The 56,022-nt window shown below is 72.8% G+C and carries 53 protein-coding genes (1 of these 53 running past the window's edge); 15 read left to right on the top strand and 38 right to left on the bottom strand.

The genetic code is table 11. From position 1 onward, the window contains the following. From SM793_RS06380 to SM793_RS06390, 3 genes are all read right to left on the bottom strand, one after another. Positions 1-865, bottom strand: the 5' portion of a protein-coding gene (locus SM793_RS06380) for an ABC-2 transporter permease (RefSeq protein ID WP_320437033.1). It extends 47 nt beyond the left edge of the window; the window shows 865 of its 912 coding nt (coding positions 1-865); its start codon is at positions 863-865; its stop codon lies off the left edge, out of view. Continuing rightward, positions 849-1,895 (bottom strand): ABC transporter ATP-binding protein, encoded by a 1,047-nt coding sequence (locus tag SM793_RS06385; RefSeq protein ID WP_320437034.1) that lies wholly within the window; start codon positions 1,893-1,895, stop codon positions 849-851. Before SM793_RS06385 ends, SM793_RS06380 begins: the two co-directional genes overlap by 17 nt. A gap of 106 nt (positions 1,896-2,001) precedes the next feature. Next, positions 2,002-2,889 (bottom strand): LLM class flavin-dependent oxidoreductase, encoded by an 888-nt coding sequence (locus SM793_RS06390; protein ID WP_320437035.1) that lies wholly within the window; start codon positions 2,887-2,889, stop codon positions 2,002-2,004. 188 nt (positions 2,890-3,077) lie between these two features. Between SM793_RS06390 and SM793_RS06395 the strand changes: the two genes are divergently transcribed. Next, the gene (locus SM793_RS06395; protein WP_320437036.1) at positions 3,078-4,322 is read left to right on the top strand and encodes a hypothetical protein; all 1,245 of its coding nucleotides are present in this window, start codon (positions 3,078-3,080) and stop codon (positions 4,320-4,322) included. Between the two features lie 126 nt (positions 4,323-4,448). Here the strand turns inward: SM793_RS06395 and SM793_RS06400 are convergent, their stop codons facing one another. Then, positions 4,449-5,360: a serine/threonine-protein kinase gene (locus SM793_RS06400; protein WP_320437037.1), complete on the bottom strand. Its 912-nt coding sequence runs from the start codon at positions 5,358-5,360 to the stop codon at positions 4,449-4,451. A gap of 99 nt (positions 5,361-5,459) precedes the next feature. Between SM793_RS06400 and SM793_RS06405 the strand changes: the two genes are divergently transcribed. The 5 genes from SM793_RS06405 (at position 5,460) to SM793_RS06425 (ending at position 8,378) form a co-directional block, all read left to right on the top strand. Continuing rightward, a complete protein-coding gene (locus SM793_RS06405; RefSeq protein ID WP_320437038.1) occupies positions 5,460-6,005 on the top strand; it encodes a sigma-70 family RNA polymerase sigma factor in 546 nt (181 codons plus the stop codon). Next, positions 6,002-6,826 (top strand): hypothetical protein, encoded by an 825-nt coding sequence (locus SM793_RS06410; protein ID WP_320437039.1) that lies wholly within the window; start codon positions 6,002-6,004, stop codon positions 6,824-6,826. The genes SM793_RS06405 and SM793_RS06410 overlap by 4 nt, the downstream gene beginning before the upstream one ends. Positions 6,827-6,920: 94 nt before the next feature. Further along, a complete protein-coding gene (locus tag SM793_RS06415) occupies positions 6,921-7,643 on the top strand; it encodes a hypothetical protein (protein ID WP_320437040.1) in 723 nt (240 codons plus the stop codon). A gap of 88 nt (positions 7,644-7,731) precedes the next feature. Beyond that, positions 7,732-7,980, top strand: coding sequence for a hypothetical protein (locus tag SM793_RS06420; protein WP_320437041.1), 249 nt, complete (start codon positions 7,732-7,734; stop codon positions 7,978-7,980). Next, on the top strand, positions 7,977-8,378 hold the full coding sequence (locus SM793_RS06425; RefSeq protein WP_320437042.1) for a DNA-binding protein: 402 nt from the start codon (positions 7,977-7,979) through the stop codon (positions 8,376-8,378). The genes SM793_RS06420 and SM793_RS06425 overlap by 4 nt, the downstream gene beginning before the upstream one ends. Positions 8,379-8,432: 54 nt before the next feature. Here the strand turns inward: SM793_RS06425 and SM793_RS06430 are convergent, their stop codons facing one another. Beyond that, entirely contained in the window at positions 8,433-8,609 is a 177-nt protein-coding gene (locus tag SM793_RS06430) for a hypothetical protein (protein ID WP_266312023.1), read from the bottom strand. Between the two features lie 186 nt (positions 8,610-8,795). Between SM793_RS06430 and SM793_RS06435 the strand changes: the two genes are divergently transcribed. Further along, the gene (locus SM793_RS06435) at positions 8,796-9,635 is read left to right on the top strand and encodes an HAD family hydrolase (protein WP_320437043.1); all 840 of its coding nucleotides are present in this window, start codon (positions 8,796-8,798) and stop codon (positions 9,633-9,635) included. 55 nt (positions 9,636-9,690) lie between these two features. Here SM793_RS06435 and SM793_RS06440 read toward each other — a convergent pair whose 3' ends face one another. The 18 genes from SM793_RS06440 to SM793_RS06525 form a co-directional block, all read right to left on the bottom strand. Beyond that, a complete protein-coding gene (locus tag SM793_RS06440; protein WP_320437129.1) occupies positions 9,691-10,467 on the bottom strand; it encodes a phosphate ABC transporter ATP-binding protein in 777 nt (258 codons plus the stop codon). 263 nt (positions 10,468-10,730) lie between these two features. Further along, positions 10,731-11,678 carry a class E sortase gene (locus SM793_RS06445; RefSeq protein WP_320437044.1) on the bottom strand — a complete coding sequence of 316 codons (948 nt, stop codon included), beginning with the start codon at positions 11,676-11,678 and terminating at the stop codon, positions 10,731-10,733. Then, complete coding sequence (locus SM793_RS06450) at positions 11,675-13,645, bottom strand: phosphate ABC transporter substrate-binding protein PstS (protein WP_320437045.1); 1,971 nt, start codon at positions 13,643-13,645, stop codon at positions 11,675-11,677. The genes SM793_RS06445 and SM793_RS06450 overlap by 4 nt, the downstream gene beginning before the upstream one ends. A 38-nt stretch (positions 13,646-13,683) precedes the next feature. Next, positions 13,684-15,060: a phosphate ABC transporter permease PstA gene (gene pstA, locus SM793_RS06455; RefSeq protein WP_320437046.1), complete on the bottom strand. Its 1,377-nt coding sequence runs from the start codon at positions 15,058-15,060 to the stop codon at positions 13,684-13,686. Between the two features lie 89 nt (positions 15,061-15,149). Next, positions 15,150-16,169 carry a phosphate ABC transporter permease subunit PstC gene (gene pstC, locus SM793_RS06460; protein WP_320437047.1) on the bottom strand — a complete coding sequence of 340 codons (1,020 nt, stop codon included), beginning with the start codon at positions 16,167-16,169 and terminating at the stop codon, positions 15,150-15,152. Between the two features lie 165 nt (positions 16,170-16,334). Next, complete coding sequence (locus tag SM793_RS06465; protein WP_320437048.1) at positions 16,335-19,034, bottom strand: hypothetical protein; 2,700 nt, start codon at positions 19,032-19,034, stop codon at positions 16,335-16,337. 321 nt (positions 19,035-19,355) lie between these two features. Continuing rightward, complete coding sequence (locus SM793_RS06470) at positions 19,356-19,955, bottom strand: hypothetical protein (protein ID WP_320437049.1); 600 nt, start codon at positions 19,953-19,955, stop codon at positions 19,356-19,358. Positions 19,956-20,089: 134 nt separating this feature from the next. Continuing rightward, positions 20,090-21,151 (bottom strand): substrate-binding domain-containing protein, encoded by a 1,062-nt coding sequence (locus SM793_RS06475; protein WP_320437050.1) that lies wholly within the window; start codon positions 21,149-21,151, stop codon positions 20,090-20,092. 45 nt (positions 21,152-21,196) lie between these two features. Continuing rightward, on the bottom strand, positions 21,197-22,234 hold the full coding sequence (locus tag SM793_RS06480) for a PstS family phosphate ABC transporter substrate-binding protein (RefSeq protein ID WP_320437051.1): 1,038 nt from the start codon (positions 22,232-22,234) through the stop codon (positions 21,197-21,199). Between the two features lie 144 nt (positions 22,235-22,378). Beyond that, entirely contained in the window at positions 22,379-23,431 is a 1,053-nt protein-coding gene (locus tag SM793_RS06485) for a PstS family phosphate ABC transporter substrate-binding protein (protein WP_320437052.1), read from the bottom strand. Between the two features lie 377 nt (positions 23,432-23,808). Continuing rightward, positions 23,809-24,216, bottom strand: coding sequence for a hypothetical protein (locus SM793_RS06490; RefSeq protein ID WP_320437053.1), 408 nt, complete (start codon positions 24,214-24,216; stop codon positions 23,809-23,811). Continuing rightward, positions 24,206-24,628, bottom strand: coding sequence for a DUF1508 domain-containing protein (locus SM793_RS06495; protein ID WP_320437054.1), 423 nt, complete (start codon positions 24,626-24,628; stop codon positions 24,206-24,208). The genes SM793_RS06490 and SM793_RS06495 overlap by 11 nt, the downstream gene beginning before the upstream one ends. Before the next feature lie 318 nt (positions 24,629-24,946). Next, positions 24,947-26,809 (bottom strand): GAF domain-containing protein, encoded by a 1,863-nt coding sequence (locus SM793_RS06500; RefSeq protein ID WP_320437055.1) that lies wholly within the window; start codon positions 26,807-26,809, stop codon positions 24,947-24,949. Between the two features lie 188 nt (positions 26,810-26,997). After that, positions 26,998-27,477, bottom strand: coding sequence for a hypothetical protein (locus tag SM793_RS06505; RefSeq protein WP_320437056.1), 480 nt, complete (start codon positions 27,475-27,477; stop codon positions 26,998-27,000). A gap of 53 nt (positions 27,478-27,530) precedes the next feature. After that, the gene (locus tag SM793_RS06510) at positions 27,531-28,736 is read right to left on the bottom strand and encodes an AAA family ATPase (RefSeq protein WP_320437057.1); all 1,206 of its coding nucleotides are present in this window, start codon (positions 28,734-28,736) and stop codon (positions 27,531-27,533) included. A gap of 69 nt (positions 28,737-28,805) precedes the next feature. Next, complete coding sequence (gene cydD / locus SM793_RS06515) at positions 28,806-32,321, bottom strand: thiol reductant ABC exporter subunit CydD (protein WP_320437058.1); 3,516 nt, start codon at positions 32,319-32,321, stop codon at positions 28,806-28,808. Between the two features lie 4 nt (positions 32,322-32,325). After that, a complete protein-coding gene (gene cydB, locus SM793_RS06520; protein ID WP_320437059.1) occupies positions 32,326-33,351 on the bottom strand; it encodes a cytochrome d ubiquinol oxidase subunit II in 1,026 nt (341 codons plus the stop codon). Between the two features lie 31 nt (positions 33,352-33,382). Then, positions 33,383-34,933: a cytochrome ubiquinol oxidase subunit I gene (locus SM793_RS06525; protein ID WP_320437060.1), complete on the bottom strand. Its 1,551-nt coding sequence runs from the start codon at positions 34,931-34,933 to the stop codon at positions 33,383-33,385. 296 nt (positions 34,934-35,229) lie between these two features. Between SM793_RS06525 and SM793_RS06530 the strand changes: the two genes are divergently transcribed. After that, positions 35,230-36,051, top strand: coding sequence for a nucleotidyltransferase domain-containing protein (locus SM793_RS06530; protein WP_320437061.1), 822 nt, complete (start codon positions 35,230-35,232; stop codon positions 36,049-36,051). Positions 36,052-36,086: 35 nt separating this feature from the next. Here the strand turns inward: SM793_RS06530 and SM793_RS06535 are convergent, their stop codons facing one another. Continuing rightward, a complete protein-coding gene (locus tag SM793_RS06535) occupies positions 36,087-37,463 on the bottom strand; it encodes an EF-hand domain-containing protein (protein WP_320437062.1) in 1,377 nt (458 codons plus the stop codon). Positions 37,464-37,560: 97 nt separating this feature from the next. Then, entirely contained in the window at positions 37,561-38,451 is an 891-nt protein-coding gene (locus tag SM793_RS06540) for an oxidoreductase (protein ID WP_320437063.1), read from the bottom strand. 57 nt (positions 38,452-38,508) lie between these two features. Here SM793_RS06540 and SM793_RS06545 point away from each other — a divergent pair, with 57 nt between their 5' ends. Continuing rightward, entirely contained in the window at positions 38,509-39,189 is a 681-nt protein-coding gene (locus SM793_RS06545) for a DNA-binding response regulator (protein WP_320437064.1), read from the top strand. On the opposite strand, the gene SM793_RS06550 is transcribed toward SM793_RS06545, so the two are convergent. The 8 genes from SM793_RS06550 to hisC all read right to left on the bottom strand — a co-directional run bounded on the left by SM793_RS06550 (position 39,167) and on the right by hisC (position 48,131). After that, positions 39,167-39,778, bottom strand: coding sequence for a Uma2 family endonuclease (locus SM793_RS06550; RefSeq protein WP_320437065.1), 612 nt, complete (start codon positions 39,776-39,778; stop codon positions 39,167-39,169). The genes SM793_RS06545 and SM793_RS06550 overlap by 23 nt on opposite strands. A gap of 127 nt (positions 39,779-39,905) precedes the next feature. Beyond that, on the bottom strand, positions 39,906-41,498 hold the full coding sequence (locus SM793_RS06555; protein ID WP_320437066.1) for a HAMP domain-containing sensor histidine kinase: 1,593 nt from the start codon (positions 41,496-41,498) through the stop codon (positions 39,906-39,908). Between the two features lie 20 nt (positions 41,499-41,518). Continuing rightward, positions 41,519-42,274, bottom strand: a complete 756-nt coding sequence (locus SM793_RS06560; protein WP_320437067.1) for a response regulator transcription factor — start codon at positions 42,272-42,274, stop codon at positions 41,519-41,521. Positions 42,275-42,563: 289 nt separating this feature from the next. Continuing rightward, positions 42,564-43,229 (bottom strand): hypothetical protein, encoded by a 666-nt coding sequence (locus tag SM793_RS06565; protein WP_320437068.1) that lies wholly within the window; start codon positions 43,227-43,229, stop codon positions 42,564-42,566. Between the two features lie 16 nt (positions 43,230-43,245). Next, positions 43,246-44,457 (bottom strand): ABC transporter permease, encoded by a 1,212-nt coding sequence (locus SM793_RS06570; RefSeq protein WP_320437069.1) that lies wholly within the window; start codon positions 44,455-44,457, stop codon positions 43,246-43,248. Beyond that, positions 44,454-45,311, bottom strand: coding sequence for an ABC transporter ATP-binding protein (locus tag SM793_RS06575; protein ID WP_320437070.1), 858 nt, complete (start codon positions 45,309-45,311; stop codon positions 44,454-44,456). The genes SM793_RS06570 and SM793_RS06575 overlap by 4 nt, the downstream gene beginning before the upstream one ends. Next, a complete protein-coding gene (locus SM793_RS06580) occupies positions 45,311-46,834 on the bottom strand; it encodes an efflux RND transporter periplasmic adaptor subunit (RefSeq protein ID WP_320437071.1) in 1,524 nt (507 codons plus the stop codon). The genes SM793_RS06575 and SM793_RS06580 overlap by 1 nt, the downstream gene beginning before the upstream one ends. Before the next feature lie 226 nt (positions 46,835-47,060). Continuing rightward, on the bottom strand, positions 47,061-48,131 hold the full coding sequence (gene hisC / locus SM793_RS06585; protein ID WP_320437072.1) for a histidinol-phosphate transaminase: 1,071 nt from the start codon (positions 48,129-48,131) through the stop codon (positions 47,061-47,063). A 332-nt stretch (positions 48,132-48,463) separates the two neighbouring features. Between hisC and SM793_RS06590 the strand changes: the two genes are divergently transcribed. The 3 genes from SM793_RS06590 (at position 48,464) to SM793_RS06600 (ending at position 52,021) form a co-directional block, all read left to right on the top strand. After that, positions 48,464-49,621, top strand: coding sequence for a LacI family DNA-binding transcriptional regulator (locus tag SM793_RS06590; RefSeq protein WP_078879728.1), 1,158 nt, complete (start codon positions 48,464-48,466; stop codon positions 49,619-49,621). Between the two features lie 148 nt (positions 49,622-49,769). Beyond that, positions 49,770-50,993 (top strand): metallophosphoesterase, encoded by a 1,224-nt coding sequence (locus SM793_RS06595; RefSeq protein WP_320437073.1) that lies wholly within the window; start codon positions 49,770-49,772, stop codon positions 50,991-50,993. A 344-nt stretch (positions 50,994-51,337) separates the two neighbouring features. After that, positions 51,338-52,021 (top strand): hypothetical protein, encoded by a 684-nt coding sequence (locus tag SM793_RS06600; protein ID WP_320437074.1) that lies wholly within the window; start codon positions 51,338-51,340, stop codon positions 52,019-52,021. 25 nt (positions 52,022-52,046) lie between these two features. Here the strand turns inward: SM793_RS06600 and SM793_RS06605 are convergent, their stop codons facing one another. Further along, positions 52,047-52,982, bottom strand: coding sequence for a LysR family transcriptional regulator (locus tag SM793_RS06605; protein ID WP_320437075.1), 936 nt, complete (start codon positions 52,980-52,982; stop codon positions 52,047-52,049). 123 nt (positions 52,983-53,105) lie between these two features. Between SM793_RS06605 and SM793_RS06610 the strand changes: the two genes are divergently transcribed. Further along, a complete protein-coding gene (locus SM793_RS06610; RefSeq protein ID WP_320437076.1) occupies positions 53,106-53,498 on the top strand; it encodes a VOC family protein in 393 nt (130 codons plus the stop codon). 179 nt (positions 53,499-53,677) lie between these two features. On the opposite strand, the gene SM793_RS06615 is transcribed toward SM793_RS06610, so the two are convergent. The 4 genes from SM793_RS06615 to SM793_RS06630 all read right to left on the bottom strand — a co-directional run bounded on the left by SM793_RS06615 (position 53,678) and on the right by SM793_RS06630 (position 55,087). Further along, entirely contained in the window at positions 53,678-54,103 is a 426-nt protein-coding gene (locus SM793_RS06615; protein WP_320437077.1) for a BrxA/BrxB family bacilliredoxin, read from the bottom strand. Positions 54,104-54,247: 144 nt separating this feature from the next. Next, complete coding sequence (locus tag SM793_RS06620) at positions 54,248-54,400, bottom strand: thiamine biosynthesis protein ThiC (RefSeq protein ID WP_320437078.1); 153 nt, start codon at positions 54,398-54,400, stop codon at positions 54,248-54,250. 49 nt (positions 54,401-54,449) lie between these two features. Beyond that, positions 54,450-54,869, bottom strand: coding sequence for a PIN domain-containing protein (locus SM793_RS06625; protein ID WP_320437079.1), 420 nt, complete (start codon positions 54,867-54,869; stop codon positions 54,450-54,452). Further along, on the bottom strand, positions 54,866-55,087 hold the full coding sequence (locus tag SM793_RS06630; protein WP_320437080.1) for a type II toxin-antitoxin system VapB family antitoxin: 222 nt from the start codon (positions 55,085-55,087) through the stop codon (positions 54,866-54,868). Before SM793_RS06630 ends, SM793_RS06625 begins: the two co-directional genes overlap by 4 nt. Positions 55,088-55,375: 288 nt before the next feature. Between SM793_RS06630 and SM793_RS06635 the strand changes: the two genes are divergently transcribed. Together SM793_RS06635 and SM793_RS06640 are read left to right on the top strand one after the other, a co-directional pair. Further along, positions 55,376-55,594, top strand: coding sequence for a hypothetical protein (locus SM793_RS06635; protein ID WP_320437081.1), 219 nt, complete (start codon positions 55,376-55,378; stop codon positions 55,592-55,594). 17 nt (positions 55,595-55,611) lie between these two features. Beyond that, the gene (locus tag SM793_RS06640; RefSeq protein WP_320437082.1) at positions 55,612-55,833 is read left to right on the top strand and encodes a hypothetical protein; all 222 of its coding nucleotides are present in this window, start codon (positions 55,612-55,614) and stop codon (positions 55,831-55,833) included. The last annotated feature ends 189 nt before the right edge of the window (positions 55,834-56,022 follow it).

Below are 56,022 nucleotides of genomic sequence, written 5' to 3' on the forward strand. Positions count from 1 at the left end.
CCATCGCGACGGCGACCAGGGTGAACACCAGCAGGCCGAGCCCGCCCGGCGCGTGCATCCGCGCCGTGCCGGAGCCGAGGTCGAACAGCTCGTTGGTCAGGCTCTCCACCAGCCCGCCCGGCGACAGCAGCACGGCCCACTGCGGGTAGGTCGGCAGCGGCTCGTCGAAGCCGACCGTGGTGCTCGCCATCCCGATCACGACCCCGACCACCGCGGTGCTCACCGCCAGGTAGCCCATGATCGCGGCCACCCCGAAGCCCCGCCGCGGCGTGGTGGCGGCGATCAGCACCGCGACCGAGGTCGGCACCAGCGCGTACAGCACGGCGGCCGTCAGACCGTAGAAGAAGTGCGCGGTCTGGTCCCCGAACTTCAGCCCGACCAGCAGCGAGCCGATGTACAGCACCAGTAGCGGCGCGAGCATCAGCAGCAGCTGGGCGCAGGCCATCGCCCCGAACTTGGCCCGGACGTAGTCGGTGCGGGTGATCGGCCGGGAGAAGTACAGCGGCACGGTGTGGTGGCGCAGGTCCCGGGAGAACAGCACCGGCGCCTGCGAGGCCAGGAAGATCGAGACCACCAGCCCGATCGAACTCAGGTACTGGGCGTAGTCCACCGGAAGCTTGTCGACCCCGGTGACCACGGCGACCGCGACGATGATCAGGGCCGGCACGGTGGCCACGCCCAGCACCAGCATCGGCAGCACCTTGGACTTGCCGGACCGCCCGAGGCCGTACGCGGCGCGCAGGCTCTGGGTGAACAGCGAGCGCGCGGCGTACCCCCGGCCGAGCCGGGGCCCGGTGTAGCCGCGGTAGCCGATGTCGTGGATGACGCCGGTGTCGGCCGGCCGGAACTCAGGAGGAAGCGACATCTGCGGTACTCCCCTCGTTCTCCGTCGTCCGGGTGCTCTCCGCGCCCGCGGCGCTCTCCGCCTTGTCCGTGCTCCCGGTGAACAGTTCCGCGACCCGGTGCCGCCGCTGCTCCAGCCGGACCAGGCCGAGCCCGAGCCCGGCGACCGCGTCCCGGATGGCGTCGTAGGTCTCGTCGCCCGCCAGCCGGACCAGCAGGATCCGCGTCCCCTCCGTCTCCACCGAGAGGCCCGCCGCCACCAGCCGCGTGCGCACCGCGGCGCTCGCGTCCAGACCGTGGTCCTCCGGGTGGTCCGTCACCTCGACCGCCAGGGTGGCCGTCGCGCCGGTGAAGGAGGCGGTCGACGAGGAGCGCAGCAGCTTGCCGCCGTCGATGACGACCAGGTGGTCGCAGGTGCGCTCCAGCTCGCCCAGCAGGTGGGTGGTGACCAGCACCGAGATGCCGAAATCGCTGTACACGCGGCGGATCAGCGACAGCATGTCGTCCCGGCCGACCGGGTCCAGACCGTTGGTGGGCTCGTCGAGCAGCACCAGCTTCGGGTCGTGCACCAGCGCCTGCGCCAGCTTCACCCGCTGCTTCATACCGGTCGAGTAGCCGCCCATCGGGCGGTACCGCTCCTCGTACAGGCCGACGTGCCGCAGGGTGTCCGCCGTCCGCTCCCGGGCGGCGGCGGCCGGCAGCCCGGCCATCCGCGCCATGTGGACCACGAACTCGGTGGCCGAGACGTCCGGCGGCAGGCAGTCGTGCTCCGGCATGTAGCCGACCTGCTCGCGGATCTCCGACCCCTGGGTGGCGATGTCCAGCCCGAGCACCCGCCCGGTCCCGGAGGTCGCCGGGGAGAGCCCGAGCAGGATCTTGATGAGTGTGGACTTGCCGGCGCCATTAGCTCCCACCAGGCCGACCACCCCGGGCTCGACCTCAACGGTCAGCTGATCGAGGGCGGTCACCCGGGGGAACCTCTTGGTGAGGCCGTCCGTCTTGATGACAGTGGACACGGGCTCAACGTAGTGCGCGCGCGCCCTGGTGGACATGAGCTGCGATGACGAGCCCGCATGCTGCTCCGGTATGACGCCGCCCCGCCCGTCCCCTAAGGGATCACCGCGCGGACGGCCCGGGACCGCCCGCGCGCCGCACCCCTCAGCCCAGTTGGGCGAGGCCCTCGGTGGCGATCCGCTCGAAGACCGCCAGGTCGTTCGCGAAGATCGAGTCCGGCACCGGCCAGTGCACCACCAGCTCGGTGATCCCCAGCTCCCGGTACGTCCCGGCCCAGTCCACGAAGGCGTCCACCGACGCCAGCGGCTTCTCCGCCGTCGAGCCCTGGAGCAGCACCTTCTCCAGCTCCCCGACGTCCCGCCCGCGCGCCTCGCAGGCCGCCGCCAGCTTCGCGATCTGCTGCGCGACCACCCCGGGCGCCTGCTCCACCGGCACCTCCGCCGGGCCCTTCGGGTCACCGTAGGTCACCCAGCCCTGCCCGTACTCGGCGGCCAGCCCCAGCCCGCGCGGGCCGGTCGCCGCCACGTAGAACGGCACCCGCGGCGTCTGCACGCACCCGGGGATGTTCCGCGCCTCCACCGCCGAGTAGTACGCGCCCTCGCGGGTCGTCGCGTCGTTGGTCAGCAGCTCGTCCAGCAGCGGCAGGAACTCCCCCAACCGGTCCGCCCGCTCCTTCGGCGACCAGGCCTCCTGGCCCATCGCCGTCGCGTCGTACCCCGTCCCGCCGGCCCCGATCCCGAGCGTCAGCCGCCCACCGGACACGTCGTCCAGCGTGATCAGCTCCTTCGCCAGCGTCACCGGGTGCCGGAAGTTCGGCGAGGTCACCAGCGTCCCCAGCCGGATCCGCTCGGTCGCGGTGGCCGCCGCGGTCAGCGTCGGCACCGAGCCGAACCACGGCTCGTCCCGGAAGGACCGCCACGACAGGTGGTCGTAGGTGTACGCGGCATGGAACCCGAGGTCCTCGGCCCGCCGCCAGATCTTCTGCCCCTCGCTCCACCGGTGGATGGGGAGGATCACGGTACTCAAGCGCATGCGGCGACAATACGCGCGTGTTTCGGCGCACCTTCGGACCGCTCGCGCAGCGGTGGGGGCGGGTCGGCTAGCGTGGCGCCACGGGTGCGCCGAGCAGGTGGGAGCCGACCGCGTCGGGCGAGGAGGCGACGGTCGACACACCACTGGGCGCAGTGAGCGTCGGAACCTTCACGATCGAGAGAGCTCGCATGACTGCTGCTGTACGGGGCGAGGACGAGGCATCGTTGCGAGTCCTGATCGAGCGAAGTTCTGAACTGAAGGGCGAACTCGTCGCCTTCGCCCAGGGCGCCCGCTTCGACCGGTGGTTGACTCCCCTCCTGCTGGAGGCAGCCGGGCCTGAGCGGCGGCTGGACGAGGCCGAGGCGGTCCGGATCACCGACCACTTCATCCTCCGGTACCGCCTGCCCGACGGGACCACCGTGGTGGACCGGTTCGTCGCCGGACGGCAGGACTTGGCCGAATTCGACCGGGAGACGCTGCTCGGCTGGCGCGACCCGGTCGAGGGCGTCTTCGAGATCCGGCACAAGGACGGGGACGCCGTCGTCCTGCTGAACCTGATCGACGACCTCGAATACCGCACGTACTCGAACGTCGGGCGGGCGGCCTTCCGCGGAATGTCCAAGGGGGGATTCCTGCACGCCTGCCTGGTGCCCGTCCACTCGGCCGACGGGGCGTGGCTGATCTCGGGCGCGATGTCGCACTACCCGAAGTCCAGCGCCACCGAGATCGCCCGGGCCGCGCTCCAACTCGCCGCCAGTAACCCCTCCTTGGTCTTCCGCAACCCCGCGAAGGCCGAACAGGGATGGGAGTCGATGCGGGCGGACCGGGCCGCGTTCATCGAGTTCTGCGGCAGCGACGAACTGGTCCTTCCCCCTGCCGAGGCCGAGGAGAAGCTCAACTCCTACTACCGGCACCGGCAGGAGGCCGCCGTCGCCGAGAATCCCGACCGGACCCGGGGCGGGCGGCTCCCCGGCCCGGCCTTCCCGGCCTTCGAACTGCCGGCAGAGCTCGCGGACTCGGACACGGTCGGCGTCATCTACGACGAGGTCGACGGACTCAACTTCTACGCCGACTACGGGATGCTCCGGGACCTCTTCGCCGAGCCGGCCCTCGCGGGCCGCAGGCCGTACCAGGACGTGCTGCGCGCCTACCTGCGCGAGGAGTCGATCGCGCCACTGCCGATCCGCCGGCTGGCCGCCGCCCACCCGGAGACGGTCGACGCGGTGTTCCGGAAGCTGCTGCGGAAGCCGGGATTCACCTGGGGCGAGCACGGTGAGGAACTGCTGCGCCGCCGCAAGCCCTGGTACTACGAGAGCGAGCCCCACCCCGGCGTCTCCGTGATCGGCGAGCGCCTCGGCGAACTCGCCGCCGGCACCGGACGGCCGAAGTTCAGCAGGGCGCCGCGCGCGCCGCGTCGGCCCGGCCGTCCGTAAGCGCGGTCGTCGGCTTTCGGTGATCAGGAACGACAACCGGATACAACGGCCCGCCGCCAGGATCTTCTGCTCTCGGCCCACCGGTGGACGGCACGAGCGCCGGTGCGGACCGGCTCCGCGTCGGGCTCAGCGCTGCAGCCAGCTCAGCAGGGCCGTCGCCGTGAAGACGGTGCCCGACGCCAGGTAGACCGTGCGCGGGGCCAGCCACCTCGGGCCTTCCGGGGGCCGGGGCTGCGGGGGTGGAGCCAGCAGCGCGTCCGCGAAGGCCCGGGCGGTCGGCGGTCGGTCCGCCGGGTCGACGGACATCGCGGCCCGGAGCAGCACGGCCACGTGCGGCGGCAGCTCCGCTCCGGCCGGGAGGGCCGGGAGCGTGGAGACGGTCGGCCGGTCGGTCATCATGGCGGTGGCGCGTCCGCCCGGGCCGAACGGCTTCTGCCCGGTCAGCAGTTCGTAGGCCACGACGGCCAGCGCGTACACGTCGGCCCTCCCGTCGAACCCGCCGGTCTGGAAGGCCTGTTCCGGCGCCATGTACGCGGGCGTGCCCGTGGTCACCGTCAGCCCGGACGCGTCGGCCAGTTGCTTGGCGCTGCCCAGGTCCGCCACCAGTACCTCGGCGGGCGCGGGGCCGGCGGTGAGCAGCAGGTTGGACGGTTTGACGTCGCGGTGCACCACGCCCGCCTCGTGCAGGACCTGGACCGCGTAGCCCGCCTCCGCGGCCAGCCGCAGCGCCTCCTGCGGGTCGCACTGGCCGACCCGGTCGGCCAGGGTGCCGCCGAGCACGTGGTCCATGACGAAGTAGGGCCGGTCCTCCTGCACCCCGACGTCGTGCACCCGGACCACCCGCGGGCTGGCGATCCGGCGCAGCAGCCTCGCCTCCGCCAGGAACCGCTCGCGCACATCGGCGTTGGCGGCCCAGTTCTCGGCCAGCACCTTCACCGCGACCTCGGTGTCGAGCTCCGGATCGTAGGCCTTCCAGACCGTCGCGAAGGAGCCGGCTCCGAGCCGCTCCAGAAGGAGGTAACGGCCGAGCTTGCGCATGTGGCAGCATTCTGCCGGAGTCGGGTGGAGTGCGGAACTCCCATTCGGCGGACGGGACGCCGGGCGGGATGCCGGGTGGGACGGAACGGGGGGATCCGGGTGTTCGAGGAAGGCGAGCTGGAACGGCTCGTGGCGGCTGCTCGGGCGGGGGACCCGGGGGCGATGGAGCACCTGCTGGCCAAGCTGCGGCCGGTGGTGATGCGCCGCTGCTCGCGCTTCCTGCCCCACCACGCCGACGCGGAGGAGGCCGCGCAGGACGCGCTGCTGTCCATCAGCACGCACCTGGGCGAGTACGGCGGCCGCGGCTCCTTCCTGGGCTGGGTGACGGTGATCGCCTCGAACGCCGCCCGGTCCACCTACCGCTCGATGCGCCGGCGCGCCGAGGACAGCCAAGCCGACCTCCCCGAGTCCGTGGACCCGCGCACCACCAGCGTCATCGCCGGGACCCGGCTCGACCTGATGGAGGCGCTGGCCGCGCTGGAGCAGCAGCACCCGGCCCTGGTGGAGTCCTTCGTGCTGCGCGACCTGGGCGATCTGACCTACGCCCAGGTGGCCCAGGAGCTGGAAACCCCGATGGGCACGGTCAAGGACCGGATCCAGAAGGCCCGCCGCTTCATGCGCGAGCGCCTGGTCACCGGTCCGTGAACGGCGGTCCCGCGGCGGGCGGCGGGCGCACCGCCGTCCGGCTCCGGTCCGCCGTCGCCGCCCTGGTGGCGGCCGCCGCGCTCGGGCTGGCGACCGGCCGGTTCGTCCTGCCGCCGCCCCCCGGCGGGGTCGGCGGGTCCGTCCCGACGTCCGCGTCCGCGCCCTTGACCTCCGGCTCCGGATCCGGCTCGCCGACCGGTGCGCTCGGAACGCCCGGTGCGCCCGGTGCGCCCGGTGCGCCCGGGCCCGTGACCACCGCGAACCTTCTGGAACCCGTGGCGTTCCGCCCGGAGGTCGCCACCGGGCGGATCCACGTCACCGACCGGTACGGCGACGGGGCCTACGCCAACGCGGCCTGCACCGGCGAGAAGACCCTCACTCAGACCCTGGGCGGGCCAGGTGCACACTTCCGCGGACTGATGACCAGTCTCCGCACCGACCCGGGCGACCCCACGCGGGCCACCGACCAGGTCGACCAGGTCGCCCGCGAGGTCGCCGCCGAGGCCCCGAGCCCTTCCCTGGCGCAGAACTTCACCGAGCGCCTGCTGCTGGAGTTGGTGCCCTGCCAGAAGGAACCGCCGGGGCACTGGGTCTACGGAAGGACCACGACGGTGCGGCTCGCCCCGGACGTCACCGCGAGCTGGATGGGCACCTACGAGGGGCTCCTCAACACCACCGGCAGAGCGCCGGAGGCTGTGGAGCCCTGCGGCGGCATCGCCGTACTGCGCAGCGGCAGCCACTACGGGGTGCTGGAGGTCCATGCCTGCCTGGGGACGGCCGCGATGGACCGCGTCGTCAGGACCGCTCTGTCACAGCTGTGAAACAGCCGCTCGGGGCTCCGACTTTCCTTCCTCCGGCGGCATCTCCCCCGTTGTACGAGGACGCAGCAGGCGTCCCGACCAGCAGGGGGACCAGATGACCGAGAACCAGGCCGTCCAGCAGAAGTCCGTTCGCCGCAGCCGGGTCGTCGCCGCGGCCTGCTCGGCCGCCGCGCTGATCGCGGTCGGCGTCGTCGGCACCCAGTCGGCCACCGCCGACGGGGTCGCGCGCAACGCCACGCCCAGCGCCGCGGTCGCCGCCCAGCCGGCCGCCGCCCAGTCGGCCGCCGCCGCGGTCCCCGCGCCCGGACTCGGCTCCGCCGCCCTCGTCCAGAGCGAGGACCAGGTCCGGCAGGGCCTGAGCCCGGTCGGCGCGACCGTCGCGCTGACCGGGCGCCAGGGGCTGTCTGCCTGCTCCGGCGAGGACACGATGCGCGACCTGACCAAGGGTCAGGCCACCGGGTACGCGTCCGTGACCTGGACCTTCGCCACCGACGGCCTCCTGACCGAGTCGGCCGCGAGCGCTCCCACCGGGACGGCGGCCGACGCCTGGGAGAAGAAGCTCGTCGCGCTCGTCCAGTCCTGCCAGGACGAGCCCGCCGGCCACTGGTACTACGGCACGGCCCACACCCTGACCGCCGCCGGCGGCACCGCCCACTGGTACCAGGCCTACCAGGGCGACGGCACCGTCGGCGGCGGGGTCGCGGTCCTGCGCAGCGGCACCAGGGTCGCCCTCGTCGAGCTCACCGGCCGCCCCACCGGCGCCCCGGCCGCGGTCGAAGGCATCACCACCGCGGCGCTGAACCGCCTCGCCTCCTGAACCGGTGGTCCCGCCCGCGCCGGCGGGCGGGGCCGCCTTCTTCCGTGATCCAGGACAGGCCTGCGCATACCGACGGTATGCTTGCCTCATGGCAGCCACCACGCGGATCACCGTCACCCTGCCCACCGAGCAGGTCGCCGAGCTGAAGAAGCTCACGGACAACGTCTCCGGCTACGTCGCCGAGGCAGTGGCCCGGCAGATCAGGCACCAACTGCTCGGCGAGGAACTCCGCCGCTACGAGGAGGAGCACGGCGCCTTCACGGAGGAGGAGCTCACTTCCGCGCACGCGAGGATCTTCGGTTCGTCCGAACCCGGCGGCGGAGCGGCCGCCGCGTGAGTGAGCGCATCGAGACCGTCGTCCTGGACTCCCAGGGAATGTCCGCCTGGATCTCGCAGGACCGTGGCGCCCTCGCACTGATCAAGGCGTTCCATGCGATGGCGGCCGGTCTGGTGATCGGCGCCAACACCATCGTGGAGATCTCGCACGCCAAGGCGAACACCGCCCGACTGAACTGGGTCCTCTCCCAGGTCCGGATCGAGCCGGTGACAGAGCATGCCGCCAGAGCCTCCGCGGCACTGCTCAAGCAGGCCGGTCTGCACGGCCACAAGTACGCCATCGACGCCACTGTCGCCGAGATGGCGCTCCGCCTACCAGGGCCGGTCGCCATGCTCACCTCGGACATCGACGACATGGCCAGGCTCTGCGGCGACCGGGTCCGGCTCATCGCGATCTGAGCCGGACCCGGCCGAACGCGGCGACGCCGGCCGCACCGCCTCCCGCCCCCTGCTTCAGGGGTGCGGCCGTTGGGCGGGGAGGTGGACGGGGTGGGTCGGGGTGGTGCGGCGGGCGAGGTCGGCGAGGGTGTCGAAGAGGATGTCGCCGATCAGGACCGGCTCGCGGGAGGGCGGCGGGGCGTCCTCGGGGGCGGTCGGGGGGCTCTCGTCTCGGACCTGGCGAGTTGGCATGGCTCTTCCTGCCGACGGGGTGGCCGAGGGGAGTCCTGCCCGGTCGGGGGCGGTGGGACACCCCGGGGGCGGGGTGATCGGCCGGAAACCGGTGCGGCCGGGGCCGAAACGTGCCGCAAAGATCGATCCGGGAGCCGGGCCACCCACCCCGGTGACCTCCCGGCGGCGGTGGGCGAAGATGGGGCGGTGACCACACCGCGCACCGCTCCCCCGATCCGGCTGATCGCCACCGACCTGGACGGCACCCTGCTCTGCTCCGGCGGCACCGTCACCGGGCGCACCGCCGCCGCCCTGGCCGCCGCCGAGGCGGCCGGGATCCAGGTGGTGTTCGTGACCGGCCGCCCGCCGCGCTGGATGCAGCAGGTGAGCGCGCACATCGGCGGCCACGGGGTGGCGATCTGCTCGAACGGCGGCGCCGTGGTGGACGTGCGCCGCGGCGAGCTGCTGGAGTCGTTCCCGCTGGGGGAGGCGGAGGCGCTCGCCGTGGTCGGGCGGTTGCGGGCCAAGCTGCCGGGTATCGCGTTCGCCTTCGAGTACCCGGCCGGGTTCGCCCGCGAGCCCGGCTACGAGGTGCGGATGTGGGGGCAGGACGAGAACCACCCGGTCGGTCCGGCGGAGGAGCTGCTCGGCGCCGGCGGTCCGGTGCGCGGGCTGTTCAAGCTGCTCGCCAAGCACCCGGACCTGGACCCGGACAAGCTGCTCGGCGAGGCCAGGGAGGCCGCGGGCGGCCTCGCCGAGATCACCCGCTCGGCGCCGATCCCGCTGCTGGAGATCAGCGCGCCCGGCGTCACCAAGGCCAGCACGCTGGCCCGTTGGTGCGCCGGGCGGGGGATCGGCCGGGGCGAGGTGGTGGCCTTCGGCGACATGCCGAACGACCTGGAGATGCTGGCCTGGGCCGGTACCGCGTACGCCGTCGCCAACGCCCACCCGCAGGTGCTGGCGGCGGTGGCGCAGCACACGGTGAGCAACGAGCAGGACGGCGTCGCCGCGGTGCTGGAGGAGATCCTCCGACACCGCGGCGAGTAGGCGAGCGGGCGAGTAGGCGGGCGAGCGGGCGAGCAGCGGCGGGCCCGGGGCCCGGTTACCCGAAGCGGCCGTTGACGTAGTCCGAGGTCCGCTGGTCGCGCGGCTGGTGGAAGACCTGCTCGGTCGTCCCGTGCTCGACGATCCGGCCCGGGGTGTCGTGGGTGGCCAGGAAGAACGCGCAGGTCTGCGAGACGCGCTGGGCCTGCTGCATGTTGTGGGTGACGATCACGATGGTGAGCTGCCCGCGCAGTTCCGCGATCGTCTCCTCGACCCGGCGGGTCGAGGTCGGGTCGAGCGCCGAGCACGGCTCGTCCATCAGCAGGATGTCCGGCGAGACGGCCAGCGACCGCGCGATGCACAGGCGCTGCTGCTGGCCGCCGGAGAGCGAGCCGCCGGGGGCCTCCAGCCGGCCGGCCACCTCGTCCCAGAGGCCGGCCTGGCGCAGGCTGGTCTCCACCAGGTGCTCGCGCTCGTCCCTGGTGACCTTGATGCCGGCGAGCTTGAGCCCGCTGGCGACGTTGTCCTTGATGGACATCGCCGGGAACGGGTTGGGCCGCTGGAACACCATGCCGATCCGGCGGCGCACCTCGGCCGGGCGGCGGCCGGGACGGTAAACGTCGTCGCCGTCCAGCAGCACCTCGCCGGAGAGCGCGGCGCCGCGGACCATCTCGTGCATCCGGTTGAGGATCCGCAGGTAGGTGGACTTGCCGCAGCCGGACGGTCCGATCAGGGCCGTCACCTCGCCGGCCGGCATGGTGAGCGAGACCCGCTCCAGCACCTTGTGGGCGCCGAACCAGGCGGAGACGTCGCGGGTCTCCAGCCCGGCCAGCACGGGCTCCTCGGGGTAGCCCTGGTAGTGCGCGTCCTGCGGGTAGAGCAGCTGCTGCCCGCCGTGTCCTGCCGGTCCGCCGTGTCCTGCCTGTCCTGCCTGCCCTGCCTGCCCGCCGTGTCCGGCCGGTCCGGCGTAGCCGCCGTCGGTGCCCGCGGGGACGGCGGGCAGGGTGATCGTGGTCTCGGCCGAGTCGCCCGGCCCGTGGCTGGGCGGTACGTCGGTCATCGGTGCATCCGTCATCGGTACGGTCCTCCGGGCGCGCGTCAGTAGAGATTGGGCAGCAGGGCGGCGGCGTTCTCGTAGACCGACCAGAGCAGCGCGCCGATGACCGGCGCGAGGCTGAGGTAGGCGGCCGAGCGGTGCCAGTACCGGGCCAGCACGACGACGGCGACCACCGCGCCGAGCAGTCCCAGCGTCCACAGCTGCAGCGCGGCCAGCGCGCCCTTGTCGGCGGCCAGCGCCTTGTCGTACGGCACGGTGGCGGGGCGTCCGCCCGGGTTGGCCACCGGGTCGCCGTCCAGCCGGGCCCCGATCATCACCGTCGACTCCGGGATCCAGTCGGAGTCGCTGGTCACCAGCACCAGCCGGTTGCGGACCGGGTCGACGATCGGGTGGTCCTCGTCGCCGTACACGTTGACGGTGTAGGTGAACCTGCCCTGGCCGGTGGTGGCCTCGATCTTGTCGCCGACCCGCAGCTTGTTCAGCTCGCCGAACGGCGCCCCGAAGGTCGCCCCCCGGCCGAACAGCACCGCCACCCCGGTCTGCCCGGGCAACGCGGTGTCCCGGCGGTGGCCGGGGCCGCGCATGAGGTCCCGGCCCGTGGTGCCCTCCACCACGACCGTCCGGTGCAGTCCGATCGCCGGGATGTCCAGCAGCGCGACGGGGGAACCGTCGGCGGCCTTGCCGGTCGGGGCGGTCGCCTTGCCGAGCTGGTCCCGGAAGGACTTGTACACGGTGGACTGGAAGTGCTTCTGCTGGACGTGCGACAGGGTGAACAGATAGCCGACGAAGCCCATGGTGAGCGCCGCGAGCAGGCTCACCGCCCAGGCCGCCTGGAGGAACCTGACCCGCTTGGCCGTCCGGCCGGAGCCGTCGGACCCGGCCGGCGCGGTCTCCGGGACCGGGGCCGGAGCCGCGGGCGGTGCCGGGGCCGCCGGGGACGGCACGGACGGCGCCGTCCCGGCGGGCTTCTCCAGGGCGGGCGCCGTCATGACCGGCCGCCCGTCTGCGAGCGGCGGCGCAGCAGCCGACGGCCGAGCAGCGGCGGGACGATGACGACGGCGAGCAGTTCGAGCGCGGTGAGCGTGCTCAGGGTCCAGTCCTCCGGGCGGCCCGCGACCTCGACCACGTCCGCGGCCACCTCGGTGGCGGTGCCGCTGCCGCGGCCGCGCGCGACCACCTGGCCGGTCTGCGGGTCGACGACCTCCTCGACGCCCTGGCCGTCGCCCCCGTCGACCGCCGCGCCCGGGTCGCCGGCCGCGGCGTTGGGGTCGGCCGCCGGCGCGCCGGTGCCGGCGTCACCGCCGGTGCCGCCCGTGGTGCCGGCCCCGCCGGTGGTACCCGCGCCGCCGGTGGTGCCGGTGGTACCCGTGCCGCCGGTGGCGCCCGGGGTCTTGGTGGTGCCGGCGCCACCGGTGGTGGTCTTGCCGGTGGTCCCGGTACCGCCGCTCGCGGCAGCACCGCCGCCCGAGGTGGCGCCGCCGGAGGAGCCGGCACCGCCGGTGGCCGCACCACCCGAGGTGGCGCCGCCGGTGCTTCCGGCACCGCCGGTGGCCGCACCGCCGGAGGTGGCGCCGCCGGTGCTGCCGGAGCCGCTGGTCGGCTTGCCGTTGACGACCTTGCAGTCCAGCGGGGTGCCCTTGGTGTCGCACTCGCTGGGCATCGGGGCGCTGTCCAGGATGGTGAGCTGGCCCGCCGCGTTCAGCGTCGGGTTGGCGCAGCCGGCCAGCGTGTCCGGGTTGACGGTGCTGGCGTTGCCGGGGATGTGCTGGGTCTGGAGCAGACCGCCGCGGACCAGGCCGCGCGGGATCGGCGAGTAGCCCAGGTCGTCGGCCTCGCCCTGGCCCTGGCAGAGCACGTAGGAGAGGAAGCGGCTGAGCGCCCCGCCCTTGTCGTTGCTGAACTTCGGCAGCGCCTGGAGGGAGTTGGTGCGCGGCACGATCAGGTAGCTGTAGCTGGACAGCGGGTACGAGCGCTTGTCGCCGTTGGCGTAGACGCCGTCGAGGTTCTGCTGGAGGTAGTTCGGGTCGTCCGGCGCGGTGTTGTCGTCGACGCCGCGGACCTTGGCGGCGGTCAGCGCGACGGCCACGTTGGAGGCGGTCGGCAGGGTGTAGTAGCCGGCCGGGTTGAGGACCTTCGCCACCGGCCAGTCGCTGCGCTTGGCGAAGGCGTACTCGTCGTAGCCGATGGTGCCCTCGCCGGAGCTGGCCTTGATGTAGGTGGCGACGACGTCCGAGCCGCTCTGCGCGGTCATCCGGCCGGAGGGCGGGAAGAACTCGGTGTAGTCACCGCAGGCGACGCCGTTGACCGACTTGCAGTACTCCTCCCACTGCGAGGGGAAGGAGTGGCTCATCCAGCGGGTGAACTGCGCGGTCGCGCCGGAGCCGTCGGAGCGGACGACCGGGGTGATCGGAATGTTCGGCAGGGCCTTGCCGTAGTCCGCGGTGATCTTCGGGTCGTTCCAGTTGGTGATCTTGCTGGTGAAGATGTCCATGATCGTCTGCGTGGACAGTCGCAGGTCGCGGACCTGCTTGCCGCCGACCGTCAGGTGGTACATCAGCGCGGTGCCACCGGCGGTGATCGGCACGTACGAGTAGCCGTAGACGACCTTCTCGACGCCGGCCAGTCCGGCCCGCTGGGCGGCGTCACCGGCGCCGGTGTCCGCCCGGGTGCGGAAAGGCACGTCGGAGGCGCTGAAGTCGTTCCGGCCGGTGTTCCAGTCCTGGCGGCCGACGGCCGAGCCGACCGCGTTGAAGTCGATCTGGATGCCCTGCGGGCCGACGTCCTGGCGCCACTGGTCGATCGCCGGGAAGGCCCAGCTGGAACCGCTCGCGGTCAGCGCGACGGCCGCGTGTGCCGGGGGGGCCTGCGCCAGCAGCGCCGAGCCGGCCGCGAGCAGGGTGGACAGCAACACGCCCAAGGGGCGGGTCAGGGGGCGGCGTGCGGCCTCCCGCGACATGGGAACTCCTCTGGTGCGGAGGGTGGCGGATCGGAACATCAGTGCTCCCCGGTGGCGATGGCGGGCCGCGACGGCGCGGCGGCGGACGGCCGGACGGGGGAGTCGGCGGACGCGGTGACGGACGCGGTGACGGACGTGGCGCCGGACGTGGCGCCGGGGGCCGCTCCGAAGGACGGCGCGGCGGCGGACGGCCGCGCGGCGCGGGCCTGCCGCTCGGCCCGGGCCAGCCGGCGCTTCTGGCGGCGGTTCATGTCACCGGCGGCGCGGCCGCCGAGGACGCGGGCGGTGACGAACAGGATCATCACCACCGCCATCAGCGTGAGTCCGGCGGCGAAGGCCCGGGCGACCATCTGGTCGACCGGCAGCTTGACGTAGCTCCAGATGTAGAGCGGCAGCGAGATCTGGTGGCCCTCGAAGGGGTTGGCGTTCATCCGGGAGGTGAAGCCCGCGGTCAGCAGAACGGGCGAGGTCTCGCCGACCGCGCGCGCCATGCCCAGCACGACGGCTGTCACCAGGCCGCGCTTGGCGGTCGGCAGGACGACGTTCCACACCGTCCGCCACTGGCTGCCGCCGAGCGCGTAGGACGCCTCCCGCAGGGTGCCGGGAACGAGCCGGATGACCACCTCGGCGGCCCGGGTGACGATCGGCATCATCATCACCGTCAGCGCCAGCGAGGCGGCGAACCCGCTCTTGTCGAATCCGAAGGTGAGGATGACGACGCCGAGGATGAACAGGCCGGCGACGATCGAGGGCAGCGCGGTCATCGCCTCGACCAGGGTCCGCACCGGGCGGGCCAGCCGGCCGCCCACCTCGGACATGAAGACCGCCGCGGCGATGCCCAGCGGAACGGCGAACAGCGTGGCCAGGCCGAGCTGTTCGAGCGAGCCGACCACCGCGTGGATCGCGCCGCCGGAGGTGATCGGCGACAGCGAGGCGGTCCTGTCCATCGTCTCGGTGAAGAAGTTCCCGTGCTGGGCGGCCTCGTAGCCGCGCGAGGCGACATAGCCGATCTGGTCGGCGATCAGGCCGATCACCAGCGCACCGGAGCTCCAGGCCACCACGGAGACCAGGCATTCCCGCACCATCAGCCCGCCCCACTGGAGGCGGCCCAGGCCGTAGTAGCCGACCAGGAAGAGCAGGTACCAGCAGAGCAGGAAGCCGAGCACGCCGCTGAACGGCAGCACCCGCTCGTACAGCACCCAGTCGAGCCCGAGGGATCCGACGAGCGCGCCGAGGACGGTGAACACGTCCTCGCGGGTGACTCCACCCAGCTTGAGCTTCCGTTCCGGGCCGGTGGCCGCCGGTCCGGGCGCGGCGGTCGGCGCGGACGCGGAGCCCGGCGCGGCGGTCGGCGCGGAGCCCGGCGCGGCGGTCGGCGCGGACGCCTCGGCGGGCGCCTTGTCCAGGGTGGTCATCGGTACGTCCCTTCACGGCGGCGGAGCGGTGGCAGCGGCCGGGGCCGGGGCCGGCGGTCCCGGCGGCGGGTTCTCTGAGCAGCCATGGATCAGTCCGCCGTCGCCGCGCCGGAGCGGGAGCGGTTGATCACGAAGCCCGCGCCCACGTTGACCAGCAGGGTGAGCGCGAACAGCACCAGACCGGCCGCCATCAGCGCGGACAGCGACAGCGAGTCGGACTCGCCGAACCGCAGCGCGATCAGGGCGGAGATCGAGTTGCCGCCGTTCTCCAGGATGTGCGTCATCGGCTTGAAGCTCGGCGAGATGATCAGCGCGACCGCGATGGTCTCGCCCATCGCGCGACCGAAGCCGAGCATCACCGCGCCGATCACACCGCCGCGCCCGAACGGCAGCACCACGGTGCGCACCATGCCCCACCGGGTCGACCCCAGCGCGTACGCGCCCTCGCGCTCCCCCTGCGGGGCTTGCGAGAACACCTCGCGGCTCAGTGAGGTGATGATCGGGATGATCATCAGTGAGACCACCACGCCCGCGATGAAGGTGGACGAGGTGTAGGAGGTGCCGATGTCGCCGGTCCGCACCTTGAGGAAGGGGATCGTGTCACCGACGTGGTTGGTCAGCCAGCGCGAGACGCCGATGATCCGCGGCTGGAGGAAGAACAGACCCCAGAGGCCGTAGACGATGCTGGGGATGGCCGCCATCAGGTCGACCAGCGAGATCAGCACGGCACGCAGCCGGAGCGGCGCGTACTCGGAGATGAAGATCGCCGCGGCGATCGCCACCGGGACGGCGATGACCAGGGCGATGACCGCGATCAGGAGGCCGTTCGGAAGCACCGCGGCGATACCGAAGTTGTGCGCCTGTGTCTGCCACTTCGTCTCGGTGAAGAAGTCGAAGCCCACCGCCTTGAGCGCCTGGGAACCGCGCAGCAGCAGGAAGAAGGCGATCAACCCCATGATCGCGAAGACGGAGAGGCCGGCCGTCCGCAGCAGGCCGCGGAACACGCGGTCGCCGTTGGTGGCGGGGGCGGTGATGGTGCGGGGTACATCGGGGTCGGGCTGGCGTGGAGCCTCGGCGTACGGTGCCGCGGGCTCGGCGGCGGCTGTCATGGTCTGCTCTCCGGCGCGCTCGGTGGAAAGTGCTCGGTCCAGGGATCCGTGGACAGGGGCCGCCGCCCCGGCGCGGAACGCCGGGACAGGGGTTCCCGCCCCCGGGAAGGGGACTCGGCGGGGCCGGGACAGCGGCCCCGCCGAGTCCTCACCGTTCGGGCGGTGTCAAGGACGGCGGACGATCCGCGTCCACGCGGTGCGGACGGCTCCGACCGCCCGCGTACCGGCGGCAGTGCCGCCCAGCAGGAGCGCGGCCGGACCACCGACCAGGAGCACCAGACCGGCGATCAGCGCGATCGGCAGCAGCAGCCGCGCCCCACCTGACCGGTCCGGCGCCGGCGAACCCGCCGCCACCGGCGCCGCGGCCAGCGGGCCGGCGCTCCGGCCCGGCGTCGCGGCCTGGCCGGCTCCCGTGCCGGGCTTGGCCCCGGGCTGGGCCGCCGGGACGCCGGTGCCCGCGGCCGTGCCGGTCCCGCCGGTGGTGCCGGTGGTCCCGGAGCCGAGGCTGCCGGAGGAACCCGAGCTGCCGGAGCTGCCGGAGCTACCGGAGGAGGTCGAGCTGCCGGAGCTGCCCGAGGAGGTCGACCCGGTGCTGCCGCTGTCGGTCACCGGGGTGGTGTCGGTCCCGGTGGAGCCGGTGGTCCCGGTCGTCCCCGTGGAGCCGGTGCCACCGGAGGAGCCGGTGCCGCCGGTCGTGGTCTCGGCCGGAGCGCCCCCGGTCGCGCCGGTGGTGCCCGTAGCGGGCTGCTCCGGCTTCTCCACCGGCTGTTCGGGCTTCTCCACCGGCTCGACCGGCGGCTTCTGGTTGCCCGGCCACTTGCCGTCCTGCGCCTCGACGTGCCCGATCGCCTCCTGGGCCTGCGCCCGCTGGTCCTTGGTGAGCGCCAGGAAGCCGTCCGGCAGCCGGCCCGGCTCCACGCCGTAGAGCTGGCCGGTGGTGGTGACGGAGTTCAGGAACCTGGCGACCGCGGAGGTCTTCGCCGCGGAGAGCCCGCCGGTGGGCGTCATGGCGTACTGGACCACGGTCAGCGGGTAGGCCCGCTGCTCCTTGGAGTACGCGCTGCCCGACTCACCGTAGGGCACCAGCTGGGTACCGGTCGCGGCGTCCACCGGCATGGTGCTGACCGCCGCGAGGAGCGAGTCGCGGGACGGCGACACGAATGCGCCGGCCTCGTTCTGGAGCGCCGCCTCGGAGAGGCCATAGGCCTTGGCCTGCCCGCTGTCCATGATCGCGAACAGCGTGCGGTTGCCGATCGGCTGGGCCGCGTAGCCGGGGTGGGTGCCGTCGGCCATCGGCGCGGCCTGCTTCGCGGTCACCACACCGTCCTGCAGGTCACGGAGCACCTTGTTGAGACTGGTCTGCAGCGGGTTCCACTCGTACTGCTTCCAGTGCTTCAGGTGGTCGGCGATCGGGGGCTGCCCCGCCGGCTGGACCGCGCCGGTGTCGTCCTCCCGGACGAACTGGTCGATCGGGTAACCGTGGAAGGTCGGCACCATGTAGCGGGGGTTGACCTTGGTGCCCCACGGGTCCGACTCGCCCGCCATGAACCGCGCCGCCGCAGCGTCGTTGGCGACCCACGAGGTCAACCTGACCGTCAGGTCGGTGGCCGTGCCGAGCACGATCGGCAGCGTGTACTCCGGGCCCCGGCAGGCCGGCCACTTCAGGCCGCTCGAGGCCGGAAGCTGGTTCAGCTGCTTGAACTCCTCGTCCTCGAAGATGCAGAACGGATTGCCGTCCACCGACTCCATCCTCAGACCCGGTGCCCGGTAGGTCTGCGTCAGCATCTTGGCCACCAGCCGGGCGTTCAGCCGCATGTCGCGGATCTGCCGGCCGGCCTCCGGGTCGTCCACCCAGAACACGACCGAGATGCCGGTGGTCGCCAGGGGCGTGTAGACGTACGGCCGCTTGGGTGCCCCCGTGTCCGGAAGCGCGGTCAGACCCAGGTCCAGCCGGGTGCCGTTGAGGAAGGACTGGCGGGCCTGCGGCTCACCGCCGCCGGAGGAGTACTGGATCCCGAGCGGGGACTTGTCCAGGCAGAGCCCGGTGATCCACTGCTGCATGGCCCGGTTGGCCATCTCCAGGCCGGAGGTGACGACATCGGCGGCCGCCGAGCCGCACTCGTCCGGCGTGGGTGCGAAGTCGATCCCGACGACGGCCCGCTGCGCCCAGGCGCACATCTCGCCCGAGTGCACCCCGGTCGTCGGGTTGTCGGACCCGTCGATCACGAAGTCCGAGGCGGTGTTGAAGACGCCGTCGAGGTCCAGCATGTGCTCGTTGCAGTCCGGGGCACCGCCGCGCATGCCGTAGAGGTCGGCCGCGTCCCCTCCGTAGTTGGGGACGACCGCGATGGAACACGGGTGCGTGGCGTCGCAGTTCAGGGACGGGCTGAGACGCTTCGAGCGCACCTCGAACGCCGCGGTACCGGAGCCGTCCGCGCCGGTGACCGAGATCCGCATGTTCGACGGGAGGTCCGGCTCGTTCACACCGGCGGGCAGCGCGGGCTGCTCGAACCCGAGCTCGGGCTTACCGCCGTACAGGGAACTGCCGTAGCAGTCGGTGATCTTGGGGTCGAGGCCGCGGCACTGGTAGATCCGCACCGGGTAGAGCACCGTGCTGGAACGCTGCTGCACGGACTTCGCCGGCGCACCGCTCAGGTCCACGCTCGGAGTGAAGCCGCTCCAGGAGACCTGGATCACCTGGTCCGTGAGGCTTTCCGTCTGGGAGACGGTGACACTGCCCTCGTCCCCGTAGTCCGGGACCTGCCCCGGACGCCAGACCTTCGGTCCCTTCACCGTGACCGACGAGGCCGCGTGCGCCTCGGTCACCCCACCCAGCCCGACCGGTACCGCCACCAGGGCACCCACCACGGCCAGGACAAGCGTCAGCGAGGGTAGTCGCCGACGCCACCGCCCTCGCTCTCTCGGTTCGGGTACGCGGAATCTCATGGCTGGCACCTCCGGGATTTGCGAACCGCCCCGGAGGGCGGCACGAGGGAATGGTCGCGCTCAGGCTGACGGCTCCGGTTGCCTACTATTCGGCCAGCCCTACATGGCCGGATCAGGTCGACCGGATGTACGAGACGACAACGCGACGACTCCGTACCGGAGTTGGGAACTCCGTAAGCGGGCGAGCCCGCGCGTGGGCGCGGGCTCGCCGTCATACGGGAACTGCAAACTGACTGATGATCAGCTCGCGGGGGTGAAGTTGACGGCGAGCGAACCCACCGACTGGCCGCCCGTGAAGAACGAGGTCTTGAGCTTGGAGTCCAGGTACTGCGCACCCGCCGGGTCCACCTGGAGGTCGGTCGAGGTCAGGGTCTGCACGCCGTTGGCGCGGGAGACCTGGCTGTCGCCGGCCGGGTCGAGCAGCGCCACCGGGGTGGTGCCGCCGACCGGGACGCCGGTGATCTGCCAGTTGCCGACGCTGAAGTGCAGCTGCTTGAAGGTGGCGCTCTTGCCGGTGAACAGGTTGATGAAGAGCAGGCCGCCACCGAGGTCGATGTCGCCGTAGTAGGCGGCCAGGTCACCCGAGCCGCCGGTCACCGGGAAAGTGGTGGTGATGCCGGTGGTGGCGTCGTACGCGGGGTCGGCGGTCGGCAGCGGGATGACGACGATGCCGTTGAGCGCCTGGTCCTTCAGGAAGGTGGTGCTGGAGGTGACCACCGCGCTGCCGGTGGCCGCCGTGGCCGCCGGGGCCGCGTCGGCGACAGCCGCACCGCTCATCCCGGTAACGGCGAGAACGACGGCGGCACTGGTCGCGGCGAGGCGGGCGCGGGTACGGGACATGCTGGACTCCTTGGGAGAGGTGAAAGTGGTGCTGGGTGGTGCAGACGGCAGCCGTGCGGTGCCGCCTCGACGGCCTGCCGGCCCACGCGATGCCCGGCGTGACCGACCGGCCGAAGTTCTCGGATTCCCCCGGATCAGGCGCGGCTCACGCTTCCGCAGGCGTTCTTCGGAAGCGGGATGAAGCCGTAGTCCGCGACGGCGGCGGCACCGGCGGCGTTCATGCAGATCCAGCCCTGGGTCCCGAAGATCGCCTTGAGCGCCGCGGCGTGAACGTCGCCCGCGTCCCAATCGGCGCGCCGGACCACGTTGTTCACCACCCGCCCGTAGGTCGTGTTGGCGAAGGCGGGACTGACCCTGCCGAGCACCGGATCGACCGGCGCGATCCCGTTGATGCTCCGAATGGTCATCGGTCCTGCGGCGTCCGCACCGGAGGCATGTCCCCGGTACACCTGGCCGGCGTAGTGGCCGACGGAGTACGGGAGGACGACATCGTCGTCGTCGAGCCACGGGTCGGTTCCCTGGTCCTCGATCTGATCGGTCCTACTGACCACGCAGGCGCCCGGCACCAGGTCCGTACCCTGGTTGACCGTGCGCAGGAAGTGGGCCCGGACGGCCGAGCCCACGAACGGCAGCCGGGGCTTGATCGTTGCGTCGGGGAGCGTCGGATCGATCTGCCGCCAGTTGGTGACGGTGCACTCGTAGATATTCTTGAGCTGGGCGGAGGTGAGGTTCGCCGGCGCGTGACCGGATCCCTTCGCGGCCCAGGACACCGCGTCCTTGGCAAGTGCGACGAAGTTGTTCGCCGAGGTGTCCTCCGGAGACGCGCGCGGGCTGCGCTCCACCCGGGCGAAGTCCACCGTCGCACTGGTGGTGTTCGTCAGCGCCCGGAGCCCGGCCTCGGCGCCCATCGGCCGGGCGATCGCCGCCGCCCCGCTCTTGGGCACGATCGGTGACGGCCCGACCGCGTCCCAGCTGTACAGCCGGGGCGAGGTGGTGTCGCCGTTCCCGGCGAGAAAGGCGTTGTAGTCCTGAGAGAGCCGGCTGAGCAGAGCCGCCGAGGAGTGCCCGCCGACCCCGACGATGTCCGTGGCAGCGGGAGTCCACGGATCGGCGACGGCCGGACCGCCGCCGAGTCCGACCGCCGACGAGAGGGCGAGAGCCGTGCTCGTCAGGAGCCTGACGATGGCCTTGCGCATGTTCCAGGTCCTCCAGGGGACTGCCGGCCGCGGCCGGACGGTGGGTCAGCTGTGGCTGGTGGAGCCGCAGGCGGCGGGGGGCAGGGTCAGGAAGCCGTGGGTCCTGATGAGCGCGGTGGCCACGGAGTTGCCGCAGATCCAGCCGCGGTTGCCGAAGACGTTGCGCAGGGCCTGGCCGTGGGCGTCGGTGGCGGTCCAGTCGGCCTGACGCACCACGTCGGACACGAGGCGCCCGAAGGCGGTCACGGTGAACGTCGGGTTGATCGTCTGCGCGGTCGGATTGACCGCGGCGATGCCGTTGATGTTGCGGACCGTGAGCCGGCCGGGTGCGTCGGTGGTGGTCGAGCGGCCGTAGTAGACCTGCCCGACGTAGTGGCCGACCGAGTAGGGGAACACCGCGTCGGGGTCGTTGAGGACAGGGTCGGTGCCCTGGTTCTCCTGGAGGCCGTTGGTCACGCACGGCCCGGACGTCGGGTTGCCGATCGCGGTCAGGAAGACCGAGCGCGTCCCGGAGCCCGGCGTCGGGAGGAAGGGCTTGATCGTCGCGTTCGCCAGCGAGGGGTCGATCTGCTGCCAGTTGGTGATCGCGCAGCTGTAGATGCCCTTGAGCTGGGCCGCGCTCAGGTTGGCCGGGGCGTGGCCGCCGTTCGTCGCGGTCCAGGACACGGCGTCCTTGGCCAGGGCGACGAACAGGTCCGTGGTCGGGTCCCCGACCTGCGGGCCTCGGTCGGCCCGGACGAAGTCGATGCCGGAGGGCACCGCGTGGAAGGCCGCGAGACCGGTGCCGACGTCGTAGGGCCGGATGATCGCCGGGGCGCCCGCCTTGGTGGTGATCGGCGAGGGGCCGGTCGCGTCCCAGCTGCGGAGCCGGGGAGAGGTGGTGTCGCCGAGCCCGGTCAGATACGCGTCGTAGGCCGCCGAGAAGGCGTTGAGCAGCGGCCCGGTGGTGTGCGAGCCGACCCCGACGATGTCCTGGGCCAGGGGCACTGCGGGCGGGTCGGCGAGAGCCGGGCCGGCGGTGGTGGCCGCCAGCGAGCCGGCGAGTGCGGCGACTGCGAGCAGCTTGCCCGTGGTCCTGCGCATCGTTCCTCCTGCTGTGCCGGTGAGCCGTCCGGTGGGCCGGCGGCCACGGTCGCGAGCCCGTGGCCGCCGGTCGGTGCTGGTGGTGCGGTGGTGCTGGTGGCGCGGTGGCGCGGCGGTGCGGTGGTGCGAGCGGTGCGGGGTGGATCAGATGTGGGTGGTCGAGCCGCAGGCGCCGTTCGGCAGGGCCAGGAAGCCGTAGTTCTTGACGATGGTGGAGCCGGCGCCACCGTTGGTGCAGATGAAGCCGCCGACACCGAAGATCGCCCGCAGGGCGGCGGCGTGGGCGTCGCCCGCGTTCCAGTCGGCGCCGCGGACGACGTTGTAGACCACGCGGCCGTAGGTGGTGCCGGCGAAGCCGGACGCGATGGTCTTGTTGACGGTGTCGACCGGGGCGATGGTGTTGACGCTGCGGACGGTCAGCGGGCCCTGGACGTCGCTGCCGGCGCCCTGGCCGTAGTAGACCTGGCCGACGTAGTGCGCGACGGAGTAGGGAACGACGGCGTTGATGTCGTTCAGGGCCGGGTCGCTGCCCTGGTTCTCCTGGGTGCCGGAGGTGACGCAGGCGCCCGGGACGACCGGGGTGCCGCTACCGATGGTCTTCAGGAAGAAGGTGCGGGTGCCCGAGCTGGTCTGCGGCAGGAAGGGCTTGATGGTGGCGTTGGCCAGCGAGGGGCTGATCTGCTGCCAGTTGGTGATGGTGCACTCGTAGATGCCCTTGAGCTGGGCGGTGGACAGGTCCGCGGGGGCGTTGCCACCGTTCTTCGCGGCCCAGGACACGGCGTCCTTGGCGAGCGCGACGAACAGGTCGGTGGTCAGGTCGCCGGTCTGCGGGGCGCGGGAGGAGCGGGCGAAGTCGACCGTGGCGCTGGTGTTGGCACCCAGGGCCGTGATGCCGGCGCCGGAGCCGTTCGGGCGGGCGATCGAGGTCGCACCGGTCTTGGTGGTGATCGGGGAGGAGCCGGTCGCGTCCCAGCTGTACAGACGCGGGGAGGTGGTGTTGCCCGCGGCGGTCAGCGCGGCGTTGTAGCCGACCGACAGACCGTTCAGGACCGACTGGGTGGTGTCCGAGCCGACACCCACGATGTCCTGCGCGGCCGGCAGGGACGCCGGGTCGGCGACGGCGGTGCCGGCGGCGACGGTGGCGACCGAGGTGGCGATGGCGGCGATGGCGAGCAGCTTGGCAGCGGTCTTGCGCATGTTCCTCTTCCTCCGGTGGGAGAGCAGTACATCGCTGAGCCCGGGTACTGGTGGTCAGTCCCAGGAACCGGTGGCCACGTCCGCGGTGGCCGCTCCGGCAGTGCCGATCCTGTCGGTCGGCCCGGTTCCGTCGGAAGGGCCGACCGAGGCCGCCACCGATTGTCGATTTCTCGGTTCAGAGAGGTTTAGCGACAGGTCAGCCCGGTCGCGGAGGGTGGGAAAGTCGCAGGTGGGAGGCCGGTGACGTTCTTCTCCAGGTGGCGACTCGGGGGGTTGCCGGATACCTGGGCTTCACCGGAAGAGGGGGAAGGGCGGTTCTTGCGCCGGGCCAGCACGAGTAGCCGCCCGAAGGCGGCTGCGGGACGGCGGACGGGCCGTCAGAACGGCCAGCCGTCCTCCCGGCCGGGGCGGCGCGACTCCTGCCCCAGGCGCTGGAGACCGGACAGGAATCCGGTCACGCCGGCCCGGCACTGGTCGCGCCGGAGGTAGCCCCGGGCACTGCGGGCCACCGGCCCGGCCGCCTCGGCGGCGCCCGGACGGGTGGTGCGGACCGGCAGGTACGCCGTCCACACCCAGAGCCGGGCCTCGGACTGGCCGACGGTGCACCGCAGAGCGGTCCGCTCGATGATCAATTCACGGACGGCCTCGGCGAGTTCCAGCTCGTTGCGATAGGTGCGCACGCCGACGCCGAGCTGTCTGCCGTTCGCCGCGCGCAGCGCCCAGGACAGCGAACGGTCGCCGACCGGGACGGAGAGCAGGCGCGGCCCGCGCCGCTCAGCGGACATCGGATGTTCTCAACGACGGCCCCCGCTCCATCGGTTCGGGACGTTCGAGGGCCGGCTGTTTCGCCAGCAGCACCACGAAGCGCCGAAAGGCGTTCTGACAGGTCGCGTACCGCTCGTAGGCACGGCTGGACCGCACCTCCGGGAGGTTGCGGGTGCCCGGGACGACCCAGACCCACCCGATGCCGTCCCGGACGTGCGTGATCCGGGCGGTGAGCGCGTCGGCGACGACCCGTAAGCCGTCGAATCCGCGCTCCGCCTCCACGGCCGTCTCGTACGCGGCCGCGGTGACCGCGACAACACGCCCGTTCGACGCCTTCAGTTGCCAGCGGTACCGTCCGTCCGGCGCCCGTTCGGCCCGGAATCCCCCTCGACCTGCCCCTGCTGCGGTGTGACCGCGGCCAGACGCGTCCACTGCTCCCCCACGGTCCGGTTTCTCTCCGAGACGGGAGTAAAGCTATGTGTGCACACGAGAGCGCCGGAAGGCCACGAAATGCACAACTTTCTCCGTTGGCCGCGAAGTTCTCCCTCGTTAAACTTTCACCGACTGCACACCTTCCGCGCGCCAAGCACTCCCGCCGCCGCTGCGCGTCGTTCACCAACCGTTCGAGAATGTCCCGAGTCGCCCCGACCATTCCGACGAGTGCCCCAGCCCTCCCGACGGGCGCGCCAGAGCCTCCCGACGGGCGCGCCAGAGCCTTCCGACGTGCACTCCGACGGTCCCGACGGCCACTCAGAGCCGCGCCGTCCACCGCACCCTGGTGCCCCGGCCGTACGGCCCCGGCTCGTGCCAGGCGTCCCCGCCGAGCGCCTCGGCCCGCCGGGTCAGGTTGCGCAGGCCGCTGCGCCGCCCGCCCTCGGGGATGCCGACGCCGTCGTCGGTGACGGTCAGCAGGACGCCCGGGCGCCCGCCCCGGTCGAGCGACTCCGGGTCGCCGCCGACGGGCCGGCCGTCGTCGTCCAGGTGCACGGTCGCGTCGACCTCGGCGCCGACCCGGGAGGCCCGGGCGTGCCGGGCCGCATTGGAGAGCATCTCCCGCAGCGCCGCCAGCAGTTGACGGCCGGTCTTCTCGCCGACCAGGCTCTCCACCGGGCCGACGAAGGAGACCGAGGGCTTGAAGCCGAGCGCCGCCGCGGTCTGGCTGCACTCGCGCAGCACCCGGGTCCGCAGGGTGTCGGGCGCGTCGCCGTGGTCGTCGTGCTGGAGCGCGTAGATGGTGGTGCGGACCTCCTGGATGGTGGCGTCCAGCTCGTCGACGGCCTCGCCGATGCGGACCTTCACCTCGGGGACGACGGCGCGCCGGGCGGCCCCCTCCAGCATCATGCCGGTGGCGAACAGCCGCTGGATGACCAGGTCGTGGAGATCGCGGGCGATCCGGTCGCGGTCCTGGAAGACCGCGAGCCGCTGCTGGTCGCGCTGGCCCTCGGCGAGCCGCAGCGCGAGCGCGGCCTGCGAGGCGAAGGTCTCGGCCAGCTGCTTCTCGCCGTCGGTGAACGGCAGCGCCCCGCGCGGGCGCCAGACGCACAGCCCGCCGAGCACCCGGCTGGCGGCGACCATCGGCACGGCCAGCGAGGGGCCGAAGCTGCGGGCGAGCCGGATCACCACGGTGGGATCGGTGGACATGTCGTCGAGGTGGACGCTCTCGCCGTCGAACAGCCGGGCGGCGAAGCTGTCCGTCGGCAGCAGTTCGCCGCGCACGAACTCGGCCGCCTCCCCGGAGGCGTGGGCGACCCGCATCCGCACGCTGCCGGCGTCCTCGTCGGCGACCGGCAGCAGGATCATGCCCAACGCGGCGTCCGCCAGCTCCCTGACCTGCTCGGCGGCGACGGTGAGCGCGATCTCCGCCGCGTCCGTGGAGAGCAGCGCCGTGGTGACGGCGGCCGCACCGGCGATCCACCGCTCCCGGCGCAGGCCTTCCTCGTAGAGGCGGGAGTTCTCGATCGCGACCCCCGCCGCGGCGGCCAGGGCGTGCACCACCTGCTCGTCCTCGGGGGTGAAGGCGCCGCCGCCCTTCTTCTCGGTCAGGTAGAGGTTGCCGAACACCTCGTCGCGGATCCGGATCGGCTCCCCGAGGAAGGTCTTCATCTCCGGGTGGTGCGGGGGGAAGCCGTACGAGCGGGGGTCGGCGCCGAGCTCGGTGAGGCGCAGCGGCTCCGGGCGGTCGATCAGCGCCCCGAGGACGCCCCGGCCGACCGGCAGCTCGCCGATCCGGGCCGCCACCGCGTCGTCCACCCCGACGTGGATGAAGTCGGACAGCCCGTGCCCGTTGGGGGCGATCACGCCGAGGGCGGCGTAGCGGGCGTCCACGAGTTCGGCGGCGCCGGTGGCGATCCGGTGCAGGGTGGCGTGCAGGTCGAGGCCGGAGCCGACCGAGACGACCGCCTCCAGCAGCCGCTGCATCCGGTCGGTGACGGCGGCGGCGGACTGCAGCCGTTCGGCCACCTCGGTGACCAGGGTGTCCAGCCCGAGCGACGAGATCTCGGGGACCCGGTGCGGCGCCTGGTCCGCCTCCGGGTCGCCAGGAGCGGCGGCCCCTCCGGACGCGGCGGTCCCGGCGGTCCCGGCGGGCTCGGGCAGGTCTGGCGTGGGGTCCATACTGATGAGCGTAGTTTGTGCTGATTTCTGCCGATGGACGGCACGACCGACCGCCGATACGCGATCGCCGGTCGACGGGAACCGGCCCTGAGACACCCACCCGGTGGTCAGCCCGCCGGCCGGAAACAGCGAACAGGCTCTCCTACCCGATGAGCTGCTCCACCGCATGGACCATCCGGCGAAACGACCTACTGTTCTGCGCAGCGGCGCGCAAGTCCATGACCGCGGAGAACCTGGCCTGGTGCAAGGTCTCCTTGTACGACTCGTGCATCATGCTTTCCAGCTGACTCTTGGCACCGCGCCTCGGGATCGGCCGGCGTCGCCGCGTCGTCCCGCACGGCCGGGTGGCCGGCCAGCGACGTGGCAGTGGCCAAGAACCAGGATTCGTACTCATACCTGGCGATGACGATCTGTACCGGAACCTCGACCAGATCCCGCCGTGGGGTGATCATACGAGCGAGCTCGACCGGGCAGGTCACGTCGCCGTCGTCCCCGTCCCGTAGGACGAGCACGCCGCCCCGCCCGGTCACACGTGCCGCTTGGACCCGGATGGCCTTACCCAGCTCCTCCGGCTTGCGCATCTTCCCGGAATCGAGACGAAAGGGCTGCGCGACCTCGGTCCAGACCCCGAAGAACTCTGCCGCGATCCGGGTGACGAGGTCACGCACGGCCCTGACCTCTCCGTGCCCTTCCACAATGGGAGCGACCACCGGCGCAGAGTTCATCGGTCCGCCTCGGCCGCCGGACCTGCGGCCGAGGCCGGCAGTAGTTGGTCCGACCGCAACAACTCGCCGGGCGTATAGAGCCCTTCGCGCAGGGCGAGCGCTCCCGCCGCGTCCAACTGGCCGATACGCGTCTCGCCTCCGACCGAACGGACAGCCCGCAGCTCGGACAGGTCGAAGTCGCTACGGTCCAGGAGATCCGGGCTGTGGCTCGTAACGATCACCTGCCGCCGTTCGCTGGCATCCCGCAGAGCGTCGAGCAGAACGCCGGCCGCCGCCGGGTGGAGCGCACTCTCCGGCTCCTCGATCCCGACTGTGCTCAGGGTCTGTCCGGTTCCCGCGAACAACGACACCAGAACGCCCAAGGCCCGCAACGTGCCATCGGACACCGAGTGCGCCTGGAAGCGCCACGGACCCTTGGCCCCGGGTACCTCCTGGGCGAACTCCAACGTCTCCCAGTTTCCCAATTCCGAGCGGGAAACCCCATGCATTCCAGGAACGATCAGCTGCAGGTAGTCCTCGATGCGGGACTTGTCTGCCTTTCCGCCCTGACTGCGCTGCAAACGGTGCAGGACACTGGCGATATTGGAGCCGTCCCTGTGCAGAAATTCTCCGGAATCCGGTGTCTGCGGCTGCCGCATCACGTCAGGATTCAAATTGAACACGCTGATTCCCGCGAGCCCGTCGAACACCGGTCGGAATCCTTCGAGGCCGGCCGCAGACACCAGGTAGAGGCGCTGCTCACCGACCGGTGGCATCACCGACTCGCTCTGGTCCACGAGCCGGCCGCTCTCGACCAGGAAGCGGGCGTCGGCAGATCGATTGCCGTCATCGCCTCGCGAGTCAAACCGGACTCCGCAGTACTCACGAGAGATCCGGAAGCCACCGCCGCGCACGGCGGCGACTTCGAATCCGTACTCTCCCTCGTAGTCGCTCCCCCGAAAGTCGAGATCGATCGAGAAGTGAGTCGGATGTCCGGTCGACCTTCTCCGCACCTCGCCCACCCCGCCACGGCTCCTGAGCGCCTGGTCCAGCGAGGTCTGCAGCGACTCGGCCACCAGGCGCAGCGCATCCAGGAAGTTGCTCTTGCCGGACCCGTTGGGCCCCACCAACAGCAGTAGACGGCCCAGTTCGACATCGGCCTCCGCGATGCTCCGGTAGTGCCTGAGCCTGACGCGGGTGAGAGAGAAGGGGTTGTCCTGCATGCGGCCAGTCTGGCATCCCGGACCGCACGCTCTGCGGGGAATCGGCCTCACGAGAACCGGCCGCGCCGGTCAGGCCACCAGTACGCCGTCCGTCTCCCGCTCGCGGTCGTGCATGGCGCGCAGGCGCCCCTCCGGGCGGGACAGCAGCTCCGACCAGCTGCCGCGCTCGGCCACCCGGCCGGCTTCCAGGACCAGCACCTCGTCCACGGTGCTGTCGTCCAGGCCGGCCAGCCGGTGGGTGATCAAGACGGTGCTCCGGCCGGCGGTGGCGGCGAGGAGGTCGGCGGTGAGGGCGTCGGCGGTGGGCAGGTCGAGGTGTTCGGCGGGCTCGTCGAGGACCAGCACCGGGAAGTCCGCGAGCAGTGCCCGGGCCAGCGCGAGCCGCTGCCGCTGGCCGCCGGAGAGCCGGGCGCCGTGCTCGCCGACCATGGTGTCCAGGCCGTCCGGCAGCGAGTCGGTGAAGTCCAGCAGCCGGGCGGCGGCGAGCGCGGCCCGCAGGTCGTCCTCGGCGGCGTCGGGCCGGGCGAGGCGCAGGTTCTCCCGGAACGAGCTGTCGAAGACGTGGGCGTCCTGGGCGCAGAGCCCGATCACCCGGCGGACGTCCTCACCCGCGAGCGCCCGGCTGTCCACAGCCTGTGGACGACCGGCGGCGAGGACCACGCTGCCCGCGCTCTGGTCCAGGAAGCGCAGCAGCGTCTGCGCGAGCGTGGTCTTGCCGGAGCCGGACGGGCCGACCACGGCGATCCGCCGGCCGGCGGTGAGGTCGAGGTCGACGCCGATCAGCGCGTCCGCGGCCTGCCCGGGGTGACGGGCGGTCAGCCCGCGGACGGCGATCGGCAGCGGGTGCGCAGGCAGGGCCTGCGCCGAGACCGGTTCGGCCACCGCCTCCGGCGCGTCCAGTACCTCGGCGAGCCGCGCCGAGGCGGCCTGGCTGCGCCGGCGGGCCTGGACGGCGAGCGGCATCCCGGTGACCGCCTCGAACGCGGCCAGCGGGGTCAGCACGACCACCGCGAGGCAGACCGGGGCGAGCGCCCCGGACGCCACGCCGCGCAGCCCGACGGCCGCGGCGGCGGCCACCGTGAGGCCGGTGAGCAGCGTGACCAGCCCGGTGCCGAGGGCCGCGGTGGCGGCCGAGCGGGCGGCCAGCCCGGTCAGCGTCTCGTCGGCGGCGCGGACGGCGGCCAGCCGGCCCGGCAGCGCCCCGGCCACGGTGAGTTCGGCGGTGCCGCTGAAGGTGTCCAGGACGGCGGTGGCGAGCCGCCCGCGCGCCGGGGCCTGCCGCCGTTCGGCGCCGGCCGACCAGCGGGCGGTCAGCGCCGGCACCACCAGGCCGGCGAGCAGCAGGCCGAGCCCGAGCACCAGCCCGGCGGCGGGCAGGAAGGCGCCCAGGGCGAGCGCGGCGGCCAGCGACACCACCGTGGCGACGGCGGCCGGGAGTCGCCAGCGCAGGTAGTGGTCCTGGACGGCGTCGACGTCGGCGACCAGCCGGGAGAGCAGGTCGCCCCGCCGGAACGCGGGCAGCGCGGCCGGGGCGAGCACGGCGAGCCGGCGGTAGACGGCGGCGCGCAGGGTGCCGAGGGTGCGCAGCACCGCGTCGTGCGAGACCAGCCGCTCGGCGTAGCGGAAGACGCTGCGGCCGATGCCGAAGGCGCGCACCGCGGTGACGGCCATCATCAGGTGGAGGACGGGCGGCATCTCGGAGGCCCGGGAGATCAGCCAGCCGGAGGTGGCCATCAGCGCCACGGCGCAGCCGAGCGCGAGCGCCCCGAGCAGCACCGAGAGCGCCAGCCGGGGGCGGACGGCGCCCGCGGCGGGGGTCGGCCCGTCCTGGTCCGGCGCCGGCGGGGTGGGCCGGCCGCGGTGCGCGAGCACGGGCACGGGCACAGGGACGGGGACGGCCGCCGGCGGGACGGGGGGAGCGGCCGGGCCGGCCAGCCGGACGACCCGGTCGGCGGCGGCCAGCAGCGCGGGCCGGTGCGCGACCACCAGCACGGTGCGCGCCGGGTCCGCGGCCAGCGCCCGGACGGCGTCGACGACGGCCGCCTCGGAGGCGCCGTCCAGGTTGGCGGTGGGCTCGTCGAGCAGGACCAGCGGGCGGTCGTCGGCGAGCAGCACCCGGGCGAGCGCGAGCCGCTGGCGCTGCCCGGCGGAGAGCCCGGCGCCGTCCTCGCCGAGGCGGGTACGGAGGCCCTGCGGCAGCCGGTCGACGAAGTCGAGGGCGTGCGCGGAGCGCAGGGCGGCGCGCTGCTGCTCCTCGGTGGCCCCGGGCCGGTGCAGGGTCAGGTTGTCGGCGACGGTCCCGGCGAACAGGTGCGGGTGCTGCGGGACCCAGGCGATCTGCCGCCGCCAGCTGTCCGGATCGAGATCGGCCAGGTCGTGGGTCCGCCCGTCGGCGGCGGTGATCCGGACCGTCCCGGCGGTGGGCGCGGTGAGGCCCAGCAGGACGCCGAGCAGGGTGGACTTGCCGCTGCCGGAGGGGCCGGTGAGCGCCACCGTCCCACCCGGACGCAGCACCACCGAGGCACCGTCGAGGGCGGGCGTGCTCCGGCCGGGGAAGGCCACCGTGAGGCCCTCGGCCGCGATCACGGCGCCGGACAGGGCGGGCGCGGGGACGGTGCCGGCCGGCGGCAGCGGGGTCTCCAGCACCTCGAAGATCCGGTCGGCGGCGGTGAGGCCCTCGACGCTGGAGTGGTAGAGCGCGCCGACCTGGCGGATCGGGAAGTAGACCTCGGGGGCGAGGACCAGGATCAGCAGCCCGGTCTCCAGGTCGAGGGTGCCGTCGACCAGCCGGAAGCCGATGGTGACGGCGACCAGCGCGACCGAGAGGGTGGAGAGCAGTTCCAGCGCGAAGGAGGAGACGAAGGCGATCCGCAGGGTGCGCAGGGTGGCCCGGCGGTAGTCGGCGGTGATCCGGGCGATGGTGGCGGCCTGGGCGCGGGCCCGGTTGAACACCTTCAGCGTGGGCAGTCCGGCGACCACGTCCAGGAAGTGGTGCGAGAGCCGGGACAGGCCCTCCCACTGACGGTCCATCCGGGCCTGGGTGGCCATCCCGATCAGCACCATGAACAGCGGGATCAGCGGCAGCGTCCCGGCGATGATCGCGGCCGAGGTGACGTCGGCGCCGACGATCCGCAGCAGCACCGTGGCCGGGACGACCACGGCGAGCGCCAGCTGCGGCAGGTAGCGGGCGAAGTAGTCGTCGAGCGCGTCGACGCCCCGGGTCGCCAGGGTGGTGAGTTCGCCGGTGCGCCGGCCCGCCAGGTAGGCCGGGCCGAGCGCGGTGGCGTGGTCGAGCAGCCGGCGCCGCAGGGTGGACTTCACCCGGGCGACGGACCGGTGCGCGACCAGTTCGGTGAGCCAGCCGACCAGCCCGCGCCCGACCGAGGTGAGCACCAGCAGCGCCAGCGGCGTGCCGAGTTCACCGAGCCCGGCCCGCTGCTGGAAGCCGCGGACCACGAGTTCGGCGATCAGGCCCGCCTGGGCCACCACCAGGGCCGCGTTCGCCGTCCCCAGCAGGACGGATCCGGCGAGGAAGGCCCGGGTGGTGCGGGCGTACCCGAGGAGGCGGGGGTCGACCGGCTTCATGGCCTCAGCCCTGCTCGAGCGCGGCGGCCGGGTCGTGCCCGGGGATGTGCTGGACGCCGATCCGCTTGCGGAACACCCAGTACGTCCAGCTCTGGTAGAGCAGCACCAGCGGGGTGAACACCGCGGCCACCACGGTCATCAGCTTGAGCGTGTACGGCGAGGAGGCGGCGTTGGTGACGGTCAGGCTCCACTCCGGGTTCAGGCTGGACGGCATGACGTCGGGGAAGAGCGCGAGGAAGAGCATCGCGACGGCCGCCACGATCGTCGCCCCGGAGAGGACGAAGGCCCAGCCCTCGCGGCCCGCCTGGTTGGCGAGCAGCGCGCCGACCAGGGCGAGCACCGCGATCACCAGGGCGGCCAGGCTCCAGCCGTTGCCGTTGTCGGCCTGGGTCCAGATCAGGAAGACCGCCGCCAGCGCCGCGGCTGCCAGCCCGGCCCGCAGCGCCGCGGCCCGGGCCCGGTCGCGGATCGCGCCGACCGTCTTGAGCGCGGCGAACACCGCGCCGTGGAAGGTGAACAGGCTGAGCGTCACCAGGCCGCCGAGCAGCGCGTACGGGTTGAGCAGGTCCCAGAGGGTGCCGACGTAGTTCTTGTGGGCGTCGATGTCGACGCCCCGGACGATGTTGGCGAAGGCGACGCCCCAGAGGAAGGCCGGGATCAGCGAGGTCCAGAAGATCGCCTCCTCCCAGTTCCGCTGCCAGCGCGGTTCGGGCCGCTTGGCCCGGTACTCGAAGGCGACGCCGCGCACGATCAGGCAGACCAGGATCAGCAGCAGCGGGATGTAGAAGCCGCTGAAGAGGGTCGCGTACCAGTCCGGGAAGGCCGCGAAGGTGGCGCCGCCGGCGGTCAGCAGCCAGACCTCGTTGCCGTCCCAGACCGGGCCGATGGTGTTGATCAGCACCCGGCGCTCGGCGGTGTCGCGGGCGAGCGGCTTGGTGAGGATGCCGATGCCGAAGTCGAAGCCCTCCAGGAAGAAGTAGCCGATCCAGAGGACGGCGATCAGGACGAACCAGACGTCGTGAAGTTCCATGGTGTGTCGGTCCTATCGATCCTCGGTGGCCTCAGTAGGCGAAGGCGAGCGGCTTGTCGGCGTCGTCGCCGGAGGCGGGACCGCGCAGGGTCGGGTCCTCGGCGGGCGGCCGCTCGTCGGTGACCGGTCCGGCCTTGGCGTACTTGACCAGCAGCCTGACCTCGACGACGGCGAGGACCGCGTACAGCGTGGTGAAGGTCGCCAGGGCGCCGATCTGGGTGCCGATGCCCACGTTGGGCGAGACGGCACTGGCGGTGGTCATCAGTCCGAAGACCGCCCAGGGCTGCCGGCCCATCTCGGTGAAGATCCAGCCGGCGCTGTTGGCGATCAGCGGGAAGCCCATGGTGAGGATGCCGATCCGCCAGCTCCACCTGGTGAGGAAGGGGCCGAGTTCCCGTTTCGGGGTGAGCATCAGCCTCGGCACCTCGGTGTCCCCGGTACGGAACTCCGGGGCGAGGAAGCGCCTCTTCCTGGTGGTCCAGAGCCCGATCAGCCCGGCCACGAAGGAGGTCATCCCGAAGCCGATCATGAGGCGGAAGCCCCAGTAGGTGACGAAGATGCTCGGGATGTAGTCCTTGGGGTCGCCGCCGTACTTGGCGGCCTCGGCGTCGGCGGTGTCGTTGATGCCGGGGACGGAGGAGCTGAAGTCGCTGTTGGCGAGGAAGGACAGTATCCCGGGGATCTCCAGCTCCACCGAGTTGTGGCCCTTGCCGACGTCGCCGACCGCGAAGATCGAGAACGGCGCCGGCGCCTTGGTGTCCCAGAGCGCCTCGGCGGCGGCCATCTTCATCGGCTGCTGGCGGAACATGACCTTGGCGAGTTCGTCACCGCTGAGCGCGGTGCCGGCGCCGAAGACCACCGCGAGCACCAGGCCGAGCCGCAGCGAGGTCCGCATCACGGCGACCTTCTGCGGGGCGGCGGCGGCGCTCTCCGGCTTGCGCTTGGCCTTCCAGAGGTGGAAGGAGGCGATGCCGACCATGAACGCCGCGCCGGTGAGGAAGGCCGCGGTCAGGGTGTGGAGGACGACGGTGACGGTGGTGTCCTGGAACAGCACCTTGGTGATGTCGGTCAGCTGGGCCTTGCCGGTGACCGGGTCGACCGCGTAGCCGACCGGGTGCTGCATCCAGGAGTTGGCCGCGAGGATGAAGTAGGAGGAGAGCACGGTGCCGAGGGCGACCATCCACATGCAGGCGCAGTGCAGCTTCCTCGGCAGCTTGTCCCAGCCGAAGATCCACAGGCCGATGAAGGTCGACTCGAAGAAGAAGGCGATCAGCGCCTCCATCGCGAGCGGGGCGCCGAAGACGTCACCGACGAAGCGGGAGTAGTCGGACCAGTTCATGCCGAACTGGAACTCCTGCACGATGCCGGTGACCACGCCCATCGCGATGTTGATCAGGAAGAGCTTCCCCCAGAACTTCGTGGCGTGGAAGTACTTCTCCTTGTCCGTCCGCACCCAGGCGGTCTCCAGCCCCGCCACGATCGCGGCGAGGCTGATGGTGAGCGGTACGAAGAGGAAGTGGTAGACGGTGGTGATGCCGAATTGCCATCGCGCGATGGTTTCGTGAGCGATTGCCAGTTCCACGTCGCCCTCTCTCCAACCGACCTCGTTCGAGGTCACATTTCGGACAAACTTCATCTATAGCCGGGGGCCGCTGCCCTGGTGCGCATACTCGCCCGCTTGTGAACGTGAACACGTTCACAAGCTCAGTATCCACCACCCTTACGCGGAAAGAGCGGGCGGGGTGGGGTTCGACCGGCGGTGATGCCGTGCGCACAGTCTGCGAAGCGGGCCGCCCGGCCACAACGAGCAGCCGGGAAGGCGGCACGGGAAATATGGACGGTCCGTAGCATTGACACCTACCGCCCTGACAGAAAGGCATGTCCACCGTGCGAGCGATCATCGAAGCGATGGCCGGCCGGCTGGCCGGGGTTCCGGGCGTGGTCGGCGTCGTGCTCGGCGGCAGCCGGGCCCGGGGCGAGCACACCCCCGGCTCCGACTGGGACCTCGGCCTCTACTACCGGACCGGCCTCGACCTCGACGCCCTGCGCGCCCTCGCCGGCCCCGGGGCCGAGGTGGCGGGACCGGGCGGCTGGGGCCCGTGGGTCGACGGCGGCGCCTGGCTGACCGTCGAGGGACTCGGCCGGGTCGACTGGATCCTGCGCGACCTCGACCGGGTCGACCGGGTCCACGCCGACTGTCTCGCCGGTCGCTACGAGGTGGGCGTCCAGGCCGGCCACCCGCTCGGCTTCTGGTCGCCCTGCTACGTCGGGGAACTCGCGCTCGGCGTGGTCCTCGCCGACCCGTCCGGGGCGCTGACGGAGCGCCGGGCCGCGTACGCGGACTACCCGGAGCCGCTGCGGGCCGCGCTGACCGCGAGCACCTGGGAGGCCGGATTCCTGCTCGACGGCGCCGCCAAGGGTGCGGCCCGCGGCGACACCCTGTACGTCGCGCTCTGCCTCGCCCGCGCCGTGGGCGTCCTGGTGCAGGCGCTGTACGCGGCCGACCGCCGCTGGTGCCTCAACGAGAAGGGCGCGCTGGCGGTGGCCGAGACCCTGCCGACCGCCCCGCCCGGCTTCGGCGCGCGCGCCCGCGCCCTGCTCGCCGCACCCGGCGGCGACCCGGCGGCCCTCACCGCCACCGTCGCCGCCGCCCACGGCCTGGTCGAGGACACCGAGGCGGCCCTCCGCGAGGCCCGGTAGCCGTCGGGCCCAGCAGCCGTCGGGCCCGCCAGCCGTCAGGCCCGGCCGAGCAGCTGCGTCCCCGGGGCGGACGGGGCGCGGGCGGTGAAGTAGTCGACGAAGCCGCGCAGGAACTCCGCGGCAGTGATCACACCGTCCCCGTCGGTGTCCAACTGCCGAAAGCCGTGCGAGAGTTCGGCCGGGTGTACCCGTCGGCCGTCGAACAGCACCCGGTACTCGGCGAAGTCCAGCAGGCCGTCCCCGTCGGCGTCGGCCGCCGCGAACACCGCCCGGAGCGCGGGCATCAGCCCCCGCTCCAGGTAGGCCGGGTCCCGGTCGCAGCCGGCCAGCGTGGCGGCGATGTACTCGGCCCGGGTGACCCGGCCATCGCCGTCGGCGTCCATGCTCGCCCGCAGCTCCTCCCACCACCGCCCGAAGGCGTCGTACAGCCGGGCCTCCCCCTCCTCGGAGAGCTCCAGCTGCCAGCACACGTTGTGCGCCATCGCCCGGAAGTCGTGGGCGGTGAGGTGGCCGTCCCCGGTCTGGTCGAGCACCTCCCGGAAGAACCGGTCCAGCCGCGGCGGCCTGGTGTCCTGCCGGGGCGGCCGCCGGGGCCGGCCGGAGGAGGCCGCCCCGGGGGCGCGGTAGCGGTGCCGGTCCGGCAGCCTGGTGGCCACCGCCCGGCCGCCGCGGTGCAGCAGCAGCGAGAGCAGCCGCCCGCGCCGGGTGGGCACCAGGCCGAAGCGCTCGCGGAAGACCGCCGGGAGGTCCGCGACGGTCAGGTCGGCGACCAGCCGGGCGACCACCGCGCTCAGCACCCGCCAGCCGACCGGGCCGAGCAGGCGCAGCCGGCGCGGACAGGGCGCCTCGCGCAGCACGCCGTACAGCAGATGGCGGGCGGTGTCGGTGAACTCCAGCTCGTCGAGGACCGTCCGGCGCAGCCGGGCCCGCAGCTCGGCGGCGGTGGCGGGCAGCTCCCCCGAGGACAGCCCGAACACCGCCGCGATCCCGGCGAACTCCTGGTACGAGGCTTCGAGTTCCTCCGCCGAGTACGGCTCGCCGCTCAACTCCCGCATCGCGACGACGCTCTCGAACAGGGTGAGCAGCACCCAGGCCCGGGTGGCCGGGTCGCGGGCGTCGTAGGAGCGCCCGTCCTCGGTGGTGCCGCGGATCCGCCGGTGCGCCCGGTCGAGCCGCTGGACCTCCCGCCAGAGCTGCTCCTCGTCGGCCTGGAACAGCCGCCGCCCGCTGGCCATGGTGTGCTCCACCCGGCGCCAGGGGTGACCGCGGTAGGTGGAGTGCTCGGCCATCCCGGCGGCGACCACCGGGTGGGCGGCCTGCAGCACCACCAGCCGCCAGGCGACGAGCACGATCCGCCACTCCGAGAGGTCCCGCCGGAAGGACCCCCCGGGACCCGCTGCTGACGCTGCCATCCTGACCGCTCCTGGGAATCGGGGGATCTTCGGGTACGGGCGGGGCCCTTCCCGGCGGTCCGGCGGGGAAACCAGGAGCAGGATTCATCAGACAGTCCTACTTGGCGGACACTGTCAGCTTCTCCAGCTCCGCGAGGTCCGCCGCGTCCAGTCGCAGCGCGGCGGCGGCGACGTTCTCCTCCAGGTGCGCCGGCGAGGAGGTGCCCGGGATCGCCAGCACCGACGGCGAGAGCGCCAGCAGCCAGGCCACCATCACCTGGGCCCGGGTGGCGCCGTGCCGCTCGGCGACCCGGCGCAGGGCCGGGTGCTCGGGCACCCCGGAACCGCCGAGCGGGTAGAACGGGACGAAGGCGATGCCCCGCGCCGTGCAGTCCGCCAGCAGCCGGTCCTGCTCCGCCGTGCGCTCCAGCACGCTGAACTTGTTCTGCACCGTCACCACCGGGGCGATCGCCTCGGCCTCGGCGAGCTGGGCCTCGTTCACATTGCTGACGCCCAGGTGCCGGATCAGCCCCTCCTCGCGCAGCTCCGCCAGCGCGGCGAAGGGCTCGGCGATCGAGGACTGACTGGGCATCCGGCGCAGGTGGACCACGTCCAGCCGGTCCACCCCCAGCTCCCGCAGATCGCGGTGGACGGCGGCCCGCAGAGCCTCCCGGTCGGCCGGCTCCAGCCACCGGCCCTCCGGGTCGCGGCCCGGGCCGACCTTGGTGGCGATCACCAGCCCGTCCCGGTAGGGGTGCAGGGCCCGCCGGATCAGGCCGTGGGCGGAGACCTCCCGGAAGAAGTAGAACCAGGCGGTGTCGATGTGGTCGACGCCCAGCTCGACGGCCCGACGCAGCACCCGGACGCTCTGCTCGGGGTCGCAGGCGGGCCCCTCCCAGTCGCGGGAGGGCAGCTTCATCGCGCCGAAGCCCATCCGGGACACCGGCAGGTCGCCGCCGAGGAGGAAGGTGCCGGCGGCGTTCGCGGGGAGTACGGGGTTCGTCGTCATGGCCCCAAGCCTCGGCCCGGCTCGCCACGGCCCCGACCGATCTGGCAGTTTGCTGCCATGAGCACCGATCGGATCATCACCCTGCACGGCGAGCAGGAACTCGTCCAGCGGGCCGGACACCTCTTCGTCGCCTCCCGCGAGGAGTTCCTGGTCGCCGCCACCGATCTGATGACCTTCTCCGCGGGCGTCAACGCGGCCTTCCGCCAGGGGAAGCGGCCGCACGTCGTCCCCGGCCTCACCATGCGCAAGCTGTACAGCCGCCGGGCCCTGGCCGACCCCGAGTCGCTCCGGCGGCTGCGGCGGATCGCCGCCTCCGGCATCGAGATCCGGATCTCCGACGGGCCGATAGCCCGGGAGGCGATCGTCATCGACCGGCACACCGCGATCCTGGCCGGCGCACCGGTGCGGGGCGTGCACGCGTACACCGTGGTGCAGGCGCCGGAGGTCGTCGACGGCGTGCGCTCGCTGTTCCGCGCCACCTGGGAGACCGCCACCGCACTCGCCGACTGCGCCGCCCCGCCGCCCCCGCTGACCGGCCAGGCCCGCGACACCCTGCGCGCCCTCGCCGCCGGTCACACCGACGAGACCGGCGCCCGCCTCCTCGGCGTCTCCCTGCGCACCTACCGCCGCCGGGTCGCGGACCTGATGACCTCGCTCGGCGCCTCCTCCCGCTTCCAGGCCGGCCTGCTCGCCCGCGGCCTCCTGGACGAGGAGGTCAGTCCCGCCGCTCCCCGGTGATCCCGGGCCCGAACGCGAACCCCTTGGCGGGACCCTCCGGGACCACGGCGTCCTCGCCGTACGGGGTCCGAACCGAGGACGCGTAGGCGCCGCGCTCGGGATCGGGGCCGGTGAGGACGGTGACGGCGCCGCCGTCGTCGTAGTCGTCGATGATCACGTAGACCGGGATGCCGGCGGTGGCGTAGGCACGGAGTTTGAGGACCCGGTCGCGCTGACGGTTCGTGTGACCGGGTGAAACGGTCTCGACGATCAGCTCGACACCCGAAGCCAGAATTCCCAAGCCTTCGGGGTGAAAGATCTCCTCAAGGTCGTCAGGCGCGACGTAGACATCGGGAATCGTGACCTTGAGACCGCTGATGACGTTGCCGTCGCTGCCCGGAGCCCAGCCCGTGCCGCGCAGATGATCATGCAGCGCGAGCACGATCCGCCGGTTGATCATCATGTGCCGGGCCCCGCCTGCAGGTGACATCCCGATGGCTCCCTCAATGATCTCCGCGTGGTAGCCCTCGGGAACATCCATGGCCTTCCACACCTGCCACAGCGCCTGGTCCAGGTTCACGACGGTCTCCTCGGCTTCGAGCGCGAACATTGAGACACCCCTTATTCCCGTCCAGTGTGATCAGCCCGTACAACTCCGCACAAGCCGTACCCGCACACTCGCACCCCGTCGCCCCGATACCGGGGTGAACGAAGCGGATTCACTCGATCGGGGGGTTTCAGCGCTGGTGGGGGAGTTCCAGGCGGAAGGTCGCGCCGGTGCCGGGGGCGGTGTGGAGGGTGAGGGCGCCGCCGTGGGCGTGGGTGAGGGCGGTGGCGATGGCGAGGCCCAGGCCGGCGCCGCCGCGCTGGTCGTGGCGGCTGCGGGAGGCGTCGACGCGGTAGAAGCGGTGGAACACCAGCGCGGCCTGGTCGGCGGTGAGGCCGGGGCCGGAGTCGGCGACCTCCAGCAGGCACAGGCCGCCCTCGTGGCCCACCCCGATCCGGACCGGGGTGCCGGGCGGGGTGTGCTTGACGGCGTTGCCGACCAGGTTGGTGACCACCTGGCGGAGCCGGGCCTCGTCGCCGAGCACGGGCGCCGGACCGGGCGGGCCGCTGCCGGCCGGGCCGGTGAGGGCGACCGGGCGGCTCGGGTCGAGGGCGGTGAGGTCGTGCAGGGCGTCCGCGGCGAGGGTGCGCAGGTCCATCGGCGCGAGGTCGAGCGGGCGCTCCTCGTCCAGCCGGGCGAGCACCAGCAGGTCCTCGACCAGGGTGCCCATCCGGATCGCCTCGTTCTCGATCCGGCCCATGGTGCGCCGGACGTCGGCCTCGGCGGGCAGGGCGCCCATCCGGTACAGCTCGGCGAAGCCGCGGATGCCGGCCAGCGGGGTGCGCAGCTCGTGCGAGGCGTCCGCGACGAACCGCCGCATCCGGCCCTCGGACTCCGCCCGGGCGGCGAAGGCGGCCTCGATCTGCGCCAGCATGCCGTTGAGGGCGATGGACAGCCGGCCGACCTCGGTGTTCGCCGGGAGGGCCGGCATCCGGTGCGAGAGCTCACCGGCGGCGATCAACTGGGCGCCCTCCTCGATCCGGCGCAGCGGACGCAGTCCGGTGCGGACGGCGAAGAAGCCGAGCGCCGCGATCACCAGCAGGACGACGCCCCCGATCGCCAGGAAGGCGGTGCGCAGCCGGTTGACGGTGGTGTCGATGTCCTCGCGGGAGACGGCGACCATCACATAGGCGGCGTTGGGCGTGGGCGCGGCGAAGACGCTGACCGGGGCGCTCTGCCGCTGGACCGGCAGGACGATCGCCCGCCAGCTGCCCCGCCCGCGCTGGTCTGGCAGGTCGACGGGGGTGTCGGAGCCGACCGCGGCCGGGTCGAAGCCGTCCAGCTGCGGCGCCGGGTCGGTCTCCGACATCGGCTGGCGCACCACGAACTGCACCTTGCCGTCGGCGGACAGGTACTGGACCAGGTACTGGCTGGGCAGCGCGGCCAGGTACTGCGGGGAGCGCTTGCCGGCGACCGAGGGCTGCTGCTTGGACTCCGCCCAGCTGTTGCGGGTCGGCGCGCGGCGGGCCAGCGGTTCGCCGAAGCGTTCCAGCTGCTCGTCCAGCCGCTGGACCAGCTGGTGGCGGACGGTGCCGAGCACCACGGTGTCGCTGACCACCAGGCCGGTGGTGACCAGGGCGAGCACCAGCACCAGCAGCCGGGCGCGCAGCGACATCCGGCCGAGCGGGCGGCCGAGGCGGCGTCCGAGCGGCAGGGTGAAGGGGCGGGTGAAGGGGCGGGCGGAGAGGCGCGCGAGCGCGCGGCGGGGGAGCGGGCGGGGCATCGGGGCGGCGGGGTCCGGGGTCAGCTCTGCGGGGGGCGGCGCAGGGCGTAGCCGATGCCGCGCACGGTGTGGATCAGCTTGGGCCCGTGGCTGGGCCCGGAGTCGAGCTTGCGGCGCAGGTAGGAGATGTAGGACTCGACGATCGACAGGTCGCCGCCGAAGTCGTAGGCCCACACGTGGTCGAGGATCTGCGCCTTGGAGACCACCCGGCCGACGTTGGCCATCAGGTAGTGCAACAGCTTGAACTCGGTCGGGGAGAGCGCGACCACGACGCCGCCGCGGGTGACCTCGTGGGCCACCGGGTCGAGCACCAGGTCGGCGACGATCAGCCGGCCGTCCTCGGCCGGTCCGCCGGAGCGGCGCAGGATGGCGCGGATCCGGGCGATCAGCTCCTCCAGACTGAACGGCTTGGTGACGTAGTCGTCGGCGCCCGCGGCGAGGCCCTGGACCTTGTCCCCGACGCCGTCCTTGGCGGTGAGGAAGAGCACCGGCAGGTGGTCGCCGGGGTGGCCGTGGCCGGGGCCGGCGATGAGGCCGCGGCCGGTCTGCTCCCGGAGCCGCTCGACGACGGTGAAGCCGTCGAGGTCGGGCAGCATCACGTCCAGGACGACCAGGTCGGGGCGGTCGACGGCGATCAGTTCCAGCGCCTCGGCGCCGCTGGCGGCGGAGGCGACCCGGAAGCCGGAGAAGCGGAGCGAGGCGGACAGCAGCTCGCGGATGTTCGGTTCGTCGTCGACGACGAGCAGGTAGGCCTCCCCCTGGCCGCCGCTGCTCACCGCCGGGATTCCTGGTGTCGACACAGTGCCTTGCACGGGGGTTCCGCCTCCCGGTCGGACGATGGCGTTCAGCTTGAGGCTAGCTCGGGGAGGCTATGGGCCATCGATGAATGTTGGATTAACACCTTATCGGGCGGTTTTGTGCGGACAGACCCCCAGGTCGGGCACCGATGGTGCGCGTACCCGCCACGACAGTACTCCGGCGCGGACCGGCGGGGGGACGCGCGTCCCGGCCCGGCCTCCGCCGGGGCCGGGACGCGCGGCCGTACGGCGGGCGTACGGCGGCCGGTCAGCCGCCGGAGCCGGCCCGGGAGCCACCGCCGGCACCGCCGCCGAACCCGCCGCCGCCGGCACCGAACCCGGTGCCGCCCTCGACCAGCTGGGTCGCGGCGTAGCCCCCGTCGGCCGGGGTGCCGACCACGGTGACGCTCTGGCCGGGCTGCAGGTCGCCGACCTTGCCCTCCTTGTTGAGCTGCACCTTGGTGGAGTCGCCGGTGGTCACCTTGACGGTGTTGCCGTTGGCGTCGGTCAGATAGACGGTGGTGCCGTCCACGGCCTTGACCGTGCCCCGGGTGAAACCGCCCTGGCCGCCCTGGCCGCCGCCGGTGCCCTGACCCCCGTTCTGGCCGCCCTGGCCGCCCTGGGCCCCCTGGCCGTTGCGGCGGTTGCCGCTCTGGCCGGTGCCGGTCGCCCCCGGCCGCGGCTGCTGCGCACCGGCGGCGGCCGTCCGGCCGGAGGCCCCGGACGCCCGGTCGGGGCCCTGGTCGCGCTGGTACCAGACGCCTCCGGCGAAGGCCGTCGTGGCGATCACCGCGGCGGACAGCACCAGCGGCACCCAGGGCAGCCGGCGCCGCGGCGGCGCGGCCAGCTCGGCGGTGACGTCCCTGCCGTCCGGCGCGGTGGACAGCAGGACGACCTGCTCGGCGGGGGTGGACGGCTCGGTCTCGTTGCTCATGGTCCGCGGTCCTTGGTCACTCGTGCCGGAGGGCGTCGATCGGGCGCAGCGAGGCGGCCCGGTTGGCGGGGTAGCTGCCGAAGAACAGGCCGATGGCGACGGCGGTCCCGAAGGCGCCGAGCACCGATTCGGGGATCACCACCGGCTCGATGCCGACGATCCGGAAGTGCGAGCCGGCGATCCCGGCCAGCACGCCGAGTCCGGCGCCCACCACCGAAAGCAGGGTGGCCTCGGTGAGGAACTGCCCGAGGATGACGCCGCGGGGGGCGCCGAGGGCCTTGCGGATGCCGATCTCCCTGGTCCGCTCGGTGACGGTGACCAGCATGATGTTGGTGATGCCGATCCCGCCGACCAGCAGCGAGATCGCGGCCACTGCGCCGAGCAGCACGGTGAAGGTCCTCGTGGTCGACTCCCGGGCGCCGAGCAGCGAGGTCTGGCTGCTGATCCGGAAGTCCGCCTTGGCCGGGTCGGCGATCGCGTGGGTGCCGAGCAGGATCCGGGTGATCTCGGACTGGGCCTGCGCGGTGGTGTCCGCCGAGGCCGCCTGCACCATGATCTGGTTCACCGGGCCGAAGCCGGTGAAGGCGTTCTGCACGGTCGGCAGCGGTGCGACCAGCACATCGTCCGGGTCGGTGAAGCCGGTGCCGCCCTTGGCCTTGAGCACGCCGACCACGGTGAACGGGGTGCCGCCGACGACGATCGGCTTCCCCACCGGGTCCGCGGTGGCGAAGAGCTGCTTCGCGGTGGTCGCCCCGAGCACCGCGACCTTGCGGGAGGCCAGCACGTCGTCCTGGGTGAAGTACTCGCCGTGGTCGACCTTCTGGTTGGCGGTCTCGAAGTACGCCGGGTAGGTGCCGACGATCGAGCCGGGGCTGTACGAGATGTCCCCGTTCAGCGCGGTGCCGGCGGCGGTCACCACCGGCGCCACCGAGCGGACGGCGTTCGGGTCCGCCTCGGTGGCCAGCGCCTTGGCGTCGGCGACGGTCAGCTTCCTGGCGCTGCCGGCGGAGCGCGCGCCGCCGAAGGAGGAACCGGACGTGACGGTCAGCGAGTTGGTGCCGAGCGAGGTGATCGACTCCTTGACCGCGACGGAGGAGCCGTTGCCGACCGCCAGCAGCAGGATCACCGAGGCGACGCCGATCAGCACCCCCAGCATGGTGAGGGCGGAGCGGACCTTGTTGGCGGCCAGGCCGCCGGCCGCGAAGCGGAGGGTCTGCCAGAGGATCACGCGGGCACCCCCGCCCGGTGCGCGGCGGGCGGGGGCCCGTCCACCGGGGCCTGCCGGAGGTCCGAGACGATCATGCCGTCCACCAGCCGCAGCACCCGCTTGGCGTGCCGGGCGACCTCGTCCTCGTGGGTGATCAGCACGACCGTGCGGCCGGTGGCGTTGAGGCCGTCGATCAGCCCGAGCACCTCCTCGGTGGAGCGGCTGTCCAGATTGCCGGTGGGCTCGTCGGCGAGCAGCATCGCGGGGGCGGTGACCAGGGCCCGGGCCACCGCGACGCGCTGCTGCTGGCCGCCGGAGAGCTCGTTGGGCCGGTGCCCGGACCGCTCGGCCAGGCCGACCAGGGAGAGCGCGGCGAGTGCCCGCCGGCGGCGTTCGGCGGCCCGCACGCCCGCGTAGGCGAGCGGCAGCTCGACCTGGGCGAGCGCGGTGGTGCGCGGGACGAGGTTGAAGGACTGGAAGACGAAGCCGATCTTGCGGTTGCGGACCAGGGCGAGCTGCCGCTCGTCCAGGTGGCCGACGTCGGTGCCGTCCAGCAGGTAGCGGCCGTCGGTCGGGACGTCGAGGCAGCCGAGGATGTTCATCAGCGTGGACTTGCCGGAGCCGGAACTGCCCATCACGGCGACGTAGTCGCCCTGTTCGATGTCCAGGTCCACGCCGAGCGGGGCGCCGGTGGCGGGGTCGTCCGGGCCGCGCAGCGCGTGCACGGTGGCGTCGCCGTGGCCGTAGGACTTGGTGAGGCGGCGGATCCGGATCACCGGGGGCGGCGTGGCCGGGTGGGCCGGCCGCTCCGGGTGGGCCGGGCCGGGGGCCGGCCGGGAGAGGCCGGGGAAGGCGGGGAGGGCGCGGCGGGCCATCAGCGGCCACCGCCCCGGCCGCCGCCCGCGCCGCCCGCACCGGCACCGGCACCGCCGCCGATCCCGGCCACACCCGCACCCGCACCTGCGCCCGCGCCCGCGCCGCCGCCGGTCCGGCCGCCCTGGCCGCCCTGGCCGCCGTTCGCGCCCGGGAAGGAGCCGTTGGGGAAGCCGTTGGACCCGCTGGTGGAGGCCAGTTCGACCTTGTCACCCTCGGCCAGCCCGGTCAGCACCTGCACCGTGGTGTCGCCCTCGACCCCGACCCCGACGGTGACCCGTTCGGTGCTGCCGTCCTGGTGGACCACGGTCGCGGTGCGGCTCGCGCCGGTGCCGGACAGCGCCGAGGTGGGCAGCGAGAGTGCGTCGTCCGCCTCGCCCGTGACCACCGAGACGGTCGCACTGAGGCCAGTCCGCAGCTTGCTGGTGTCACCGGAGATCTGGAGCGTCGCCGAGTACTGCACGGCGGCCGAACCACCGCCGGAGCCGCTCACCGGCAGCGGGCTGACCGACAGCACCGAGGCGTTGAACCTGCTGTCGGACTGCGCGTTCAGGGTGACCGTGGCCGCCTCGCCCTTCTTGAGCTTGAGCGAGTCCAGCTCGGAGAAGTTCGCGGTGACCTGCATGCCGGTCGGATTGGTCAGCACGATGAAGCCGCTGGGGGCGGTGGCGGAGCTCCCGGTCGACTTGGCGCCGGTGGCGGAGGAGCCGCCGCCGGTCGCGCCGACCGTGTCGCCGGCCCTGGCCGCCACCGAGGCGACCGTGCCGTCCACCGAGGCGGTGAGCGTGGTGCCGGCCAGCGCCGTCTGCGCGTTGGAGAGGTTGGTCCGCGCGGTGGCGAGCTGCTGCTCGGCCTGGGCGACCGCCGCCTCGTCCACCTTGGTGGTGGAGACGGTGGTGGTCTGCGGCTCGGGGACGGCGGGCGGCGCCGCCGGGACGGTGGCCTGCGCGGACGGGGCGGTCTGCCCGGACGGGTCGGCCGACGGGGCGGACGCGCTGCTCCCGCCCGCCCCCCGGCCGCCCGTGGCGCCGGAGCCGCCGGTGGCGCCCGCGCCGCCCGTGCCGTTCCCGCCGGACGAGCCCGACGAACCGTTGACGGCCTTGGCCGGCAGCTGCTGGACGGTCGTCGTGGTGACGCCCGCCCTGGCCTTGGTCAAATTGACCGAGGCGGTGTTGAGCGCCGCCTGCGCGGCGTCCACCTGCTGCTGGGCGGCCGTGGTGTCCACGGTGGCGAGCACCTGCCCCTTGGCCACCTGGTCGCCGACGGCGACCTTGACGGCCGTGAGCCGCCCGCCGGTGGTGAAGTCCTGGGCGGCGTCGGTGGGCGAGGCCAGGGTGCCGGTTCCGGACACCGTGGCCAGGACCGTGCCCTTGGTCACCGTCGCCGTCCGGACGGGGGCCTTGGCGGCCGTGGTGCCGGAGCCGTCGTCCAGCACCGTGTACGCCAGGGCGGCGGCACCGAGCAGGGCCACACCGAGCGCGGAGTTGACGAGGACGGCACCTCGCCGTCGCGGGAACACCTTCATGGCGGACAGCTTCCCGGGGCGCTCTTGCACCGTCCTGGGCGCCGACTGGGAGAAGGCTGACCGGCCGAACCGGGCATTTGCCGCGCTCCGCCCGCCACCGGGGCCGGCTTGGCCGGTTCCGGACGATCCGTTGACCGTCCTCCCAGCCGTCTCCCAGGAATCCCCAGGCATTCCCGATCGTCCGGACCGGCGGTCGGGCCCCGCGGGGCCCGACCGCGCGCGGGGGCTAAAGCTCCTTGCGGAACGCCTCCGCCACCGAGAGGAAGATCGAGTTGCCCTCGACCTCGCCGATCGAGATCCGCACGCCCTCCGGGAACGGCCGGACGATCACCCCGGCGGCCGCGCAGGCGGCCGCGAAGTCCTGCGAGCGCTCGCCCAGCTCCAGCCAGACGAAGTTGGCCTGCGAGTCCGGGATCTCCCAGCCCTGGGCCCGCAGACCGGCCACCACCCGGGCCCGCTCCTCGACCAGCGCGTCCACCCGGACCATCAGCGCGGCCTCGGCCCGCAGCGAGGCGACGGCGGCGTCCTGGGCGATCTGGACCACGCCGAACGGCACCGCGGTCTTGCGCAGCGCGTTCGCGACCGGCTCGTGCGCGACCGCGAAGCCGACCCGCAGACCGGCCAGGCCGTAGGCCTTGGAGAAGGTGCGCAGCACGCAGACGTTCGGGCGGTCCCGGTAGAGGTCGAGGCCGTTGGGCACCTCGGGGTCGCGGATGAACTCGATGTACGCCTCGTCGACGACGACCAGCACCTCGGCCGGGACGGCGTCCAGGAAGCGCTCCAGCTCGGCGCGGTGGATCACGTTGCCGGTGGGGTTGTTCGGGTTGCAGACGAAGATCAGCCTGGTCCGCTCGGTGACCGCGGCCAGCATCGCGTCCAGGTCGTGGTCGCCGCCGGCGGTGAGCGGGACCTGGACCGGGGTCGCGCCGGCGACCTGGGTGATGATCGGGTAGGCCTCGAAGGAGCGCCAGGCGAACATCACCTCGTCGCCCGGGCCCGCCGTGGCGAGGATCAGCGACTGGGCGACGCCGACCGAGCCGGTGCCGGTGGCGATGTGCTCGACCGGCACGTCGAAGTGCTTCGCCAGTTCGGCGGTCAGCTCGGTGACGGCCATGTCCGGGTAGCGGTTGAGCTTGCCGGCCGCGGCGACCGCCGCCTCCAGCACGCCCGGGAGCGGCTCGTACGGGTTCTCGTTGGACGACAGCTTGTAGGCGTCGGGGCCTGCCGGCTTGCCGGGCTTGTAGGTGGGAATGCCGTCCAGGCTCGGCCTGAGGCGGGGGCCCTGTGCTGCGGTCACGGTCGGTCTCCTTCGGTCTTTCCGCTGCGTTCGCCCGCCACGGTCGGGTTCGCCGCCGTGCCCGGGAGTCCGAACGCGCGCGGTTCCACCCCGGTCGGGTGCCCTGAACGATACCGATCGCACTCACCCGAAGGGGTGAGATGCCCGGTCGGGTTACAGACGCGGATCAGCCATTCTGCTGGGTTCCTTTGGCACATGTCAGAGGTAAACCAGCTGGTTCCGTGCGGGGATCGAAGGGGCGCACATGGGCTCACTCACGGAGAAACGTATCTCCACAGGCTCCCGATGCGCCGGTCACAGACCCTTGTCAGGAGCCATACGATCGGTCCGCCATGACAGCAGCAGCCAACCAGAGCGGTCGGCGGCCCACCACCTCACGGCGTCTGGAGCGGGCCGGCATCCGGGATGTGGCAGCAGCCGCCGGAGTGTCGATCACCACCGTCTCCGACGCGCTGAACGGGAAGGGCCGCCTGCCCGACGAGACCAGAAGCCGGGTGCGCGAAGTCGCCGAGCGCCTCGGCTACCGCCCCTCGGCGGCGGCCCGCACCCTGCGCACCGGACGGTCCGGCCTGATCGGGCTGACCGTCACGACCTACGGCGAAGAGCCGTTCACCTTCACCGAGTTCGCCTACTTCGCCGAGATGGCCCGGGCCGCCACCAGCGCCGCCCTGGGCCGCGGCTACGCACTGGTGGTCCTGCCCGCCTCGTCCCGGCACGACGTCTGGGGCAACATCGCCCTGGACGGCACCGTGGTGATCGACCCGCCCGACCAGGACCCGCTGGTCAGCGAGCTGTACCGGTCCGGCGTCCCGGTGGTCAGCGACGGCAAGCCGGGGAACTGCCCGGTCACCGCCTGGGTGGACAACGACCACGAGGCCGCCGTGCTCGGCATCCTCGACCACCTCTCCGAGGCCGGCGCCCGCCGGATCGGCCTGCTCACCGGCACCAGCACCGACACCTACACCCGGCTCTCCACCGAGGCCTACCTCGGCTGGTGCGCCAAGGTCGGCCAGGAACCGGTCTACGAGACCTACCCCGCGCACGACCCGGCCGCCGGCGCCGTCGCCGCCGACCGGCTGCTCGCCCGCCCGGACCGGCCGGACGCCGTCTACGGCCTGTTCGACCCCAACGGCACCGACCTGCTCGCCGCCGCCCGCCGCTACGGCCTGCGGGTGCCGGACGACCTGCTGCTGGTCTGCTGCAGCGAGAGCGACGTCTACGCCACCACCGAGCCGCCCATCACCACCCTGTCGCTCAAGCCCCGGCGGATCGGCACCACCGTGGTGAACCTCCTGATCGACGCCATCGAGGGCGTGGACTCCGGCACCGGCGTGGACATCGCCCGGCTCTTCCCGCCCCGCTTCCGCACCGCCGGCACCGGGCCGCCGCCCGGCACCCTGATGCCGACCGAACTCATCGTCCGCGCCTCCTCGCAACGACGGAGCCCGCGCACCACGGTCAGCCCGCCCCGCCCGCCGGGTGAGGTGTGACCACCGGGACCGCACCCCAGCGGGCTGTGGTCCGGCCCCTACCGAGTCGGGACAAAACGGACCTGACGGACCGCCCGGCTGACGCTCCGGAGGATTGGATACCCACCAGGTGACGACGCCGGGAGAGTGGTCTTCCTATGATGGGCGAATGACACCCGAGGACCGCTTCCCCGGGCCTGAACACCCGGACTCAGGCCCACGCCACCAGCCGGACCTCGACGTGCTGCCTTACGGCACCTATTACGAACCGGACCCCAACGGCGGGTACTCCCCGACCGGCTACGAGGCCGAGACCTACAGCGGCTACGGCGGCGCCCGGTACCTCGAACAGCACTGGCCGGCCACCGGCCCCGACCAGGGCCACACCGTGCACTCCCAGAACGGCCCGCCCGAGCAGGCCGGTTACGAGCCCACCCTGCCGGACCACCCCTCCCCCGCCCACGGCGGCCACCCCGGCGACGGCCCCGGACCGCAGAGCGACGACCCGCCGACCATCGAGCTCGGCCCCCCGTTCGCCGAACCCGGCCAGCCCTACCACCCGTACCCGGCCCCCGGCCCCGGCGAGCCCCCCGGCCCGCTCTACGTCGTCGGCGACGTGCACGGCTACCTCGACGAGCTCCGCACCGAGCTGCGCCACCAGGGCCTGATCGACGCCGACGGCCACTGGTCCGCCGGCCGGTCCCGGATCTGGTTCCTCGGCGACTTCACCGACCGGGGCCCGGACGGCATCGGCGTCATCGACCTGGTCATGCAGCTCGCCGCCGAGGCGGCGGCGGCCGGCGGCTACTGCCGGGCCCTGATGGGCAATCACGAACTGCTCTTCCTGGGCGCCGCCCGGTACGGCGACGAGCCGGTCCAGTCCACCGCCGGCACCGCCTCCTTCCTCGCCGCCTGGCGGCTCAACGGCGGACAGCAGAGCGACCTGGAGCGCCTGGAGGCGCACCACATCAGCTGGCTCTCCCGGCTCCCGGCGATCGCCCTGGAGGACGGCCACCTGCTGCTGCACTCCGACACCACCGCGTACCTGGAGTACGGCGAGTCCATCCCCGAGGTCAACGACGCCGTCCACGACCTGCTCGCGGACGAGGGCGTCGACGAGTGGTGGGACTGCTTCCGCCGGTTCACCAAGCGCTTCGCCTTCCGCGGCGACGCCGGCCCGACCGCCGTCCGCGAACTACTGGACGCCTACGGCGGCACGCGTGTCGTGCACGGCCACAGCCCGATCCCGTACCTCACCGGCGCGGTGAACTCCGACGACGGCATGCCGCCGCACGTCCCGGGCCCGTACGTCTACGCGGAGGACCTCGCCGTCGCCATGGACGGCGGGGTGACCATGGAGGGCCGACTGCTGGTCTCCCGGCTGCCGATCTGATCCGTCGGGGCGCCTGCACAGCGGGGACCGGCACGGCCGCACGGGGGCGGCCACCGCGCCACGGGGCCGGACCGCACGCGGTCCGGCCCTTCCGCCGTCACGGAACACCCTCCGCCCACGGCAGGTGACGGACCGTCGACCGAACGCGCGTTCCCGGCGCACGGGCGGTCGCGCACGCGCACCCCGGGGCGCGAAATTCCGGAAAGTCACTGTCTACCCGGCCGCGCCCACCCCTACCATCGGGGACACACCACACCCGGCCGCCCCTCCGGCGGCCCGACTCCGCGCCCCGCCCCGTGCCTGTCGGGGCGGAGAGCGCGGGGGTCCGCACGAACGGGGTCCCCATGAACGACGCCCCGCACCTGCTCGCCGAGGACCGCCCGGACTTCGAGCGCCTCCTCGACGAAGCACTGCGCGACGACAGCCTCCGCACCGTCCTGCGCGCGCCCGGCGCGCCACCCTCCGACGACCTGCGCGCCCACGCGCTGGCCTCGGCCGACAACGTCGCCGCCCCGGCGGCCACCGAGTACCAGCACTACCTGCGGCTGCGCGAGAACCTGCGCGCCACCCCGCCCGCGCCCGGCGAACCCGCCGCGCCCGGACTGCTCACCCAGCTGCGCTCGGAGAACGGCGGCGCCGGGCTGCTCCCCGTGCTCACCGTGCTCACCCCGATCCTCGCCTGGACGGCCGCGCTGGTCCTGCTGCTACTCGGCTACGCGCTGCGGGCCGCCGACCCGGACAGCCCGCTGGCCCGCTCACTGCTCACCGCCGGGTGGCTCGCCCTCGCCGCCGGGGTGGCCGCGATGGCGGTCGGCATCGTCGGGCTGATCCTCACCGCCCTGCGGGACGGCTCCGCCCCGCCCACCGTGCCCTTCCCACCGGGCACCGACCCCGAACTCGCGGCCGAGCTGGACGACGCCCGCCGGGACTGGCAGCGCGCGCTGCGCGAGCGGGCGCTCGTCCCCCACCTCACCGCCGCCGCCCGGGCCGCCACCGCCCCGGCCCTGACCGGGCCCGACGACAGCTGAACCGGGACGGGCCCCAGGACCCGCCCTAGGAGCCGGCCGCCGCGGAGTCCGCCGCCACCGGGTCGGCCGGCACCGAGTCGGCCACCACCGAGTCGGCCGCCGCCCGGACGAACTCGCGGACCCGCTCCGTGGTGTTCCCCTCCCGCCAGACCGGACCGCGCTCGATCAGCGGGGCGTCCTCGATCGGCACATAGGCGAGGTCCGGACGCGGGTGGTAGCGCAGCGAGAGCTCGCCGACCGGCAGCACCCCCCGGCCCAGCGCGACCAGCGTCAGCATCTCGGAGAAGGTCTCGCCGACCGGGCCGGGCGGCACCGGCCGCCCCGACGGGGTCCGGTCCGGGGTGCGGTCCCGCTTGAAGGCCGCCGAGGTCACGGCCGGGTACTGCACCACCGGGTGGTCGCCCAGCACCTCCAGCGACACCGAGGCGGCCCGCGCCAACGGGTGCCCGGCCGCCACTGCGAGCACCCGGCGCTCGGTCATCAGCACCGGGCCGTTCGCCATCCCGTCGAACGGGAAGGCGGCGATCAGCACGTCCACCGAACCGTCCAGCAGACTGGACCGGGTGTTCGCCAGCTGGGCCTCGCGGACGTCCACCAGGCAGTCCGGGTGCCGCTCGTTGAACAGCGCGACGGCCCTGAGCAGCACGGGTGCCGTCCCCTCCCCGAGGAACGCCACCCGCAGCTCCCCGGCGACCCCCCGGTTCGCCTCGGCCGCCCGGCGCACCGCCGCCGTGATGCCGGCCACCAGCGGCGCCAGCTCCTCCGCCAGCCGCAGGCCCACCGGGGTGATCCGCACCGACCGGCTGGTGCGCTCGAACAGCGAGCCGCCGAGCCGCCGTTCCAGCTGTCGCACCACCTGGCTGACCCGGCCGGTGCTGAGCCGCAGGCGTTCCGCGGCGCGGCCGAAGTGCAGCTCCTCCGCGAGCGTCAGGAAGACCTCGATCTCCACCCGTTCCAGCACCGTCCACCCCTCCACCGTTTAGTCCGGCTCAATGATCGTTGACCGATGCCGTCTTGATGACACCGGCTGCCTGGCGGATCGTGGAACACGTCACCGGCAGCACCCCTCCCGACTGGAGCCATCATGACCGCCATCCGCGTGAAGGCCTTCGACCACCTCGTGCTCAACGTCCGCGACATCGAGCGCTCGCTGGAGTTCTACGGCGGCCTGCTCGGCCTGGAGCCGGTGCGGGTCGAGGAGTGGCGCGCCGGCAAGGTCTCGTTCCCGTCGCTCCGGGTCACCCCCGAGACGATCATCGACCTGATGTCCCGCCCGCGCGGCGAGTCCAACGTCGACCACATCTGCCTCACCGTCGACCCCCTCGACTGGCAGCAGGTCATCGACGCCGGCGTCTTCCACGTCCTGGAGGGCCCGGTCCCCCGCTACGGCGCCCGCGGCAGCGCCACCTCCATCTACGTCCAGGACCCGGACGGCAACACCGTCGAACTCCGCTGGTACCCGGAGGACGCCGCCTGACCTGCACCGCCCCCGACCGTGCGGCGGGCGGGAAACGGCCGGAGCCGATCGTGAGCGCCTGGGACGTCTGACCACCGAAGGGCGGCCGTCCGGGCGTCAGCACCCGGGCGGCCGCCCTTCGGTCCCTGTCGCCCACCGCACGAAGGCAGGGGCCGTAGCGGAGCGACGGCAGGTCGGGACTACCCGCCGAACTCGTCGAACACGGCACCGAGATCACTGGCCACGACCTGGGCGTCACTGCCCTCGATGCGGTGGCGCGGCATGAAGTAGACGAGTTCGCCGTCCTTGAACAGGGCGAACGAGGGCTCGGACGGCGGGATGTCCGCGAAATGGGCACGCATCCGCGCGGTGGCTTCCAGGTCCTGCTCGGCGAAAACCGTCAGCAGCCTGTCGGGGCGCTTGGAGCCGTTCTCCAGCGCGATCCGGACCCCGGGCCGGGCGATGCCGGCCGCAGTGCCGCTCACGGCGTTGATGACCACGAAGGTCATGCCCGTCCCGATGTCCCCCATCGCGGCGTCGACTGCCCCGGAGTCCAGCAACTCCTTGAACCCGATCGAAGTCAGCTCCTCCTTCATCGGCTTCACCAGCAGCGGTGAGTACGGCATACCAGCTCCTCACACAGAGAGATCAAGGCCGCACTCAAGGTAGCCGAACCGAGGTGGCCGTGTCCGCGGAACCTGCCGACGGACACAGCACCGCCCCGGCAGGCGTCGAAGCCCGCCGGGGCGCTACCCGGCCGCGAGTGGACGTCAGTCCGCCAGCGGGAGGTGGACCCGGTTGCCCTTGGCCGCGGACTCCTCCGACTTGGCGGCCATTCCGGTCACCGCCTCGGCATCGAACTCCGTTGCCACAGCCGTCGAACCGTCGCCGTGCTCGTCGCGGGTCTTTTGCGAGATCTTCATCGGGCAGAACATCAGTAAAAGCACCACCTCGCGGCATGCCGCTACCCGCCTATGCCGGAATGTCGCGGACGCTGCGCTGGTGGACGTCGGGCAGGACACCCGCCGCGGTGAGGAAGTCGTTGTCGTCGTGCAGCACGATCAGCCCGTGGTGAGCTGCGGTCGCACAGATCATCAGGTCGACGGTGGACAGCGCCCGGACGGCTCCACCGGCCCGGGCGAGCTGGAACTGCGCGGACTCGATCCAGCCCCAGATGTTCTTCGGCAGGGGCACGTCCGGGTACAGGTCCGCAAACATTTCGCCCATCTGCTCGTAGTGGACGAGGTTGCGGGCGGAGTGACGGAACTCAGTGCGTTGCGGAGCACAGGATCCGATGACGCGCAGGTCAATGTCCTCTCCCCACGCGTCGTTCAGGTGCGGTTCGCGTGCCAGCCGCCACACGGCGGTGGAGTCGGCGAGGTACTGGATCACTCCTTGCCGCGCTTCTCGGCGTCACGGAGCTGCTGCCATCCCTCGTAGTCCCACTGCTGGGCGGCCTGCATGTGCCGAGCGCGCTGGGTGGCCCGCTCGTGGCGCTCGGCGTACTCACGGAGGGCTGCGTTGACCACGTCCTTCTTGGTCGCGCCGCCGGAGACGCGCAGGGCCTTCGCCAGGGCGTCATCGTCCAAGTCGATCGTCGTCACGCTCATGCTTGGCTCCCCTATATAAGGCCAATACTTCTCTTGAATATGGTAACGCACAGAGGTGGTGGGGGGTGGGGCCCCCCCCCCCGCCCCCCGGGACGCGGCTCATCCGTAAGGTGACCTGCCTCGGCGCAACCGCCATGGCCGCACTCTCGGGACTGGCGCTCGCGCCGGCCGCCCACGCCGAGGGGAACACCGTCTCCAGCCAGGTCTACAAGTTCTATCCCGGGGGAGGTATGTACACGACGCGGACGGGGGAGATCGACTTCGTCGTGACCACCCCTGGGCATCCGCATGGACTTCACCCAGCCCTACGTCGTCAGCGGACAGGGCGGCCGCTACCAGATCCAGGGCAAGGTCGTGCTGCAAGCCTGCGTGGCCAGGAAGCTACCCGTCTGCGGTCCTTCCTCCACAGTGACCTTCGACGACGTGGTGAACGCCATGGGTCCGCAGACCGGGGCAACGGCTCACTCGTCCAACTCCACCGTCTTCCCCATCTTCACCACCCCCTAGCCAGGAAGGAAGCTCCCGTGGTCGCAGCACCGGCAAGGAAACTGTGGGCAGGGTTCTCGGGCGTCGTCCTCGCGCTCATCCTCATCGCCGCAGGCATGGGGTACGCAGCACCGGAGCCTGCCAAGTCACCGTGGATCCTGGCACTCGCAGCCGCCCTGTTCCTGGGCGGCGCCGTGCTCCTGACACGATCCGTCCGCAAACTGCGGCACGGCGGCCACGGTGGTACGGACGTCGGCTAGCACCCCAGCGGAGCGGAGTACCCGTCCCTGTGGCCCCACCCGGCGACGTGGATGTGTCGGGAGATCCGGGGGCTGCGTGGCTGTGGCCGGTCTGACCCAGTCGAGGTCGGGCCGGCCACAGGTGGCACCCGAGGTGCGCCGGTGTTCGGATCGGGATCAGTTCGTCCTGTCGCCGCGGGCAGAGTGTCA

The organism is Kitasatospora purpeofusca, assembly GCF_034043715.1.
GTDB lineage: Bacteria > Actinomycetota > Actinomycetes > Streptomycetales > Streptomycetaceae > Kitasatospora > Kitasatospora purpeofusca_A.

Excerpts from the sequence above, each read along its gene's own strand:
- SM793_RS06470 (WP_320437049.1), bottom strand. The coding sequence starts at position 19,955 with ATGTCCCGTACCCGCGCCCGCCTCGCCGCGACCAGTGCCGCCGTCGTT.
- SM793_RS06635 (WP_320437081.1), top strand. The coding sequence starts at position 55,376 with ATGGACTTCACCCAGCCCTACGTCGTCAGCGGACAGGGCGGCCGCTAC.
- cydD (WP_320437058.1), bottom strand. The coding sequence starts at position 32,321 with ATGAAGCCGGTCGACCCCCGCCTCCTCGGGTACGCCCGCACCACCCGG.
- SM793_RS06480 (WP_320437051.1), bottom strand. The coding sequence starts at position 22,234 with ATGCGCAGGACCACGGGCAAGCTGCTCGCAGTCGCCGCACTCGCCGGC.
- SM793_RS06535 (WP_320437062.1), bottom strand. The coding sequence starts at position 37,463 with ATGGCAGCGTCAGCAGCGGGTCCCGGGGGGTCCTTCCGGCGGGACCTC.
- SM793_RS06600 (WP_320437074.1), top strand. The coding sequence starts at position 51,338 with ATGAACGACGCCCCGCACCTGCTCGCCGAGGACCGCCCGGACTTCGAG.
- SM793_RS06500 (WP_320437055.1), bottom strand. The coding sequence starts at position 26,809 with ATGGACCCCACGCCAGACCTGCCCGAGCCCGCCGGGACCGCCGGGACC.
- SM793_RS06485 (WP_320437052.1), bottom strand. The coding sequence starts at position 23,431 with ATGCGCAAGACCGCTGCCAAGCTGCTCGCCATCGCCGCCATCGCCACC.
- pstC (WP_320437047.1), bottom strand. The coding sequence starts at position 16,169 with ATGACAGCCGCCGCCGAGCCCGCGGCACCGTACGCCGAGGCTCCACGC.
- SM793_RS06385 (WP_320437034.1), bottom strand. The coding sequence starts at position 1,895 with ATGTCCACCAGGGCGCGCGCGCACTACGTTGAGCCCGTGTCCACTGTC.
- SM793_RS06430 (WP_266312023.1), bottom strand. The coding sequence starts at position 8,609 with ATGCCAACTCGCCAGGTCCGAGACGAGAGCCCCCCGACCGCCCCCGAG.
- pstA (WP_320437046.1), bottom strand. The coding sequence starts at position 15,060 with ATGACCACCCTGGACAAGGCGCCCGCCGAGGCGTCCGCGCCGACCGCC.
- SM793_RS06565 (WP_320437068.1), bottom strand. The coding sequence starts at position 43,229 with ATGAGCAACGAGACCGAGCCGTCCACCCCCGCCGAGCAGGTCGTCCTG.
- SM793_RS06445 (WP_320437044.1), bottom strand. The coding sequence starts at position 11,678 with ATGACGGCGCCCGCCCTGGAGAAGCCCGCCGGGACGGCGCCGTCCGTG.
- SM793_RS06610 (WP_320437076.1), top strand. The coding sequence starts at position 53,106 with ATGACCGCCATCCGCGTGAAGGCCTTCGACCACCTCGTGCTCAACGTC.
- SM793_RS06550 (WP_320437065.1), bottom strand. The coding sequence starts at position 39,778 with ATGTTCGCGCTCGAAGCCGAGGAGACCGTCGTGAACCTGGACCAGGCG.
- SM793_RS06630 (WP_320437080.1), bottom strand. The coding sequence starts at position 55,087 with ATGAGCGTGACGACGATCGACTTGGACGATGACGCCCTGGCGAAGGCC.
- SM793_RS06390 (WP_320437035.1), bottom strand. The coding sequence starts at position 2,889 with ATGCGCTTGAGTACCGTGATCCTCCCCATCCACCGGTGGAGCGAGGGG.
- SM793_RS06615 (WP_320437077.1), bottom strand. The coding sequence starts at position 54,103 with ATGCCGTACTCACCGCTGCTGGTGAAGCCGATGAAGGAGGAGCTGACT.
- SM793_RS06620 (WP_320437078.1), bottom strand. The coding sequence starts at position 54,400 with ATGAAGATCTCGCAAAAGACCCGCGACGAGCACGGCGACGGTTCGACG.
- cydB (WP_320437059.1), bottom strand. The coding sequence starts at position 33,351 with ATGGAACTTCACGACGTCTGGTTCGTCCTGATCGCCGTCCTCTGGATC.
- SM793_RS06475 (WP_320437050.1), bottom strand. The coding sequence starts at position 21,151 with ATGCGCAAGGCCATCGTCAGGCTCCTGACGAGCACGGCTCTCGCCCTC.
- SM793_RS06540 (WP_320437063.1), bottom strand. The coding sequence starts at position 38,451 with ATGACGACGAACCCCGTACTCCCCGCGAACGCCGCCGGCACCTTCCTC.
- SM793_RS06545 (WP_320437064.1), top strand. The coding sequence starts at position 38,509 with ATGAGCACCGATCGGATCATCACCCTGCACGGCGAGCAGGAACTCGTC.
- SM793_RS06510 (WP_320437057.1), bottom strand. The coding sequence starts at position 28,736 with ATGCAGGACAACCCCTTCTCTCTCACCCGCGTCAGGCTCAGGCACTAC.
- SM793_RS06530 (WP_320437061.1), top strand. The coding sequence starts at position 35,230 with ATGTCCACCGTGCGAGCGATCATCGAAGCGATGGCCGGCCGGCTGGCC.
- SM793_RS06575 (WP_320437070.1), bottom strand. The coding sequence starts at position 45,311 with ATGGCCCGCCGCGCCCTCCCCGCCTTCCCCGGCCTCTCCCGGCCGGCC.
- SM793_RS06400 (WP_320437037.1), bottom strand. The coding sequence starts at position 5,360 with ATGCGCAAGCTCGGCCGTTACCTCCTTCTGGAGCGGCTCGGAGCCGGC.
- SM793_RS06395 (WP_320437036.1), top strand. The coding sequence starts at position 3,078 with ATGACTGCTGCTGTACGGGGCGAGGACGAGGCATCGTTGCGAGTCCTG.
- SM793_RS06490 (WP_320437053.1), bottom strand. The coding sequence starts at position 24,216 with ATGTCCGCTGAGCGGCGCGGGCCGCGCCTGCTCTCCGTCCCGGTCGGC.
- SM793_RS06595 (WP_320437073.1), top strand. The coding sequence starts at position 49,770 with ATGACACCCGAGGACCGCTTCCCCGGGCCTGAACACCCGGACTCAGGC.
- SM793_RS06590 (WP_078879728.1), top strand. The coding sequence starts at position 48,464 with ATGACAGCAGCAGCCAACCAGAGCGGTCGGCGGCCCACCACCTCACGG.
- SM793_RS06555 (WP_320437066.1), bottom strand. The coding sequence starts at position 41,498 with ATGCCCCGCCCGCTCCCCCGCCGCGCGCTCGCGCGCCTCTCCGCCCGC.
- SM793_RS06580 (WP_320437071.1), bottom strand. The coding sequence starts at position 46,834 with ATGAAGGTGTTCCCGCGACGGCGAGGTGCCGTCCTCGTCAACTCCGCG.
- SM793_RS06450 (WP_320437045.1), bottom strand. The coding sequence starts at position 13,645 with ATGTCGCGGGAGGCCGCACGCCGCCCCCTGACCCGCCCCTTGGGCGTG.
- SM793_RS06420 (WP_320437041.1), top strand. The coding sequence starts at position 7,732 with ATGGCAGCCACCACGCGGATCACCGTCACCCTGCCCACCGAGCAGGTC.
- SM793_RS06415 (WP_320437040.1), top strand. The coding sequence starts at position 6,921 with ATGACCGAGAACCAGGCCGTCCAGCAGAAGTCCGTTCGCCGCAGCCGG.